We start from the raw sequence: 57,671 nt of genomic DNA, 5'->3' as shown, positions 1-57,671 counted from the left end.
AGGCCACACGATTCAAGAGCAGCGCATCATCAAAGGGTTGGATAACCCAGAGCTAGACGCAGCTGTTGGCAGCGAATTGGCGGAGCAACTGCGTGAAGAGCTCGAATTGGTCATTGGCGCTTGTCCTGAGTTTGATCAAGAGCTGTTCCTTGCCGGTGAATTGACGCCTGTGTACTTCGGTACCGCATTAGGTAACTTCGGCGTTGATCATATGCTTGATGGCCTGACTGAGTGGGCTCCGGCACCAATGCCGCGTGACGCCAATGAGCGTAAAGTTGAGGCGTCAGAAGAGAACTTCACTGGATTTGTGTTTAAAATCCAAGCCAATATGGACCCGAAACACCGTGACCGCATCGCCTTTATGCGTATCGTGTCGGGGACATACAAGCAAGGCATGAAGATGAACCACGTTCGTCTTGGTAAGCAAGTGAACATCTCTGATGCGGTGACGTTCATGGCGGGCGATCGTTCTCGCGCTGAAAACGCCTACGCAGGTGACATCATCGGTCTCCATAACCACGGCACCATCCAGATTGGTGATACCTTTACTCAAGGTGAAGCACTGAAGTTCTCGGGTATTCCAAACTTCGCTCCTGAGCTGTTCCGTCGTATTCGCTTGAAAGATCCTCTTAAGCAAAAGCAGTTGCTCAAAGGCTTAGTGCAGCTTTCAGAAGAAGGGGCCGTGCAGGTATTCAGACCTTTGCAGAACAACGACTTGATTGTAGGCGCCGTCGGTGTCCTTCAGTTTGATGTGGTGGTTGCGCGCTTGAAAGCAGAATACAACGTGGAAGCGATTTACGAAGGGGTTAACGTGGCGACTGCACGTTGGGTTGAGTGTGAGGATGGTAAGAAGCTCGACGAGTTCCAGCGCAAGAACCAAGTCAACTTAGCCCTCGATGGCGGTGACAACTTAACTTACATCGCACCAACTATGGTTAATCTGAACCTGGCCAAAGAACGCTTCCCGGATGTTGAGTTCCGTGCCACTCGTGAGCACTAATACCACGCTTTGAGACTGGTAAAAGTCGCTGAGGTAATCAGCGGCTTTCATTGCGCAGGGCTTGAAGGCAGACGATAAAAAAGGGTTGATGCATACACATCAACCCTTTTTTCGTATATCTAAGCGATAGCCTTACTTTTTCTTGCTGGCGCTCTTTTTCTTCGTTTTAGTCACGCTTTTCTTCTTGTCGTCTTTTTTCTTGTTCTTTTTCTTAAACACCGGTTTTTTGTGTTTTGGACGTAATTCTTTAATAAAGCGCTCTTTGATCTCTTCTTTCACGTAGCGAGCGACGCGATCCATCATGGGTTGATCGTGTGCTTCCACCAGTGAGACTGCGTTACCTTTCTTGCCTGCGCGTGCGGTACGGCCAATGCGGTGCAGGTAAACATCTGCGCTGCGTGGCAAGTCAAAGTTGATCACATGGCTGACATCCGGAAGGTCAATACCACGCGCGGCGACGTCGGTGGCGAGCAGTACGTTGACCGTGCCATCGCGGAATCGCGCAATGGCGTTGTTGCGGCGATCTTGTGGCATTTCGCCTTGGATCCACGCACAAGGGATCTGCGCTTTTTCCAGTTCGCCACGTAAGTCCGCCAAACGTTCGCGGGTTTTTAAGAAGATGATGCTACGCTGAGCTTGCTCGGTGAGGATGGTTTTGAGTAGCGCCAGTTTGTGCTCCATATCATCTGCACGGTGATACCATTGAGCGATTTTCTTACGTTCGCGGCGTGATGGCTCGGCATCAATTTCCGCCGGATTCGTCAATAGATCAGCAGTGAAACCTTCCACACCTCGGCCTTCGAGCGTGGCAGAAAAGAGCAGAGTTTGTTTACGCCAACGACATTCATTTGAAAGGCGGTCAACCGTTGGACCAAAGCCCATGTCGAGCATTCGGTCAGCTTCATCGAGGATTAACCATTCAATTGCTCGACAATCGAATCGCTCCGCATTGATGTATTCCATTAAGCGGCCCGGTGTTGCAACAACGATATCTTGGGTCTTTTTCAAAATGTCGGCGTGCTCTTCATATTGAACGCCACCAGTAATGGTGAAGATGTTGAGATTGGTGTTTTTTGCTAAAGCGCGCGCTTGATCCGCCACTTGCATTGCCAGCTCACGTGTCGGCGTTAAGATCAGCACGCGTGCAGGCCCAGGTTTACGGCGCGGGAAATCTTGCAAATATTGCAGAGCGGGTAGCACAAACGCGGCTGTTTTGCCTGTTCCTGTGGGCGCAGACGCGAGAATATCTCGGCCATCAAGGGCGTGTGGAATTGCTTCCGCCTGAATCTGGGTTGGGCGGCTGTAACCCATCTCTTCGATGGCTTCGAGTAGATTGTTGTCTAGCTCAAGTTCGGCAAAATTTTTGATCACTCTGGTCTCTCCACAAGCGCACGAAATGGTTTTTATCCCTTTATTTTGACCTCAGGGATAACAAAGGTCGCATAGTATAGTGTCTTTGGTGATAAGGATCACACCTTAATTACGGCATCTTTAAATAAAACGCTCTCGTCAGGGCGACAAAATCTACGCTGTAGTCAGCTCCGTCATGGATCAGCAGTGATTGATATTGGCACTCACCTGCGGTGTGTTGCAGTTCAAACATCAGGCGACTGACGGGTTTAGTGGCTGTGGTGCGTACTTCACACCGCCTTCTTAACGACCAACCCATATTCTGCGCTAACTCGATAAAAGCTTCCCCTTCCACTTGAGGCAAGATGAAACTGGCGGTGCCAAGAGGCGCGAGCAGTTGCTGACATCGTCTCAATAAAGGTTCGTGTGCCAATGTATCCGAATGTCTTGCGATGGCGCGAGCGGGGGCTTTAGCAGACTCGCCATTAGTAAAATAGGGAGGATTACAAATAATCGCGTCAAAAGAGTCTGGGAGTTCGGCGCTGAGGATATCACCTTGGAGAAGACGTAATCTGCTGTTCCACGGACTGGCGCTGAAATTACTTTGCGCGGCGCAAATAGCGTGATGGTCAATATCTATCGCGCATATCTTTGCATCTGGGTTGCGCTGAGCGCACATCAAGGCTAGTAGCCCCGTTCCAGTGCCGATGTCGAGTATTTGATGTGCGTGCTCTATCTGCGCCCACGCGCCGAGCATGACACCATCGGTACTGACCGGCATCCCCGATTGTCCAGACTGAATAGAAAACTGTTTAAATGAAAACGCTTTAGTGGCTTTGATGGTCATTGGAATCTTATGTTGTCATTGAATGTTATGATGGTGACTTCAATGGTTGTTAATGGTATGTATGGTTTTTTGTTCTTCTTGTTGTGGTGCTGTTGGTGATTTTTATTGGTATTAAAATCCAATTTTTTCTCTCCAACTAGTGATTACTGCTGTATATCTGAGTGTACTCTAAATTTATATGGTGTTTTTCGCCACTCGGTTGCGAAATCGACACGGTTTGTTCATCATGCGCGCCTTATTTTAAAGATTGAGTGGGTCAATGACATCACTCTCCATTCACAACATCGATATCTCCCATCAGGGTATGGGGTAGCCGAGTTTACTCGATACTGCCGTCATAGTCGCATTGGGAACAGAAGTATAAGAAGGTTCTCTCGTGAATCAGAGTTTAAAAATCACAGATATTCTTGCGCTCGGCTTCATGCTGTTCGCGTTTTTTTTAGGTGCGGGTAACATCATCTTTCCACCGATTGCCGGTCAGTTTGCAGGCGACAATGTGTTCCCTGCAATGATGGGTTTTCTCGCGACGGCCGTCGGTTTGCCACTGGCAACGATCATTGCGATCGCCGTAGCCGGTGGTTCATGGGATCATCTGACAGAGCATTTGCCAAAGCGCGCTGCTGTGGTGATGGCGGTACTGATTTTCGTCATTATCGGCCCAGCGTTCGCGGCTCCTCGTACTGGTTTGGTTGCCTACGAGATGGCGATCAAACCCTTCTTGGCTGACGCCGCGCAAATGCAGTTGACCATGTTCTCCATTCTCTTTTTTGCGGTTGCGGTGTTCTTTGCTTGGTCTCAAGGCAAACTGATTGATGTGATTGGTAAAGTGCTGACGCCGGCGCTGTTTATTGGCCTGATTGTCTTGGCCGGTGCGGTCTTTATTGATCCTCAAGGCGATATTTTAGCGGCGCAAGGTGAGTACTTAACTCACCCATTGCAAAAAGGGTTTCTGGAAGGCTATAACACCATGGATACCTTTGGCGCCTTGATGTTTGGGGTGTTGATTGTCGATGCGCTGCGCCAAAAAGGCATCACGTCACAAAAAGCGACCTCAAAATACCTGATCAGTGCAGCCTGCATTGCCGCTGTGGGACTTGCGTTTGTCTACATCTCACTCTTCTACCTCGGCGCGACCAGTTCTGCAGTTGCAGCAGGAGCGGACAATGGTGGTGTAGTGTTAAGCTTGTATGTTCAAGCGCTGTTTGGTCCGTACGGTCAAGTGGTTCTCTCTGTCATCGTGTTGCTGGCGTGTTTGACGACGGCGATCGGCCTTATCTCTGCGTGTTCTGACTATTTCAGCTCGCTCACTCCGCTCTCTTATAAGCAGTGGGTGATCATTAATGGTGTGGCGTGTGCTGTGGTGGCGAACGTCGGCCTCGCTCAACTGATTGCCCTTTCAGTACCTGTGCTGTTTGCGCTATACCCGGTTGCTATTGCTCTGATTGCGTTGACCTTTATGCGCAACAAGCTCGCGAATCCAGCTATGGCGTATCGTGTGGTGATTCTTGTTGCTTTACTGTTTGCGCTTATTGATGCCGCTAAGGTGGCAGGGTTGGATATGTCAGCACTGAGCATGTTGCCGCTTTTTGATGTCGGCATGGGCTGGTTGTTGCCAACGGCGGCGGCGATGGTGTGCATGATATTCATCGGCCAATCTGAGCAAGCGTCACTGGCGCAAGACAACGCTTAACCGCTCGTATTTCTTTGCGCTCAATCCCTTGTCATACCCTGTGTGGCAAGGGATTGTTGTTTCTGGTGCACTGCCAGTCCTGTTCAAAAAATTCCTGTATCTTCGTCACACTTTTCAGTACAATTCTTCGGTTAAATTCTACTCATCAATGTTGAGCAAACATGTTTGAAATCAATCCAATTAAAAACCGCTTACAGGACGTGTCTCAGCGCACTTTAGTCCTGAGGGGGTATCTTTGACTATGACGCCAAAAAAGAGCGTCTAGAAGAAGTCAACGCAGAACTGGAACAACCAGATGTCTGGAACGAACCTGAGCGCGCACAAGCGTTAGGTAAAGAGCGTGCGGCGTTAGAAGCTGTCGTGGAAACCATTGATCAGCTCGACCAAGGGGTTGAAGACGTTGATGGTTTACTTGAGCTTGCGGTCGAAGAAGACGATCAAGAAACTTTCGATGAAATCGAGCCCGAGCTTGCTGAACTGGAAGCGAAGCTTGAACAGCTTGAATTCCGTCGTATGTTCTCTGGCGATCACGATGCGTCTGATTGCTATATCGACCTGCAATCTGGTTCAGGCGGTACTGAAGCGCAAGACTGGACGTCGATGATGCTGCGTATGTACTTGCGCTGGGCAGAAGCCAAAGGCTTCAAAACCGAAGTGATCGAAGTGTCAGAGGGTGAAGTGGCGGGCTTGAAAGGCGCGACGGTGAAAATCTCTGGCGAGTATGCTTATGGTTGGCTTCGCACTGAAACCGGCGTGCATCGTCTAGTCCGTAAATCGCCGTTTGACTCTAGCGGCCGCCGTCATACTTCGTTTGCTTCTGCGTTTATCTACCCAGAGATTGATGACAATATCGATATCGACATTAACCCTGCGGATTTGCGCATTGACGTGTACCGTGCGTCCGGTGCGGGTGGTCAGCACGTTAACACCACCGAATCGGCGGTACGTATTACTCACGTACCTACCAACACGGTCGTGCAATGTCAAAACGATCGCTCTCAGCACAAGAACAAAGATCAGGCGATGAAGCAGCTGCGCGCTAAGCTCTTTGAACTTGAGATTCAAAAGCAGAATGCAGAGAAGCAGGCCAACGAAGACGCGAAGTCTGACATTGGTTGGGGCAGCCAGATTCGTTCTTACGTCCTAGATGACTCGCGCATTAAAGATCTGCGTACCGGGGTAGAAAACCGCAATACACAAGCGGTACTGGATGGCGATCTAGACAAATTTATTGAAGCTAGCCTGAAATCAGGCCTGTAAGCTTTTCACCGACACTCAGAAACGAAACAGGATACATCGAAAATGACTGATGCTGTTCAAAACGAAAATCAACAAGACGTCCTTTCACCTGAAGAAAACAAGCTGATTGCTGAGCGCCGCGCGAAGCTGGACGCTATCCGCAAGAGCTGCAAGGCAAATGGCCACCCTAATGACTTCCGTCGTGATGCACTAGCGGGCGATCTACAAAAAGAGTTCGGTGAGAAGAGCAAGGAAGAGCTAGAAGCGCTCAACCACGTGGTGGCGATTGCCGGCCGTATTATGGCTAAGCGTGGTCCGTTCCTTGTGATTCAAGAGACATCTGGCCGCATTCAAGCGTATGCGGCAAAAGACGTACAAAAGCACCTTAAAGAGCAATACCAAGGCTTGGATATTGGTGACATCATCGGTGTCAAAGGTGCGCTGCATAAATCTGGTAAAGGCGATCTTTACGTAAATATGGAAGAGTACGAATTGCTGACCAAGGCGCTTCGTCCACTGCCAGAGAAATTCCACGGTCTGACTGACCAAGAGATGCGTTACCGCCAGCGTTACGTTGACCTGATTGTCAATGAAGATTCACGCCAAGCGTTTATCATTCGCTCTAAGCTTGTTTCTGCGATCCGTAACTTCATGAGCTCAAAAGGCTACCTCGAAGTGGAAACGCCAATGATGCACGTCATCCCTGGTGGTGCGACGGCTCGTCCATTTGTGACGCACCACAATGCGTTGGATATCGACATGTACCTACGTGTGGCGCCAGAGCTGTACTTGAAGCGTCTCGTTGTGGGCGGTTTTGATCGCGTATTTGAGATCAACCGTAACTTCCGTAACGAAGGTCTATCGCCACGTCACAACCCAGAATTCACCATGATGGAATTCTACCAAGCGTACTCTGACTACAAAGATCTGATGGATCTCACTGAAGAGATGCTCAGCACTGTAGCAATGGATGTTCTTGGTTCTACCTCTATGCCTTACGGTGATGAGACGGTAGAGTTTGGTGGTACGTACGCTCGCATGAGCATGTTTGAAGCCATCAAGCACTACAATCCAGATCACGCTGAGATCCAAGCACTAACAGAAGCGGATCTGCAAGATCGCGAGAAAATGGTCGCGATTGCTAAATCTGTTCATGTTGACGTGGAACCGTTCTGGACGTGTGGTCAGCTACTTGAAGAGATCTTCGGTGAGACGGCTGAACCTCAACTGATTCAGCCAACCTTTATTACCGGTTACCCGGCGGATATTTCACCTCTGGCTCGCCGTAGCGATGACAACCCGTTCTTTACTGACCGTTTCGAGTTCTTTATTGGCGGCCGCGAAGTGGCGAACGGTTTCTCTGAGCTTAACGATGCAGAAGACCAAGACGCCCGCTTTAAAGCGCAAGTGGATGCGAAAGATGCCGGTGACGATGAAGCCATGTATTACGATGCAGACTACATCACGGCACTTGAGCACGGCTTGCCACCCACTGCGGGCCAAGGGATTGGTATTGATCGCCTAGCGATGCTGTTTACCAACACGCACACGATTCGTGACGTGATTTTGTTCCCAGCCATGCGTCCGCAAGCGCAATCTTAATCGGATACGCGATTGACATTAAAAACCACCTTCGGGTGGTTTTTTTATGCCTGGATAAGGTGAAAAGAGAAAAAGTGATAAATGGTGTGAATGTTTTTTGGATCTGCATCTCAAGCTCATATGTAAGATGTGGCATTATCTGAATAGTCTTAACATTAAGACAGACACTCTGCGAGAGTCTCTATAATGTAACTAACCAGTGTCGCATTTTCGATGAGTGGGTGTGATGTGAATGGCCTTAAGGGGCGAGATCGTTCCTCTTATATGTTTGCCATCCAGCCATACTCACCGCTGGCGAAACCGCCGATAGCAGTGGCACAGTAGTAGAATAATAGTGATAAGGAATAGCGTCATGGGAAATCAATTCCGCATGGATTCCGTTCCGGGATCGTTAGTGGTCGTGGGAGGAACGTATGAGCCCTGGTTGTCAGTGCTGGAACAAGTTGGCTGGCGGTGTACCCAAGTCGCGGATTTAAGAAAAGCCGATAGCTTGTTTAACGAAACCGGACCTTGTATCGGTATTGTCGATTTAAGTCATGATGAGTTTAGTCTCAATGGTATTGCGAATTTGGTGAGCAATCATAAGCAGGTGCGTTGGCTCGCCTTTATTCGTGAGTCACAGCTGAGCTCCGACACCATCTGTCAGTTTATCGTCAACTTCTGTATTGATTTTTTCACCGCTCCGATCCCTGATGCGCAACTGCTCAGCACCATAGGTCACCAATTAGGGATGCTCAAGCTTGAGCAAAAGGTGTGGCCTTACTACGGCAACAACAGTGATATGGGGCTGATTGGTGACTCTATTCCAGTCAAACGCCTACGCGATCAGATTAAACGCATCGGGCCTACCGATGTCAGCATTCTGATTTACGGTGAAAATGGCACGGGCAAAGAAACGGTGGCCAGAGCGGTACACAAGACTTCCTCAAGAGCCAACAAAGAGTTTGTTTCCGTCAATTGTCGAGCTATGTCTGAGAGTCGAATTGAAAGTGATCTGTTTGGTCTTCAACGTCATGACAGTGATGAGCCTTGTTTGCTGGAAAAAGCCCATGGTGGAACCGTGTTATTGAACGACATTCTCACTTTGCCCAAATCTCAGCAAGTGAACTTACTGAGATTCTTGCAAGAGGGGACGATAGAAACCAAAGAGGGCCCAAAAGAAGTCGATGTGAGGATTCTTGCGGCGAACTCAGCGGATATCGAGAAAGCTTTGATTGATGGAGACTTCAATGAGGAGCTTTATCATTACATCAATGTGCTGCGCATCAACGTTCCGAGTTTAAAAGAGCGTGCCGGAGACATTGCGATTTTGGCGCGTCATTTCTTGCAGGAGTACTCTAAGGAGTACAACGCCCAAGCGCGCAGTTTTACTGAAGAGGCGTTGCGAGAGCTCACTCGCTACCATTGGCCTGGTAACGTGCGGGAGCTGATGAACCAGATTAAGCGCGTGGTGCTGATGTCCGACAGTGTGATGCTAGACGATCAGCAATTGGATCTCCCTAAACGCACCGACGGTAAACGAAGTTTGAAAAGCATCCGTGAGCGAAGTGAGCGCGATGCGCTGTTGCTGGTGCTTGAATCCCATTCGGGACAAGTGTCGATGGCGGCCAAAGAATTGGGTGTATCGCGTGCCACTATGTATCGTTTGTTAAACAAACATAATTTGATCAGTGACGCGACTGTTTAATTGATTGTTTTGTAAATAAAAAGCCATGCTTCGATTGCATGGCTTTTTGCTATTGGCTCAACAGGATCTGCCATCTATAAGATATTCACAGTTTGAATATTTTATATTCAGGGAGAATAAAAACATGATTCAGTTGAAAAACGTGTTTTTAACTTTCCATTAATAAATCGGTTGATTAATCATCCTTGGTGGTTAGAATTTAACCATGAGCTCAACGCTCTACACACCCAACGGATTCTTTATTTTTGCTAGGAGGCGCACAATGACACATTTCATCATGACACCCGTGTTTACCCTTTGTGCCTCTGACGCCGTTAGCGCCGCGATGATCATGACAGATTGGTCTCACACCCTATCTATGTCTGATATCGCCCGAAAACCGGCCCGCACACAATAACGTATCCGTATCCTTTTTCTTTTAATTGGCTGCGGAAATGCAGCGAATTAAAAGTGATGGATCACACGACTCTTTCCTCATTTTTGCTTCCATGTGTTTCCCCAGCAACGTATAGACTGGAGATTTCTCATGAGTCATTCTGTATATCTAAAACTTGCCACCCTACTTGTTAAAGCGGACTTGAGCCGTGAAGAGCGAGCTTGGAAACGAAAAATCAGACGCAGTGCGCACCATATCCCATGGGAGAACGCGCACCTGCTAAGAGATATTGGTTTGGAAAGCGATGGTCGTCCGATTGGCCTCAGTGAACCTGCCCACGTCAAAGCCGAGCGCCGTATTCGTCATCTTCGTCGTGTGCTGAGTGCGCGAATACCGACGTAACGTTAGGGGCTGGTGGTGATGACCGTCAGCCCCTGTAATCGAGCAAAAAAACCGACCGTGAAGGTCGGTTTTTACGTTTGTGCGCCAGTGTGGTGGATACGTCCTTATGGGCAAGGATTGGAATATTGAATGCCAATGGCTTGCAAGCCATCAAGCAGTTCAGGGCTTAAAGTGATATCGAGACTGTCAATATTGGATTTCAACTGTGTCAGGCTGGTGGCACCGATAATATTGGAGGCGACAAACGGTCTTTGATTGACGAAAGCCAATGCCATCTGCGCGGGATCCAGCCCATGTTCACGCGCCAGCGAGACGTACGCCTGTGTGGCGGCGATCCCTTGTGGCGTAAAGTAGCGCACAAAGCGTTCGTACAAGCTGCAACGGGCGCCTGTAGGTTTGGCACCATCAAGGTATTTACCACTCAAACAGCCAAAGGCGAGCGGGGAATAGGCCAGAAGTTGCACGCCTTCGAAATGGCTGATTTCAGAAAGACCGACTTCAAAGCTGCGATTAAGTAAATTGTAGGGGTTTTGAATCGAAACGATCCGTGGCAACTCATGCTTCTCTGCGAGTTTGAGCAGCGACATCACTCCCCAAGGTGTTTCGTTAGAGACGCCGATATAGCGTACTTTTCCTGCACGGACCAATTCCGCCAAGGCTTCTAGGGTTTCGATCAGGGTGACTTCCTGCTGCTGATTCGGATAAGGGTAATTGAGCTGACCGAAACAGTTCGTCTGACGCTGAGGCCAGTGGATTTGATACAGATCGACATAGTCGGTTTGCAAACGCTGCAAGCTATCATCAATAGCTTGGTGAATGTTACGCCAATCGAGCCTCATGTTGTCACGGATATAAGGCACGCTACGCGGACCGGCGACTTTGGTCGCTAAAATGACTTTCTCACGCTTACCTGATTTTTTGAGCCAGTTGCCAATATAGGTTTCGGTTAACCCCTGGCTTTGCGCTTTAGGCGGTACCGGGTACATTTCGGCGGTATCAATAAAGTTGACGCCACGCTCTAAGGCATAATCTAGCTGACTGAATGCGTCTTGCTCTGTGTTCTGTTCACCAAAGGTCATGGTTCCAAGAGCAATCTGACTGACTTCGAGAGATGAGTGCGGTAACTTGTTGTATTGCATGAACCTTCCTAGTTTCCAGTGGAGATAACTCCAATATAGGGCAAGGTGTGGCTGGTGGATATAGGGTTTATTAACAATTTCGCAAAATTCTGCGTCTTGACTATCTTTAAGAGATCCAGGTCTTTAAGGGATGAAGGTGCGCGATGCAAAAAGTTCAGTTAGATAAATGGATCCACGGCGATCACAAAGAGAGTTATCAGCCACCCAAGGTGTTCGTTATCGGATGTTCCGATGTATCGCAATACTTGTTAGCGGTGGAATACAAGCATAAGCTCGAACCCATCAGAGAAGGAGAAGAGCCCCTTCATTTTGATTCGATAGAGCAGGTGAGAGAGGCGCTGTTGAAACTCGGTGTTGAGCGCGCCTACTTAAGATTGCACAACACCTATGATGAGTGTGGCTCGGGCAGTGGACCTCGTTTTCACGATGTGGCGTTGTCGCTCACGACGCATTGAGCTGGCGCTAAATAAAATGACGAGCGAGTATGTTGGCGGTAAATTGCGTACGCAAGTAAAAGCCGCGAGGTAGCGTCTTGATGCGTTTTCCTGTTGCGCCGTAGGCGTCGGTTGAGACTCGACTGTTGGCGGCTTTCGGTCTGATTTGCAGGACTTCACCGTGCTTAGCGGTAATGTGGCTGACTTGGCCAAGTACGATCATCTCCATCAGCTCTTCCCAGTCCGCTTGCAGTTGACGTTCTTCTTCGACACTTGGCGACCACAAAAGCGGGGAGCCAACACGCCGCTCTGCCAGTGGAATTTCTCGTTCCCCCTCAACCGGCACCCACAGTACCCGTGATAACTTGTTTCTTACGTGGCTGTTTTCCCATGTTAAACCATGCACTCCCGTTAAAGGGGCGACACAAACAAAGGTGGTTTCCAGTGGCTTACCGCTATAACTGATGGGAATGGTCTTAAGTTCAATCCCGAGATGCTCAAAGTCTTGCTGTGGTTTGCTGCCTGCGGTAGCGCCTAAATGCCATTCCAGTAATTGACCGACCCAGCCTTTATCACGCTGTAGATTTTCCGGCACCGTCATCTGGGCTTCCTGGGCGAGTTCTGCAACAGTGAGTCCTGCGATTTCACTGGCTCGTTCAAACAGTTCTTGCTCGGAGTGTGGGGCTGATTTCATCAATACGCTTCCTTAAGGTTGGTGAGACATTGTATCGAATCCATTCGAGCGATGAAATCTTGCTTGGGATCCCCAGTGGTGAAAGATCCTACTAAATAAACTTATCCACAGAATTTCATCGACATTAAGCAATATTTTTAATATCTGGATCAATTAACAGGGGTTTTAGGGCTGTTTTAGGCTTGATTTCTGCGGTTGTTGTTATTTTACATCTTGGCTGTGTGGATAAAGTGTCCTCTGGTGGATCTTTAACCGATCTGTGTTGTGCGTGAAATATGTCAGATAAAAACGGATTGGTAATAAATAGCCTTCATCTATATTATTGTTTTTAAATCATTTTGTGGCTTAGCGTTCTTTCTGTTTTATTTTGCCAGGTGAGACTTGGCGGGAAAATGATCAGTTGAACCGAGATTCTTCACATAGTTATACACAGAAAAGGTGAATAAATGTGGGCCATGTCTCACAACTGTGTGAATAACTGTAGGGTTGGCTGAAAAATATGCAGAGTAGGTGCGTGACGCCATAAATTGAGTGTGAGTCACAATAGGAAGTTTGCTCCGATTGGGGATATGTGGAAAAATCACTGTAATAAAAGATTTTACTAGAGGGTGGCCAGTGATAGATGGCGATGGTTACCGCTTAAATGTGGGAATTGTAATCTGTAACAACCATGGTCAGGTATTCTGGGCTAAACGATACGGACAACATTCTTGGCAGTTTCCTCAAGGGGGAATTGACGACGGTGAGACTCCCGAGCAAGCAATGTATCGGGAACTGTATGAAGAAGTGGGTTTAACAAAGAGTGATGTCACCATAGTGGCAACGAGTCGTCATTGGTTAAGGTATAAATTACCCAAACGGCTGGTTCGATGGGACTCAAAACCTGTTTGTATCGGGCAAAAACAGAAATGGTTCCTCCTGCGGCTAGATTGTGATGAAGCAAAGATCAATATGCAGCACGGGAGTTCCCCTGAATTTGATGGTTGGCGTTGGGTAAGTTATTGGTATCCGGTGCGACAAGTGGTTTCTTTCAAGCGTGATGTGTATCGCCGCGCAATGAAAGAGTTCGCCTCGATGGCAATGCCGTTCAAAGAACGCAGGACGAAAGGCAAACGTAAACACAAAAGAGGATAGACATGCTGTCTCAACTAAGGGAAATAGTTGAACAAGTTTCTAAGGTCGATGATGTGCATCAGGCCTTAGATGTATTGGTTAAGCAAACGTGCAACGCGATGAGTACGGAGTGTTGTACTGTCTATCTTGCAAATGAAGAAATGCAGCGCCTTGAGCTGATGGCGACTCAAGGTCTGCGCTTTAAAGGGGATAAAATCCATATCCGCTTTGAAGAGGGCTTGGTAGGTTTGGTCAAGCGCAGTGCTGAGCCGCTCAACCTCGCTGAAGCCTCCAAACATCCGGATTTCAAATACTTCTCCGAGCTGGGTGAAGAGATTTATCACAGCTTTCTTGGCACACCGATTATCCACCGTAAGCAAGTGTTGGGTGTTTTGGTGGTGCAGCAAAAGACGCCGCGTCAGTTTGACGAAATGGAGGAGTCCTTCCTTGTTACCCTAGCGGCGCAGCTTGCGGTGATTATTGCCCATGCTCAAACCCAAGGTCATTGGCGATTAGAGAAAAAGCAGCAAGCGATTCGAGGGCTGCCTGCCTCAAGTGGTGTGGCCATTGGTGAGTTCTGGTGGGACGATACTCAGCCGGAGTTATCTGAGGTGTATCCAGCTTCTACACTGGATATCGAACGAGAGCAAGAGTGGCTCTTACTGGCGATTGAAGAAGCGCTCGGCGATTTTCGTCGTATGCGTAAAAAGCTCGACAGCGAAATCAACAAAGACGCTTTAGCCATTTTTGACCTCTTTACTCACTTGCTTAACGATCCCATGTTGCGCAAAGATCTCAAGTCGCAAATCCAAAAAGGCGATAGAGCTGACTGGGCGCTGAGACAAGTGGTCGAGTCCTACTCGAACCGTTTTGCCCGCATGTCGGATCTCTATCTACGAGAAAGAGCGCAAGACATTCGCGAGCTGGGTCAACGCTTACTGTTTTTCTTGCACAATACCGACAAAGAGCAGCAATTGATTGAGCGCCCAATCATCCTCGTGGTGCGTGAACTGACCGCTTCTTTGCTCGCCTCTATCCCTAAAGATAAGTTACTGGCGGTGATTGCCTTAGAGGGCGCGGCGAACTCGCACGCCGCGATTTTGTCGCGTGCGCTCGGTATTCCGGCCGTGATGGGCGTAAACCTCAATCTCAAAGCGATCAATGGTAAGCAGGGGATTGTCGACGGTTACAGCGGTAAGATTCTGATTTCACCGAGCAAACAGTTACTGAGAGAGTATCGCGCGCTGGTCAACGAAGAGGCGGAGCTGTCTAACTTGGTCAATCAGACCATTCAAGCACCGGCTTGTACTCAGGATGGCGAACGAGTGGAAGTGATGCTCAATGCTGGTCTGAGCGCAGACACTAACATTGCCATCAATCAGGGCGTTGATGGGGTTGGCCTCTATCGAACCGAAATTTCTTTTTTGCTTCAGCACCGGTTTCCCTCGGAAGAAGAGCAAACCCAGCAGTATCAAGCGGTACTCAATAGTTATCCAGATAAACGAGTGGTGATGCGCACGCTTGATATCGGCGGTGATAAAGCCTTACCCTATCTGCCGATTGAAGAGGACAATCCATTTCTTGGTTGGCGCGGTATCCGTTTTACCTTAGATCATCCCGATATTTTCTTGATGCAGATACGCGCTATGCTACGCGCGAGCACGACGCATCATAACTTAAGTATTTTACTGCCAATGGTATCAGGGGCGCAGGAGTTGGATGATGCCATCACGCTGATTGAGCGGGCTTATCAAGAAGTCAAACTGCTCGATGAGCGACTGAGCATGCCGCAAATTGGTGTCATGATTGAAGTGCCTTCGATGATTTATCTGCTTCCGATGATTGCCGAGAAAGTCGATTTTGTCTCTATCGGGACGAACGACTTAACCCAATACCTGTTGGCGGTGGATCGCAATAACTCACGCGTGGCCGATGTCTACGAATCTATGCATCCATCGGTGGTGATGGCACTGGATCACATTCGTCGTACCTGCGATGAGTTAGGCATTCCGGTGTGCATCTGTGGTGAATTGGCGGGCGATCCGATCGGGGCGATGTTGATGGTGGGCTTGGGGTATCGAAGCCTGAGTATGAATACCTCGAATGTCGCTAAGATCAAGTATCTCCTCAGACATACTCAAGTCAATGAACTGCAACATTTGGCGCAAAATGCGCTGTCACAAGCTTATGGAAAAGACATCTATGCTATGATGCAGGCCTTTTTTGAGCAGAAAGGTTTTGCCGGCTTTATTCGCGCAGGTAAACGATAGGATCGGCAGTGTTTGTAGTATTTCTTGGCTTATTGTTGGTACTCGGTGCCTTTGTCGGCGTGATGGCTGGCTTACTTGGTATTGGCGGCGGTTTGATTGTCGTTCCCTCATTGCTTTTCTTACTCCCGTTGGCGGGGATTGATCCAGATATCGCCATGCACATGGCCCTCGCGACCTCGCTTGCGTCGATTATCATCACTTCCGGTTCATCGGCCCTCAACCACTTTAAACTCGGTAATGTCGATATGTTCGTCATCAAGTGGCTGATGCCTGGTGTGGTGATTGGCGGCTTTCTTGGCGCGCACGTCGCAGAGTGGATACCGGCCGCTTACTTACCCAAAGTGTTTGGAGGCATTGTTCTGATGCTCTCTTTGCAAATGCTGTTTTCTCTCAAAGCGACTCAAACGAGAGAAATGCCGGGGCACGCGGCAACGCTCTCGACGGGGATGGGAATTGGTGTGGTGTCGAGTCTGGCCGGGATTGGTGGTGGGTCGTTGTCGGTACCGTTTCTCAATCGTCATGGGATTGAAATGAGAAAAGCGGTCGGGTCGTCATCGGTCTGTGGTTGTGTGTTAGCCATCTCGGGCATGTTGGGGTTTATTCTTAACGGCATGCAGGCACAAGCGCTGCCCGTGGGCAGCCTCGGCTATGTCTATCTACCTGCCTTAGTGGCGATCGCCTCCACCTCAATGTTGACCACTCGTTTTGGTGCGACATTAGCGACCAGTATGCCAACCACGAGGCTGAAAAAAATATTTGCACTGTTTTTAATGTTCGTTGCGGGAACTATGCTACTGTGACGCACTCTCAACTTCTATCTTGAACTCATTGAACACCACAAGAGAATCTCTCCTATGTCCCAGGGATATCTAGACTTTCCAAATATTGATCCGGTATTACTCTCCATTGGCCCACTCTCTATCCGTTGGTACGGTTTAATGTACTTGGTGGGATTTGCTTTTGCTCTTTGGCTAGCGAACCGCCGCGCAGATAAGCCCGGCAGTGGCTGGACACGAGAGCAGGTGTCCGATTTGCTGTTTGCTGGTTTTCTCGGTGTGGTCATTGGTGGCCGAGTTGGCTATGTGCTGTTTTACAACTTTGACCTCTTCCTTCAAGACCCGCTTTATCTGTTTAAAGTATGGACCGGCGGTATGTCATTCCACGGTGGCCTGCTGGGTGTCATTAGCGCGATGTTCTGGTACGCGAAAAAGAACGGTCGAACCTTCTTCGGTGTGGCCGACTTCATCGCCCCGCTGGTGCCGTTTGGTCTCGGTATGGGCCGTTTAGGTAATTTTATGAACAGCGAGCTGTGGGGGCGTGTGACGGATGTGCCTTGGGCGTTTGTCTTCCCAAATGGTGGTCCACTGCCGCGTCACCCGTCTCAGTTATACGAAATGCTGCTCGAAGGCATAGTGCTGTTCTTTATTCTCAACTGGTTTATTAAAAAGCCGCGTCCGCTTGGCGCTGTATCAGGGCTCTTCCTTGCCGGTTATGGTACCTTCCGTTTCTTGGTCGAGTACGTACGTGAGCCTGATGCGCATTTGGGCCTCTTTGGCGGGTTTATCTCTATGGGGCAAATCTTGTCTCTACCAATGGTGATCATTGGTGCCTTGATGGTCGCTTGGGCATATCGACGTGGGCTTTATAAAGATGAATTACCACAACAAACGAAGTAAGGATTGGCTGTGAAACAGTATTTAGATCTTTGTCAGCGCATCGTTGACCAAGGAGAATGGGTAGAAAATGAGCGCACGGGCAAGCGTTGCCTAACGGTGATCAATGCCGATCTCACTTATGATGTAGCGAAAAATCAATTCCCACTCGTGACCACACGTAAGAGCTTTTGGAAGGCCGCTGTGGCAGAATTGCTTGGATACATCCGAGGGTATGACAATGCCGCCGATTTTCGTCAGCTAGGCACAAAAACTTGGGATGCCAATGCCAACTTAAATACCGCTTGGCTTGAGAACCCTCACCGCAAAGGTGACGATGACATGGGACGCGTCTACGGCGTTCAAGGTCGAGCTTGGGCCAAACCCGATGGCGGTCATATTGATCAGCTGCGAAAAATTGTCGATGACCTGACTCGAGGCGTGGATGATCGCGGTGAAATCCTCAATTTCTATAACCCGGGTGAGTTTCACATGGGATGTTTACGCCCGTGCATGTACAGCCACCATTTCTCTCTGCTTGGGGATACCTTGTACCTCAATAGTACACAGCGTTCGTGTGATGTGCCGTTGGGCCTGAATTTTAATATGGTTCAAGTGTATGTCTTCTTGGCGATCATGGCGCAAATTACGGGCAAGAAAGCCGGACAAGCCTACCACAAGATTGTCAATGCACACATCTACGAAGACCAGTTAGCCCTAATGCGAGATGTTCAGTTGAAGCGTGAACCTTTGGCCGCGCCCACGTTCCACATCAACCCAGAGATCAAAACCTTGGAAGATTTGGAAACTTGGGTCACCTTGGATGACTTTTGGGTGGAAGGGTATGAGCACCATGACCCAATTCACTATCCGTTTTCAGTGTAATAGCCACCCTCAGGGTAATATCTATTTTCAGTGCAATAGCTATTCGCACTGCAATGACTAACAAGAAACCAGCGTACTCGCTGGTTTTTTTGTATAAAAAAAGCCCTTAACCGAGGTTGAGGGCTTAGTATGCGATGGCAAGTGTGTTTAGGTTGTCAGTGCAAGGATAGCGCCTGGTAGGACTAAAAATACTGTCACCAAATAGGCGGCGACGACCGCTTTGTTCTTCACCGCCATGTCTGAAATCATGTCGGCGGCTTTGACCGGTAGCTCACGTAAGAACGGAATACCGAAGATGAACACGGTGGCCAATACGTTAAATGCGAGGTGCACCAAGGCAATCTGCAGTGCAAAAACCGCGAACTCACCCGAGGCTGCCGTTGCAGCAAGCAAGGCTGTGATACAAGTACCGATGTTCGCACCCAGAGTGAATGGGTAGACGTCACGGACTTTCAACACGCCAGAGCCTACAAGCGGTACCATCAAGCTGGTCGTAGTAGAGGAAGATTGAACCAGTACGGTCACTACAGAGCCAGACACGATGCCGTGGATAGGACCACGACCGATAGCGCTCTTCAAAATCTCACGAGCACGGCCAACCATCAAGCTCTTCATCAATTTACCCATAACGGTAATGGCAACGAAGATGGTCGCAATGCCTAGAACAATCAATAGCACCCCACCCATGGTATCGCCAAAGGTTGCCAACGGCTCCTTGACGGCATTCACAACAGGTTTAGTGATAGGTTTGATGAAGTTCAAGCCTTTCATGCTCATGTCACCCGTTGCAAGGAACGGAGAGACTAGCCAGTGGGAGATCTTCTCTAGAATGCCAAACATCATTTCCAACGGAAGGAAGATAGCAACGGCAAGCAGGTTGAAGAAGTCATGAATCGTGGCACTGGCGAATGCACGTTTGAACTCTTCTTTATTGCGAATGTGACCAAGAGAGACCAAGGTGTTGGTGACTGTCGTACCAATGTTGGCACCCATGATCATTGGAATGGCGGTCTCAACAGGCAAACCACCTGCCACCAAACCGACAATAATAGAGGTGACGGTACTTGAGGATTGGATCAAGGCGGTGGCAGTCAAGCCAATCATTAATCCAGCAATAGGGTGTGACGCAAATTCAAATAGGACTTTAGCTTGATCGCCGGTTGCCCATTTAAAGCCGCTACCTACCATAGAAACAGCAAGTAGTAGTAGGTATAACATGAATGCCAAGTTAGCCCAGCGTAACCAGCGAGTCGTACTCGAGATTGGTGCTGCTGTAGTAGTAGCTTGGTTCATAATTTTCTCCGTGGACCGTTTAATACTTATTGGTCGGTTGTTGAAATTGAGGCTGATGTTAGAGAGGAAATATTTCAGTAATATTACATTTCTATGTAATGCGGTCTTTTTTGAGGGATAGCGAGGCTTATCGGTGTAATCCTTACGTTACGATTAAACTAACTTATTGAAAATTATTAATTATTTTGAATTGATAAAACTGTGCACGAGCGCATTTTTTGACAAAAAATTCAACTGAGCGGCTTTTTCTCGTCAGCTTTATGACAGAAGAGTGTCATAAAGTCATTATTAAATTTCGGTATTAGTAGTGAAAATTCAGTGATTGTTCGGTTTTGACGAGTTATTGTTGTCATCAACGAGTTTTGATATAACCCTTATCTATTGTGCGTTTATTGAAGTTGTTTCCCCTATGTCTCATTTGAACTATAACCACCTCTACTATTTTTGGATGGTGTGCAAACAAGGCTCAGTGACGAAAGCTGCAGATGCCTTGTTTTTAACGCCGCAAACGGTCACCGGCCAGATCAAAGCGTTAGAAGAGCGCATGGATGGAAAGTTGACTAAGCGCAACGGACGCAGCATCGAGCCCACTGAACTGGGCCAATTGGTCTATAAGTATGCGGACAGAATGTTTGGTCTAAGCTATGAGATGTTGGATATCGTCAATTACAGCCAACGTTCCAACCTGCTGTTTGATGTGGGGGTAGCGGATGCGCTCTCAAAGCGTTTGGTTAGCAAGATCCTGATGACTACGGTGCCGCAAGACAACAGTATTCATTTACGCTGCTTTGAATCGACGCATGAAATGTTGCTTGAGCAATTGTCGCAGCACAAGTTGGATATGATTTTGTCTGATTGCCCGGTGGACTCAAGTCAAAGTCCAGGTCTGTACAGTAAAAAGTTGGGTGAGTCCAAGATGAGCTTTTTCTGCAGTGGCCAAGTGGCTGGGGCGAGTTTTCCAAGTGTGTTAGAGCATCGAAAACTGCTGATCCCCGGTAGTCGCACGGCAATGGGGCGCAAAGTGCTGCAATGGTTTGATCGTCAGGGTTTACAACCGAATATTTTGGGCGAGTTTGATGACGCTGCGCTCATGAAGGCGTTTGCTCGTTATCATCAAGACGTGATCTTTTTGGCGCCTTCTTTATATGTCTCGGAAGTTGATAGCGATCTGCCGCTGCAACACATCGGTGATATTGAGGAGCTAAAAGAAGAGTACTACGTGATATTTGCTGAGCGAATGATTCAACATCCAGCGGTGAAAAATGTGTGTGACGCAGATTTCAATTCTTTGTTTAATTTATAACCTTGCCTAAATGAGAATAGATTACTGTTCTTATTTAGATTACTATCAGCAGCCTGCGGCAAATGGGCTGAAACAGCGATAAAAGAGTATCACGTGCGGGAAGTTAGGGCTTCTTTGCTCATCGGGTTTAGGGGTAGGTAGTGATGAATCTGGAAGAGATGGAAAAGAACTCTGCTCAAGCAGTTGTCTTACTCAAAGCGATGGCGAACGAAAGACGCTTGCAGATTTTGTGTCTTTTGCATAACCAAGAGCTGTCGGTTGGGGAATTGTCCGTGCAGTTGCAGCTAAGTCAGTCTGCGCTATCTCAGCACTTAGCGTGGCTACGTCGTGATGAACTCGTGGTGACGCGCAAAGAAGCGCAGACGGTGTATTACACTCTTCACAGCGAAGAAGTGAAGAAGATGATCGAGCTGTTGCACCATCTTTACTGTTCTTGATGCATGGCTTACCACAAGAACTGGTGTAAGGTTCGACAAATTTCAGATATAAAAAAACCGGCAATAGCCGGTTTTTTCTTCACTGGGAAATCAGAGTTCTATTATAGAGCTTTGATTGCAGCAGCGAAACGAGACTTATGACGAGCAGCTTTATTCTTGTGAATAAGGCCTTTAGTTGCCATGCGGTCTAGGATTGGTGTAACTGCAGCAAATGCTTCAGTTGCAGCAGCTTTGTCGCCTGCTTCGATAGCAGCAACAGTTTTCTTCATGTAAGTGCGCATCATAGAACGACGGCTAGCGTTGTGCTGGCGACGTTTCTCAGCTTGGATAGCGCGCTTCTTAGCAGATTTACTATTTGCCAAGGGTCTAACTCCCAAAAACTTTAGTTCGGTGACAATTTAAGGGCGAGGAATATCCCTCATTTGCGCCTAAATGTCAAATGATTTGTGCAAAAACCCATCGCAGCCAAACAAATTTTGGATTAGAAAGGTCTTCACGGTTAAGATGGCGGGGATTCTATCAGTATTTTTTTTTCAATGCTAATACTAATCTGCTCTCAATGAGTTATTCCCTAATAACCCAAGCACTGAATTGTTAGTATGAGCGAGTTCTTGAGGTAGTCGTGAGTAAACGTCTCTTAAAATCAGGCATGATTGTCAGTGCTATGACATTGATTTCTCGAGTGTTGGGCCTTGTGCGCGACGTCGTGGTCGCAAATTTGATGGGGGCAGGGGCGAGTGCTGATGTCTTCTTCTTCGCCAATAAAATTCCCAACTTTTTACGCCGCCTGTTTGCTGAAGGCGCGTTTTCTCAAGCCTTTGTGCCGGTATTGACCGAATATCACGCCACTGGTGATGAGGAGAAAACCCGCCAACTGATTGCCCGCGCGGCCGGAACGCTCGGCGTCATTGTTTCTATTGTCACACTGCTTGGTGTGTTGGGCTCGGGTATCGTCACGGCTCTGTTTGGTTTTGGCTGGTTTCTCGATTGGCTGAGTGGCGGACCATCGGCAGAAAAATTTGAGCTGGCCAGTCTGATGCTCAAAATTACCTTTCCTTATTTATGGTTCATCACATTTGTTGCGCTGTCTGGCGCGATCCTCAATACGCTCGGTAAGTTTGCGGTCTCCTCTTTTACCCCGGTGTTTCTCAATGTAATGATCATCGCTTCGGCGTGGTGGATCGCCCCTCAATTGGCGCAGCCTGAAATTGGCCTGGCGATTGGGGTGTTCTTGGGCGGTCTAGTCCAGTTTCTTTTTCAACTGCCGTTTCTTATTAAAGCCGGTGTGATGGTCAAGCCCAAGTGGGGATGGCGTGATCCCGGGGTCGTGAAAATTCGCACCCTGATGATCCCTGCGCTCTTTGGGGTATCGGTCAGTCAAATCAACTTGTTGTTTGATACCTTTATTGCCAGTTTTCTTCAAACAGGCTCGATCAGTTGGCTTTACTATTCGGATCGATTGCTGGAATTTCCTCTCGGCCTGTTTGGTATTGCCATTGCGACCGTTATTTTGCCGGCGCTATCTCGCAAGCACGTTGATGAGCAGCGTGAAGGATTTGCCCACACCATGGATTGGGGGGTAAGAATGGTCACGCTACTTGGGATCCCGGCAATGCTAGGGTTGATGGTGCTGGCCAAACCGATGCTGATGGTGCTATTCATGCGCGGTGAGTTTTCAGCGCAAGACGTCCAGTTTGCCTCGCTGTCGCTGGTGGCGTATGCCTCAGGGTTGCTGAACTTTATGCTTATCAAGGTGTTAGCTCCTGGTTACTACTCGCGTCAAGATACCAAAACGCCGGTCAAATACGGCATCATCGCCATGGTCTCCAACATGGTGTTTAACGCCATTTTTGCTTGGTTTTATGGTTATGTGGGCCTTGCTATGGCGACCGCGCTCTCTGCGTTTGTCAATATGGCGCTGCTCTACCGAGGCTTGCATCGCGCGGGGGTCTACCAATTGACTAGTAGAACGTGGTGGTTTGTTGGCAAGCTTATCGTTGCCGGCGGGTTGATGGTCGCGGCGATAAGTTCACAACTGGACAGTATGTCGGTGTGGCTGGAGTGGAGCCTTAGTGACAGAGTGGTGTCACTGGCGTTGTTAATCGGTCTTGGCGCAGGGGTTTACCTATTGTCACTACTGGTGATGGGCGTGCGAGCAAAAGATTTAAAAGCAGCGACAGAGTAACGCGGATTAGTATATAATCCGTCAGTTTCACGCTTTAGTAATCACAAATACACAGGTTTTATCAACGTCCAATGGAATTAATTCGAGGGATTCATAACATCAAAGCCCAGCATTATGGGTGTGTGTTGACGATAGGAAACTTCGACGGCGTACATTTAGGCCACCAGGCTGTGCTGCGTCAAGTGTCGCAACAAGCGAGCATGCTAGGCTTGCCGTCAACCGTGATGACTTTTGACCCGCAACCATTGGAGTTGTTTGCCAAGCACAATGCGCCAGCGCGTTTAACGCGTCTGCGTGACAAATTTGTCCAGTTAAGCAAATTGGGCCTTGAGCGACTGCTATGCGTGAACTTTAATCAAGAGTTTGCCAACCTGACGGCTGACGAGTTTATTAGCGACTTGTTGGTCAAGCGTTTGGGTGTTAAGTTTCTGGTCGTAGGCGATGATTTTTGCTTCGGTCGCGGGCGTCTTGGTAACTTTGAGATGCTGAAACTAGCGGGTAAAACCCACGGTTTTGAAGTGGTGAGTACGCAAAGCTTTTGTCTGCAAACCGACCGTGTCAGCAGCACCTTGATTCGTGATGCGCTTGCAAAAGATGACTTAGCGCTTGCCGCGACGATGCTTGGACGCGATTACAGTATTAGTGGGCGTGTGTCCCACGGCCGAAAATTGGGAAGAACGATAGGTTTTCCTACCGCAAATATCCCTTTAAAACGTTGCGTATCGCCGGTCTCTGGCGTTTACGTCGTTGAGGCACTAGGTCTAGGCACGCAGCCGATTGGTGGCGTGGCCAACATAGGCAATCGCCCGACCGTCAACGGAGTTCGGCAACAACTCGAAGTGCATTTATTCGACTTTCAAGCCAACTTGTATGGCAAACAGCTAGAAATCGTACTTTTACATAAGCTGCGCGATGAGCAAAAATTTGAGTCATTCGACGCTTTAAAACAACAAATTGAATTGGATGCTGAGGCAGCAAGGGTGTGGCTGCGTCAGCATGACCGCTAAACGGTTTAGTCCACCGTTTGGCCTAATGTCTAACTTTCGCCCAACACAACGGAATTAAGAATCGATGAGTGAGTATAAAGATACCCTGAACCTTCCTGAAACAGGGTTTCCAATGCGCGGCAACCTGGCGAACCGTGAGCCAGAAATGCTCGAGCGTTGGTATAAAGAAGACCTTTACGGTGAAATCCGTAAAGCGAAGAAAGGCAAAAAATCTTTCGTTCTACACGATGGCCCTCCATACGCCAACGGTGACATTCATATTGGTCACGCACTAAACAAGATTCTTAAAGACATTATTATTAAATCGAAGACGCTTTCCGGCTTCGATGCGCCTTATATCCCTGGCTGGGACTGCCACGGTCTACCCATTGAATTGATGGTAGAAAAGAAAGTGGGTAAGCCTGGGCAAAAAGTATCGGCGGCAGAGTTCCGTGACAAGTGTCGTCAATACGCACAGGGCCAAGTAGAAGGTCAAAAAGAGAGCTTTAAGCGCTTAGGCATCATGGGTGAGTGGGATAAACCATACCGCACCATGGACTTTGCGACAGAAGCAAACATCATTCGCGCGTTGGGTAAGATTGCCGACAACGGCCATCTGCTAAAAGGCTTTAAACCGGTTCACTGGTGTACAGACTGTGGCAGTGCGCTTGCGGAAGCGGAAGTGGAATACAAAGACAAAGTCTCTCCTTCTATTGACGTGCGCTTTAAAGCGGCGGATGAAGCTGCACTGCTGTCGAAGTTTAACCTCAATGAAGGCCACGAAGGCGAAGGTGAGATTTCGATTGTTATTTGGACGACCACGCCGTGGACGTTGCCGGCGAACCGCGCGGTGTGTCTACGTGACGATCTAGAGTATGTCCTTATTCAAGTTGAAGGCGAAACAAAAGAGCGCATCATCGTCGCCGCTGAACTGGCGAAAGACGTGATGGACCGTGCTGGTATCGAGCATTTCCACAACCTAGGCTTTGCGAAAGGTGCGGATCTTGAACTGACTCAATTCCAACATCCGTTCTACGATTTCACTGTGCCAGCTATCCTTGGCGATCACGTGACTACTGAGTCGGGTACGGGTGTGGTACACACTGCGCCTGGTCACGGTCAAGAAGACTTCGCTGTGGGCAACAAGTACAACCTAGAAGTGGCAAACCCAGTAGGTTCAAACGGTGTTTACCTACCGGATACCGAGCTTTTTGCTGGTCAACACGTCTTCAAAGCGAACGATGCCGTGGTGGAAACGCTGAAAGAGAAAGGCGCACTTCTTCATCACCATGCTTACGAGCACAGCTACCCACACTGCTGGCGTCATAAAACGCCCATCATCTTCCGCGCGACTCCACAGTGGTTTGTGTCGATGGATCAAGCTGGTCTGCGTGCTAAGGCGCTGGAATCCATCAAGGGTGTTGAGTGGATGCCAGAGTGGGGCCAAAGCCGTATTGAAGGCATGATTGAAGGTCGTCCGGAGTGGTGTATCTCTCGTCAACGTACTTGGGGTGTGCCAATTGCTCTGTTTGTACATAAAGAGACTGCAGAGCTTCATCCAAATACGATTGAACTGGTTGAGAAAGTCGCTCAGCTTGTTGAACAGAAAGGCATTCAGGCTTGGTGGGATCTGGAGATTTCAGAACTGCTTGGCGAAGAAGCCGATCACTACGAAAAAGTACTGGATACGCTAGACGTATGGTTCGACTCTGGTGTCACGCACTACTCAGTGGTTGATGATCGTGAAGAGTACAACGGCAACAGTGCAGACCTTTACCTTGAAGGTTCAGACCAGCACCGTGGTTGGTTCCAGTCTTCACTGATTTCATCGATTGCGATGAAAGGCGAAGCGCCATACAAACAAGTATTGACGCACGGTTTCGTGGTTGACGGTCAAGGCCGTAAAATGTCGAAATCCATCGGTAACGTTGTGGCACCGAAAGATGTGACCAACAAACTGGGTGCAGATATTCTGCGTCTCTGGGTCGCATCGACAGATTACACGGGTGAAGTGGCGGTTTCAGACGAAATTCTAAAACGCTCGGCGGATGCTTACCGTCGTATTCGTAACACTGCGCGTTTCTTCTTAGCGAATCTCAGTGGCTTTAACCCAGCGACAGACATCGTGCCAGCAGAAGAGATGGTAGCACTAGACCGTTGGGCTGTCGGTCGCGCATTGGCGGCGCAAGAAGAGATTGTCAAAGCGTACGGCGAGTACAACACGCACGCGGTGACACAGCGTCTTATGCAGTTCTGTTCTATCGAGATGGGCTCATTCTACCTAGACGTGATTAAAGACCGTCAATACACGGCGAAACGTGGTGGTCACGCTCAACGCAGCTGTCAGACGGCGCTGTACTACATCGTCGAAGCTTTGGTTCGCTGGATGGCACCGATCATGTCATTCACTGCCGATGAAATTTGGAATGAAATGCCAAGTGCTTTGCCAAGCGGTGAGTCACGCGACAAGTTCGTCTTTACCGGCGAATGGTTTGATGGCCTGTTTGGTCTTGCACAAGGTGAAGAGCTCAACAACGCGTTTTGGGCGGACATTCAAGCCGTTCGTGGTAGTGTGAACAAGCTGCTTGAAGATGCACGTAAAGAGAAAACCATCGGTGGTTCATTACAAGCGGAAGTTACGCTGTTCGCAGACGACGCGTTAGCCGCGAAAATCAATAAGCTGGAAGATGAACTTCGATTCGTACTCCTGACCTCTGCTGCTGTGGTGAAACCACTGAGCGAGAAAAGCGATGCGGCGCAAGCAACAGAGCTGGACGGTTTGTTCGTTGAAGTGCATGCCACTGATGCGAAGAAGTGCGATCGCTGTTGGCACCACACGCCAGACGTGGGCACGATTGCGGGTCACGAAGCCATTTGTGGTCGCTGTGTCTCCAACGTAGAAGGCGATGGTGAAACGCGTAAATTCGCGTAATTCATTGAACTTTAAGTCAAATAAACAGCCCCAGTATACACTGGGGCTGTTTTTAGGTAAGAGCATGAGTGAGCACGCATTGACATTAAAACAATCTGGCCTGCGCTGGCTGTGGTTGGCATTGGTGATTTTTGTCGCAGACATTGCGATTAAATGGTTGGTGATGGATAACATGGGGTATGGCTGGGCAAATCGTATCGAAGTCTTACCCTTCTTCAATCTTCTTTACGTTCACAATTATGGCGCGGCATTCAGTTTCTTGAGTGATCAGGCTGGCTGGCAGCGCTGGTTCTTTACTGCGATCGCTGTGATAGTGACGGGGCTACTTAGCTACTGGATGAGCAAGCTGCCGAGCACAGAAAAGTGGAACAACATCGCCTACGCGCTGATTATCGGCGGCGCGGTGGGGAACGTTTTTGATCGTGTAGTCCACGGCTTTGTGGTCGATTATCTCGATTTCTTCTGGGGTAATTACCATTGGCCTGCGTTCAACTTGGCAGACAGTGCCATTTGCATTGGCGCCGCGATGATCATTTTGGACGGTTTTCGTAGCAAAAAGAGCCAAGCATGAGTCGTAAAGGTCTGTGACAGCAATAACCTTAGGCGTCGTCCGTTGATTCGGACGGCGCTTTTTACTATAACTGGACGCAGAGCTAGGAACTGGACGCAGAGCTAGAAACTGGACGCAGAACGAGAAAAGTGGTCGCAGAGTGAGACCGAAGAATGACAATAACAAGGAAGCCGTAACGTGATGACAATCGCCCAAGACAGCGCAGTAACGCTGCACTTTACCATCAAGATGAAAGATGGCTCTATTGCCGACAGTACCCACAACATGGGCAAGCCCGCCAAGTTAGTGATTGGTGATGGCAGTTTGAGTGATAATTTTGAGCAATGTTTGCTTGGTCTCAAGCAAGGGGACAGCAAATTGATAGAGCTCGCCGCCAGCGATGCGTTTGGCGTACCCAATCCAGATAACATTCATCACATGGACCGAACCAAATTCGTTGGGGATGCTGAAGTTGAAGTGGGCACCATCATGGCATTTTCAGGCCCAGATGGCATGGAAATCCCCGGCATCATCACTGAAATTGCGGGCGACTCCGTCACGGTGGATTTCAACCACCCATTAGCTGGGCAAGATGTGACTTTTGAAGTTGAAATTTTATCAGTAGAATAACCGCCCAATTGAAGACGATGACTCGATGAGCAATGAAATGAAAATTCTGTTAGCGAACCCCCGTGGCTTTTGTGCTGGTGTTGATCGCGCAATCAGCATAGTTGAGCGTGCATTGGAGATGTATCAACCGCCAATCTACGTTCGCCATGAAGTGGTACACAACCGATTTGTGGTTGAAGGCTTAAAGCAACGTGGGGCCGTCTTCGTTGAAGAACTGAGTGAAGTGCCTGACGACAACATCGTCATCTTCTCCGCTCACGGCGTGTCGCAAGCGGTACGCAAAGAGGCCAAAGAACGTGCTCTGACTGTGTTTGATGCCACCTGTCCTTTGGTGACAAAAGTCCATATGGAAGTGGCGAGAGCGAGCCGCAAGAACATGGAAGTGGTGCTCATCGGCCACGCCGGTCACCCTGAAGTGGAAGGCACCATGGGCCAGTATGCCAGTCAAACAGGGGGCATGTACCTAGTTGAGACCCCAAGTGATGTGATGGCGTTGAAGGCGAAAGTCAAAGACCCTTCGCATCTTCACTATGTCAGCCAAACCACCTTATCGGTGGATGAAACCGCCGATGTGATTGATGAGCTGCGTCGCGTGTTTCCCGATATTCAAGGGCCGCGCAAAGACGACATCTGCTACGCAACCCAGAACCGCCAAGATGCGGTGCGTGAAATGGCGCAAGATGTGGATGTGGTGATTGTTGTCGGCTCGAAAAACTCCTCGAACTCCACTCGCCTCAAAGAGTTGGCGGAAAAGCTGGGTACCCCTGGTTACTTGACCGATTGCCCTGAAGATGTGCAGCCGCAATGGTTAGAAGGTAAAGCGAAAGTCGGCGTCACGGCCGGGGCATCAGCCCCTGAAGAGTTAGTGAACCAAATCCTTGAGCGGATTAAGGCCCTTGGCGGAGCAAAAGAGATCGAAGAGATCCAAGGCCGTGAAGAGAACATGTTCTTTGAAGTGCCGAAAGAGTTGCAGATCAAACAGGTTGATTAAGGCAACGGACGGCTCTCGCGCTAGTCAAATCACCTGCAAAATAATTAAGGCTCCCAATGGGAGCCTTTTCTTTGGCTGGCCATTCAGGCCAGCAGTGCGAAGCGAAGGTGGATTGAATTAGGCAGTCTTGGTGACGGTTTGCGGCGTTTCTTCATCCGCAAGCTCAGATTCCCCTTTTCCTTTTGAGGTTTTAATCACGTACACGGTCACGGCCAGTGCGAATAGGATACCCGCAATGGTAGAGACTTGAATCGGCAGACCAAAGCCTAGCGTACTGTTGTTTAAGATAAAGGTGACACATACCGTGGTCATGAAGACCGCTGGTACTGTGGTAATCCAGTGCAGTTTGTTGTGACGAAGCAGATACGCCGACGCTGTCCAAAGCATCATCACCGCAGTGGTTTGGTTTGCAAAACCGAAGTAGCGCCAGATGATACCGAAGTCCACTTGAGTCAATACGCCACCAATCACGAACAGAGGCAAGGCCATCAGTAGGCGGTTGCGTAGTGTTTTCTGTTCCATGTTGAAGTACTCAGCCAAGATTAGACGGCTCGAACGAAACGCAGTGTCACCGGAAGTGATAGGCAGAATCACCACACCTAGGAAGGCGATGATGCCACCAAAGACGCCAAGCAGACCAAAAGAGGCGCTGTAGACAACGTTACCTGGGCCACCATTTTTCACTGCTTCTGACAGTGACTCTAGCGAACCGAAGAATGAAAGCGCAATCGCACACCAGATGAGGGCAATCACACCTTCACCGATCATGGCTCCATAGAAAACAAAGCGACCGTTTTTCTCGTTTTCCATACAACGTGCCATCAGTGGTGACTGAGTGGCGTGGAAACCTGAAATAGCGCCACATGCGATGGTGATAAACAGTGCAGGCCAGAGTGGCATGTCATTCGGGTTGAGGTTGCTAAGCATGTCAGAGACTTGGAAATCACCCATGACGGTATGCTCGCTAGAGAAGGCGATTGCCGTCATTAGACCGACAGACATAAAGATAAGTAGCGCGCCGAACAGTGGGTAGAAACGACCAATGATCTTATCTACCGGAACGATAGTCGCGATGATGTAGTAGGCGAAAATCGCAATCACCATGGTCGTCATGCTGACACTGAGGCTTGTTTGGTCGTTGATCAAATTGGTGATCATACCGGCTGGCGCAGAAACGAAGACCACACCTACAAGCAGCAATAAGACAATGGCAAAAATGTTCATGAAATGTTTGGCGCCATTACCTAGGTAGCGACCGGTAATCGTCGGTACGGAAGCGCCGCCATTACGAATCGACAGCATACCTGAGAAGTAATCATGGACAGCGCCGGCGAAGATACAACCGATGACAATCCATAGCATCGCAGCCGGGCCGTACAGCGCACCCATTATCGGACCAAAAATCGGGCCGACACCAGCGATATTAAGAAGTTGGACTAGATAAACTTTAGGGGTGGACATGGCCACATAGTCGACACCGTCCGCTTTGGTATGGGCTGGCGTCTGACGCTTTTCATTGATTCCGAATACTTTTTCGACGAAAGTGCCGTAGATAAAGTACCCGCCGATGAGTGCGGCGACACAGGTTAAAAACCACAACATAGCTCGTTCCTTAGTGTTAGTTTTATTGATACACCCTGTATGTTACTCCGCTGTTTGGCGAGTTTCGTGTGCTGGTTAGGTCAGTGGTTGTTTGGTGAGTTAAGTGGTCTGTATGGGTAATGAGTGGTTTTTTCGCGGCGGGAGTGGCTATTTATCGGCTTTAGTGGTGTAGTAGGTGTGTCTAGCTACTAATAATCAATCATCAAAAAGGATATCGAGTGAGAATCGGACTGACGACGCTTTTCAGTGTCACTTCATTCAGTGCTATCGCGCTACTCATTGGTTGCAGTGCGTCTGTGGAACAGCTTGCCCAGCAGGGCGATTGGTATGAAATCGGCTATCAAGATGGTGTGCGAGGGAATAGCCAACGCACGCTCAAAGAGCTGTCTAGTTTGGGCGTCGTTAAACAGCACGATTACGATCAAGGCTATGGCGAGGGTGTACAAGAGTACTGTAACCCCAATTTTGCTTACCAGATTGGATTATCAGGCCAATATTACCAAGGTGCCTGTGAAGGCACCGAGTTTGCCCAGCAGTTTCGCATGGAGTGGAAGCGAGGCTGGGACGAATACAATAATTGATGGTGGATAAGCAAGGCTCATCCACGATCGAGTGCACCGTGTTTACTCTTACATTCAATAATCCTTTACTGAATCGCCCTTTACTGAATAACCCTGCGCGCTACTGGTGTTTCTCGACGGCCGCGCGCAGAAAGCCTTGTTGGTGATGCAACTGCTCACGAGCCTCTTGAATACCCAGCCCAGTTAGAATCATTAAAATGGCCAGTTTGACATCAAACTCGGTCTCTTCGAGCGTACTTGTGGCCTGTGCTTTATCACAATCTGTCGCTTGCATGACGATGCGTGTCGCTCGCGCTAGCAACTTCTTGTTGGTGGCTTTTACGTCCACCATCAAATTCTGATAGCTTTTTCCAAGTCGGATCATACTGGCGGTGGTCAGCATATTGAGCACCAACTTTTGCGCCGTGCCGGATTTCAGCCGCGTTGAACCCGTCAGCGCTTCTGGCCCCACGACTGGGCTTATCGCAATCTCTGCGATCTCGGCGATGGGGGAGTCAGGATTGCAAGAGAGTGCAACGGTCGTTGCGCCCAACTCATTGGCGTAGGTCAGCGCACCGATGACGTAAGGTGTACGACCACTGGCAGCAATGCCCACCACCACATCATCTGGAGTTAAGTTGAGGGATTGCAAGTCACTCTCGCCAAGCTGCGGGTCATCTTCTGCACCTTCTTTGGCTTTGAACATCGCGTCTTGGCCGCCTGCAATTAAGCCGATGACCATCTGATCCGATACGCCAAAGGTGGGCGGGCATTCGGAGGCATCAAGCACACCAAGGCGGCCACTGGTACCCGCGCCCAAATAGATCAACCGACCGCCGACTTGAAACGCCTCGACGATTTTGTCGACCGCTTGAGCCACCTCGGGCAGCACTTTCTCCACGGCAAGCGGTACGCTCTTATCTTGTTGGTTTAAGCGTTTGACGATTTCAATCGACGGTTGCAGGTCAATGTCCATGGTGTCAGGGTTGCGCCCTTCAGACACAAGATGAGACAAGGCGGCAATCAAAGCATCGTTAGTCATAGTGTTCCTATTTTTCTGCCCAGTACATCACGCCAAGCGAGGCTGAGCGCTGAGCACCGGTGACATCGGGTAAATTACTCGGTAATCCATGTAGGCGGCGATAGGCTAGCCAAGCAAACGCCATCGCTTCCATATTATCACTGTCGACCCCTTTATCGCTTGTGGAGCACACTTGCCATTGTGGCAATAAGGCGGCCAGTCTGCGCATCAACAGCGGATTGCGAACACCGCCGCCGCACACCAGTAACTCAGGATGGGGGCCTTCGGCGTATCGTGTGACTTCATTGGCAATGCTGATGGCTGTGAACTCACACAACGTACGCTGCACGTCTTCGGTGGGCAGTGAAAAAGGAGTGAGTTGTGCCATTAGCCAAGGGAGGTTGTAATGTTCTCGCCCGGTACTTTTCGGGGCAGGTTGGGTGAGGTAGGGATCGGTTAGTAAAGCGTCAAGTAAAGGGGTATGTACCTGACCTTGCTGTGCCCATTGCGCGTCTTTATCAAATGGGTCGCCGCGATGTTTGTCACACCACGCATCCATCAACATGTTGCCCGGCCCGGTATCGTAACCGATGACGGGTTTGCCTGGCCGAATCAGCGAAATATTGGCGATGCCGCCGATGTTGAGAACCGCTACGCTAGAATCTGTCACAGGAAACAGGGCTTGGTGAAAAGCCGGCACCAAGGGCGCTCCTTGCCCACCGAGCGCCATGTCTTTTCGACGAAAATCGGCGATCGTGTCGATACCCGTTTTGGCTGCAATGATATGGGCGTCGCCGAGCTGGGTGGTAAAGGGAGTCGGGCCGCTAGGTTGATGAAAGACGGTTTGGCCGTGATTGCCAATTGCAGCGATATCAAGGGCTTTAGTGCCAGATTTCGCTAAGAGCGCTAGCGCTGCATCGGCATAAAGGTGGCCTAACTGATGGTCGAGCGCGCCAATCTCGTCTAATCGGGTCGGCTGACCAAGGCACATCGCCAGTACTTTTTGGCGCAGATGGTCAGGGTAGGGGTAGTCGAGTGTATCGCGCAGTGTGACACTTTGGTCATCAATCTCGACAAGGGCACAGTCCACACCGTCTAGGCTCGTGCCTGACATGATCCCGATGTATAACGCTTTTTCGCTCATGGTCAAATTTTCGCTTCGCCGACATGCTTTCCATTGTAAACCGAGAATAATCCTAATACTCTCGGCAGCATAGAGAAAAATACCATGGGCTGGAGTCAATTGACATGGGACCATTATGGCTAGATGTGGCGGGGTATGAACTGACCGCTGAAGACCGAGAAATTTTGCGCCATCCTACCGTCGGGGGCGTGATTCTGTTCACACGCAATTATCACGATAGCGAGCAGTTACAAGCGCTTACTGCGTCTATCCGACAGGCGGCGAAACGACCTATCTTGATTGGCGTGGACCAAGAAGGGGGCCGCGTACAGCGTTTTCGCGATGGGTTCTCTTCCATTCCCCCCGCTCAAGCGTATGCTGAGCATAAGAATGGGGAGCAACTGGCTCATTGGGGTGGCTGGCTGATGGCCGCTGAATTGATCGCGCACGATGTCGATTTAAGTTTCGCGCCAGTTCTGGATAAAGGGCATGAATGCCGTGCGATTGGTAACCGGGCATTCGGTGACGATGTGGAGAGCATCATTCGTCATAGCCGAGCGTTTATGCAGGGGATGAAGACGCTAGGTATGGCCACGACAGGCAAACACTTCCCAGGTCATGGTGGTGTGATTGCTGATTCTCATCTTGAAACACCGATTGATGAACGTAGTTCGATTTTTGAACTCGATATGCAAGTCTTTAAGGCGCACATCGACGCTGGAGTATTGGATGCCATGATGCCGGCGCACGTCATCTACCCTCACTTTGATGATCAGCCCGCTAGCGGTTCACGTTATTGGTTGCAGCAGGTTTTGCGTCAGCAACTGGGCTTTGATGGCATTGTCTTTTCTGATGATTTGACCATGGAAGGCGCAGCGGTCATGGGTGGTCCTGCACAGCGCGCGCAGCAATCGCTTCAAGCGGGTTGCGATATGGTTTTGGTGTGCAATCAGCGCGATGCACAAGTGCAAGTATTGGATGGCTTGACCATTCAGGCAGTCCCTAAGGCACACACGCTACTCAAGACCCAGCGATTTACGCTCAGCGAACTGACGCGAAGTGATGAGTGGAAGCAAGCCTCCGAGGCCATGAAGCGCTTGCTGGATCAGTGAAAACCGAGCCGTTCTTTGAGTGTTTTTAAATAGCGGCGGCTGACTGGAATCGGGTAACCGCTGACGGTGTAGATCTCCGCAAGACCATTTTCGAGCAACTTGATCTCCTTAATGGTTTTCAAGTTGACGAGAAACTGGCGATGGCAGCGTACCAGCGGAGTTTTTTCTTCCAGCACCTTTAACGTCAATTGAGAGGTCGCTTTTTGATGCCGAGTTTGTACATGGACGCCCGAAATATCGCTGTACGCAAATTCGACCTCTTGCGTTGGGATGATCACGATGCGGTTCAAACCGATACAGGGAATTTGACTCAGTGCCTCAGGCGCCAAAGCGGATGGGAGCGGGCGGGGCTCTGTGTGTTTAAGTCGTTTGATGGTTTTTCCCAAACGACAAGGCTCAACCGGCTTGAGTAAGTAGTCAAACGCATTGTCCTCAAACGCTTGAATGGCAAACTCATCATACGCGGTGACAAACACCACTTTGGGCATGGTGTCGGGGTCGAGCATGCTCAAAAGCTCAATCCCTGTGATTTGCGGCATTTGAATGTCGAGAAACACCACATCTGGCCTCAATTGGTTAATCTTCTTTAGCCCCTCAATGGCATTGCTTGCTTCACCTATGACGGTCACACATTCCGTTTCTTCAAGCAATTGGGCCAGCTCTTCGCGGGCAAATCGCTCGTCATCAATGACTAGTGCTGTCAGCATGTATCGTCCTTACTCATCAATCCGCATTACTCATCAATCCGCATCGGTTCTACGCCACCTTCAAAGGGCGAGGTATGATAAAGCTCATTTGCGTTAATTGGTTGGGTTTTACCTCAATATTGAGCGCTGAACCACGGCCAAATTTACTGGTGAGCCGTTTATCGACAATTTGCATTCCCAATCCTAAGTGGCCTGGCTCGGGTTCTTGATAACTGCCGGCGTTGTCTTCCACCACAATCCTTTCGCCTTGGGGCGTTGTTTCGTTGTATATCCGCACATGACCGCCCTCGAGCAAGTTTGAGATACCATGCTTGATCGCATTTTCCACCAAAGGCTGCAAAGTAAACGTTGGGACTTGCAGGTTGAGTAACGCGTCGTCAATGTCGATATCCACTTCTAAGCGATCATTAAAGCGCGCTTTCTCTATCGTTAGGTAGGCGTTGACGTGCGCGAGCTCCTCTTTAAGTGTCACACTGGCGATGTTTTGCTTGAGGTTACTGCGAAAGAACTGCGACAAATGCTGAATCAGTTCACGCGCCTTGGCAGGATCGCGACGGATAACGGCACTGATGGTGTTTAATGCATTAAACAGAAAGTGCGGATTGACCTGAGCGTGCAGCAGTTTGATTTCCGCCTGCGAGAGTAGAGTCTGTTTCTGTTGGTAATCGCCATAGAGGATCTGACTGGAGAGTAACTGCGCGATCCCTTTTGCCATCGTCATATTGATGGTGGAGAACAGTTTGCGTTTGGGTTCATAGAGCTTAATCGTGCCGATCACCTCATCACCAGAGCGTAACGGGATGATCAAGGCGCTGCCCAGTTTGCATGCGGTTGAGAGCGAGCATTGATAAGGTCGCTCGCTGCCATCGAGATAGATGATGCTGTTTTGGTTGATGGCGTCATAGGTGCTTTGTGAAGAGATCGGCGTTTGCGGTTTGTGGTGATCATCGCCAATACCGACAAACGCGAGGATTTTTTCACTATCGGTAATCGACACCGCGCCGACGTTGGTCTCTTCATAGACAATGCGGGCGATTTTTTCTGCGTTTTGACTGGTAAAACCGGAGGCGAGGATACCGACAGAGCGTTCGGCGATGTTTAATGCTCGGCGTGAAAATGTCGCTGAGTACTCTTCAAAGATGGTTTTGCGGTCGTGAAGGATGCTCATAAACAGGGCAGCCCCCACCGAGTTGGCGATAATCATGGGCGCTGCAATATCAGAAACCAATGAATAGGCTTGATCAAACGGCTTTGCCACAATCAAGATGATCACCATCTGCACTACCTCGGCGACCAAAGTAATGGCAAACACCACACTGGCGTTAAAAAGCTGCTCTCCGCGACCTTTACGCAGCAAATAGGTGTGCAGAATACCACCAATAAGCCCCTCCGCCGTGGTGGAGATCGCACAAGCTAAGTCGGTAAAACCACCTAACGTATATCGGTGTAGCCCCCCCGTGAGACCGACAAAAAAGCCAACCACAGGGCCGCCAAACAGCCCCCCCATAACCGCACCAATGGCGCGTGTGTTCGCAATGGCATCATTGATTTGTAGACCAAAGTAGGTGCCCATAATGCAAAACAATGAGAAGAGAATGTAGACACTGATCTTGTGGCTCAGCCGACTTGAGATGCTAAGTAAAGGAAGAAAAATGGGTGTCTTGCTGAGCATATAAGCCAACACAAGATAGACACACATTTGTTGCAGCAAAGAGAGGATCAGGTCCATAACACACCGTACGTCTGTTTTTGTATAGTGTATATCGTAAGCCAGCGGAAAGGTATTGCCGAGGCGGCAAGGCATTCTTGATATAGAATGACCGTTCCATTCAAAAAGCACCATGTGTATATAAATATTTACACATGGTGTTTTTTATTGTTTACGGTTGCATTCTTTTTTTACTCTGTTATTTTGTCGTTATTGCTTTAGATAAGCACCCAAATAAAATTGAACGTAAATTTAAGTGTACGGTGAGCGAGATGAAAAAGAGTGAGTTAAGTAATATCAACATTACGGACGAGCAGGTCCTAATTACCCCTGAGCAGCTGAAAGAGAAGCTGCCGCTGAGTGACAAAGCGCGCCGTTTTATTCAAGAGTCTCGTCAAACCGTCGCCAACATTATCCATAAAAAAGACCACCGTCTATTGGTGGTGTGTGGTCCTTGTTCTATTCACGACGTCGATGCCGCGAAAGAGTACGCGCAGCGACTGAAAAAGCTCAATGAGCAACTCAGTGATCAACTCTACATTGTGATGCGCGTGTACTTTGAGAAGCCGCGCACGACGGTAGGCTGGAAAGGTTTGATCAATGACCCGCATCTTGACGGCTCTTTTGATATTGAACATGGCCTGCATGTAGGTCGTCAACTGCTGGTGGAACTGGCAGAGATGGAGATTCCACTGGCCACTGAAGCGCTCGACCCTATCAGTCCTCAGTACCTCGCTGATACCTTCAGCTGGGCGGCGATTGGTGCCCGCACGACGGAATCTCAAACTCACCGTGAAATGGCCAGTGGTCTTTCGATGCCGATTGGCTTTAAAAACGGTACCGATGGCAGCCTGTCTACTGCCATTAACGCGATGCAGGCGGCCTCTTCAAGTCACCGCTTTATGGGCATCAACAGCGAAGGCCAAGTGGCGCTGCTTACCACACAAGGTAACCCGAATGGTCACGTGATCTTACGAGGCGGCAAACAGACCAATTACGATTCTGTCTCCGTAACGGAATGTGAGCAAGACATGGCAAAAGTGGGTCTTGACGCCTCGTTGATGGTGGATTGTAGCCACGCCAACTCTCGCAAAGATTTTCGCCGTCAACCACTGGTGGCGGAAGATGTGATTCACCAAATTCGTGAAGGCAACAAGTCAATTATTGGTTTGATGATTGAAAGTCACCTAAATGAAGGCAACCAGTCGTCTGACATCCCGCTAAGTGAGATGAAATACGGCGTATCTATCACGGATGCGTGTATCAATTGGGACGCAACTGAGGCACTATTACGTCACGCTCACAAAGAGCTGGTTCCATTTCTACAAGACCGCTTAGCGAAGTAATACTTCGCTGGTTAAAAAGGGATACGAAGGGATATTGATGGCTGTAGAACTTAGCGGGTTGCGTGATGAGATTGACGCAGTCGATAAACAGATATTGGCTTTACTGGCACAGCGCCTCGCATTGGTAGAGAAAGTGGGAGAGGTAAAAAGCCAGCACGGCTTGCCCATTTATGCGCCTGACCGTGAAGCGGCGATGTTGGCTTCCCGCCGAGCCGAAGCGGAAAAGATCGGGGTTCCCCCTCAGTTGATTGAGGACATCTTGCGACGCACTATGCGTGAGTCCTACGCCAGTGAAAAAGACTCCGGCTTTAAGTGTTTGAACCCAGAGCTGCGTTCGGTGGTAATCGTTGGTGGTCACGGTCAGCTTGGTCGTCTGTTTGGCCGCATGTTTGCCTTGTCGGGCTATCAAGTCAAAGTGCTTGGCAGTCAAGATTGGCCGAATGCGGACGAGATACTCCACAACGCGGGTATGGTGGTCGTGACAGTGCCGATTCATCTCACTCAAGGGGTGATTGATAAACTGGGTAATCTACCCCACGACTGTATTTTGTGCGATCTCACCTCGATTAAGTCTAAGCCGCTGCAAGCGATGATGGCCATTCACTCTGGCCCTGTCGTCGGTTTGCACCCGATGTTTGGTCCTGATGTGCCGAGTTTAGCCAAGCAGGTCATTGTCTATTGTGATGGTCGTGGTGAAGAGCAGTATCAGTGGCTGCTCAAGCAATTTTCGATTTGGGGCGCGAGTTTGTGCCAAATTGATGCCAAAGAGCACGATCAAGGCATGACCCTGATCCAAGCTTTGCGCCACTTTACTTCGTTTGCCTATGGCCTACACCTTAGCCGTGAAAATCCGAATTTGGACAAGCTACTGACGCTGAGCTCGCCGATTTACCGATTGGAGTTGGCTATGGTTGGGCGATTGTTTGCGCAAGATCCCAACCTCTATGGCGACATCATCCTCTCTTCGCAAGAGAATATTGAGATGATCAAGCGCTTCCATCGCAGTTTCGGTGAGGCATTAGAAATTTTGGAAGATAAGGACAAACAAGCGTTTGTTGACAGTTTTAACAAAGTGAGCGAGTGGTTTGGTGACTATTCTCAGCAGTTTATGAATGAGAGTCAAAATCTACTTAAGCAAGCGAACGATGCGATTCATCGTGGCTGAGCTGCACTCTTGTTATAAAACTTGTTATAAAAAAAGCTGCCTAGGCAGCTTTTTTTGATCGCGTTGCATTTATCTACACATCGACCACCCATGTACTTATTGCACGCTGGTGTGCTCTGGCTCCGAGTCGTCCGCTTTTACGGTATTGACCGAGTCATCAACGTACGGGCTTTGCGTCAAGCTCACTTGCAGTCTGACGGTATTATCAATCAACTGTACCAGCGGAGCCCACTTCACTTTGTTCTCTTTTTCAAACAAGTAGTGGAAGTTGTCCGGGGTCCAATCCATGGTGTATTGCGGGTTTAGCGCTCGACCTAAAAAGCGGATCTCGTAGTGCAAATGAGGCCCCGTTGAGTTGCCAGAATTGCCACAAGTGGCGATCTGCTCGCCTTTGCTGACAAACTGACCGCTGCGTACGTTAAACTTGGCAAGGTGTGCGTAGGAGCTCATAAAGCCAAACGAGTGACGTAATGTGAGGAAGTTACCAAACCCTTTGTTGCTCGGTCGCACGGTTTCTACCACACCATCGGCCGGTGAATAGATAGGCTGACCAGGTTTGCAGGTGAGATCTATCCCAGTGTGTGTATGGCGCTGCCCTGTAATGGGGTTTGTGCGCCTCCCGTAAGATGAGGAGACACGCAGGTACTCCATCGGTGAGTCATTGGGGATCAGGCGAAACATCGTCGCGCGCACCGCAGAGTCTATTGCTGCAGCATCAATACGGCTTTCCAGTGGTACTTCTTCCAGTGGTGTTTCTTGATTGTCATCAACCAGACCGAGCACCGCTTCCACATCGTACACGCGTCGACCCAATACGCTAATCTGAGTCTTCTTCGCTTCAAGCTCTTGCACCAACTGGTGGGTTTCGTCTTGCTGTTGGCTGTAAAGTTGCTCAAGCTGACGCTTTTCTTCACTCACTGCTGCCAGTGCTTGCGTCAGCGCCGCTTGCTCGCTTTGGCTTGTTTGCCAGTAGGCGTAGACACCACTGCCTGCGGCCATAACGCCCGCAACCGCTAAGGCCAATGTGGTCGCGACAGCACGACGAGATAGGTAAAAACGCGAAATACCAGCCGGCGCTGGTATCGAAATAGTAATTTTGTTCGACATATGGGTTCTATTAGGCTTCTTCACCTAAATCGGATAAATGTTCAATATCCCTATGGAGAAGATCGTCATCCCCAACATTGAGTTCGACCAGGCGTTTTAGGTGTCCGATGCTATCAATATCAATATGATCGATCGCAAGACGGATGATATTGTTATTGAGTCCAACCACCTTGGCGACAAGTTGAATCTCGACATCACTCCCTGGAAGTGAAAATTGTACATTGACGTCCTCTTCGCGGCTCAGCGTCGAGGCAGCATCACATGCGAGTAATACACCGTGCAAAGAAAGATCACGAATTGATGCGTCAATACGATGCGATCCTTGAACTAACACGGCAGGGGCTTGATAAACCACCCGTGAAAATCGGCGACGTTCTTTCATCTGTTGCTTCTCCCATGACTATGTGTTGAGTCTAGCAGACAAGCGATAAAGACAAACCCTCGACCCTTCTCATTGTTGACCGACTCAACAGAATATTTTGCCCATCAGGCCCAATGCTCTGAGATGGCGAGAACCATCAGTGAGTCGCTATCGTCCTCAATATGAAAGGCCGCTAATCTTAGCGGCCTTTGGGTAAAGATCAAGCGGTAATCGATTACTTGGCGATGCGCTTGTATTTGATACGGTGTGGTTCGGCTGCTTCAGGCCCCACGGTCTTTTTCAGCCATTCCATGTATTCCGTGTAGTTGCCTTCGTAGAAGTTCACTTGGCCTTCATCACGGTAATCAATGATGTGCGTAGCGATACGGTCAAGGAACCAACGGTCGTGCGAGATCACCATGGCACAGCCAGGGAATTCAAGCAGCGCTTCTTCCAATGCTCGTAGGGTTTCCACGTCGAGGTCGTTGGTTGGCTCATCGAGAAGCAACACGTTGCCGCCCGCTTTAAGCAGTTTCGCTAAGTGGACACGGTTGCGCTCACCACCCGACAACTCGCCAATCACTTTCTGCTGATCGCTGCCTTTAAAGTTAAAGCGAGAGCAGTACGCGCGAGCAGGGATTTCGAAGTTGTTAATCTTGATGATATCCGCGCCTTCCGAAATCTCTTGGTAGACGGTTTTCGAATCGTCCATCGAGTCACGGAACTGATCGACGGATGCCAACTTGACGGTTTCACCCATTTCGATAGTGCCTGAATCCGGTTGCTCTGCACCACTCAGCATCTTAAACAGCGTTGATTTACCCGCACCGTTGGCACCGATGATGCCGACAATCGCCCCTTTTGGCATGCTGAACGACAGGTCATCAATCAATACGCGGCCGTCGAACGACTTGCTCAGGTTAGAGACTTCAATCACCTTGTCGCCAAGACGCTCACCTGGCGGAATAAACAGCTCGTTGGTTTCGTTACGCTTTTGACGATCGCCGCTTTGCAGCTCTTCAAAGCGAGCCATACGCGCCTTAGACTTCGATTGACGACCTTTCGGGTTTTGACGAACCCACTCCAGCTCTTTTTCAATGGTCTTTTGACGTGCTTTCTCTTGTGACGCTTCTTGTTGCAGACGCGCGTCTTTTTGCTCTAGCCATGAGGTGTAGTTACCTTGCCATGGAATACCTTCACCACGGTCTAATTCAAGGATCCAACCTGCGGCGTTGTCGAGGAAGTAACGGTCGTGGGTAATAGCCACAACGGTGCCAGTGTAATCAACAAGGAAACGCTCTAGCCACGCGACAGATTCCGCATCCAAGTGGTTGGTCGGTTCGTCGAGCAGCAGCATATCTGGTTTAGAAAGAAGTAGGCGACAAATCGCCACACGGCGGCGCTCACCACCCGATAGATGGGCAATTTTTTGATCCCACTCAGGTAGGCGCAGTGCATCCGCGGCGCGCTCTAGCGCGTTTTCGAGGTTGTGGCCTTCTTTGGCTTGAATCAGCGCTTCTAGCTCACCTTGCTCTTTTGCGAGGGCATCGAAATCCGCATCGGGTTCTGCGTAAGCCGCATAGACTTCGTCCAGACGCTTCATTGCGCCAGCGACATCAGATACCGCCTCTTCGACGATTTCACGTACCGTTTTCGATTCATCGAGCACAGGTTCCTGCGGCAGGTAGCCAACATTCAGGCCCGGTTGTGGACGCGCTTCACCATCGATGTCGGTATCAATACCCGCCATGATGCGCAGTAGAGTCGATTTACCTGCACCATTGAGGCCCAAAACACCAATTTTTGCGCCTGGGAAAAAGCTCAGAGAGATGTCTTTAAGAATTTGTCGCTTTGGTGGCACCACTTTGCTCACGCGCGACATGGTATATACGTATTCAGCCATTGCCGATCGTTCCTAACTATTCAATCTACGTAACTGGTCATTTTATACCAAGCGAACGCGTTTTGTTACTCCCGAGAGGGAGGAAATCGGCTCAACGTCAGTCAAGTCTTGCCACGCAATGTCACTATTGTGTGAATTTATTATTATTTACATCTGAGCTCTTTACAGCAGGGGGGAGGATCGAGTTAATTAGAGAGAGGTTTTCCCTTCAAGGATGAGGCTTTATGACGCTGAGCGATTCCCGTTTGTTGTCCTACTTTTCTCGAACCGCGGTCTGGTTTTGTGCGGTTGTGGGCAGCGCCACTTATGCTACTTCAGCGGTAGCCGACCTCGCCACTCAGCGAGCGTTGTACGATCAAGCACAAGATTTGCTCGATGAGAAAAAGGTTGATGATTATCAGGCTCTAAGGCCAAGCATCGCCGACTATCCCTTAACGCCCTATGTCGATTATCGCGCTTTCTTAGTCAATATTGGAGAGCGCTCCCCCATAGACGTGAATCAGTTTATTGAGCGCTATAAAACGCTGCCTTTTTCTGGGCGTATTAGCGCGCCGTATTTGGACGCCTTAGCCAAAGATAACCAGTGGCAGCGCTTTCTTGAATTTCAGACAGCGCTGCCGCGAGGTGAGAGTTATCAGTGTCACTATTACTGGGCTCATTACCAAACAGGCAACAAAGCGTTAGCATGGCAAGGCGCGAAAACGCTATGGCGATCCGGTTCCAGTATTGCGGATGCGTGTGACCCGCTTTTTGCCGCTTGGGATGCACATGGCCAACGCAGTGATCGTGATGTGCTCGATCGGGTATTACTCGTGTTTGACTCTGGAAACGGCAGCTTACTCAACTACTTGGTTAAGCAGCTTGAGAGTGAGCAAGCCAAAATAGCAGGACAACGAGCACAGTCGCTGTTTCGCGAACCCGCAACCTTGGCAAAGGCGGCAGCGCAGTTTCCTGATGAACCGTTTTATCATCAGTTAGTCAGCAGCGGTATGAAAAAGCTCGCGCGTCGTGACGTTGTTAAAGCGCAGCAAGAGTACAGTGACGTGATGGCGGCAGTGTCGCTACCCACCGAATCTCAGCAGAGCTTGGCCGATTTTATTGCTTTTCGTTTGATGAATCGTGACGAGTCGGATCTGATCGCGTGGCGTGACGATGTGATAGCGCACAGTGCTAACCTCTCTTTACTCGAGCGGCGCATCCGTTTGGCGATAGGTGAAAATGACTGGCCTGCGGTCAGTCGTTGGCTTGATGCGCTCCCTGTGAGTTATCAAGAGACCCTCCGCTGGCAATATTGGCGCGCGAGAGCGGAAATGGCCGCCGGTCAAATTAGCCAAGCGAATCAGCGTTTAGAGGCTATTGTTGGTCAGCGCAACTTCTACAGCGTGGCGGCCGCGCAAGCGCTTCAGCGTTCGATTGTCTATCCCACCTCCACCATTACATTGGCGCCCGAGCTGGTTGAGCCGTTCGAGACGACTTTGGTGCGTATCGAGGAGTTGATTGATCGCGATAAAATTACCGCGGCCAAAAGTGAGTGGCGATGGCTGCTTGGGCGGGTCAATAAATCGCAGCGAGAGATGCTGGCCGCTTATGCGTCGTTCAAAGGTTGGCACCATTTGACCGTCACCGCCAGTATTCAGGCTAAAATGTGGGACAACCTAGAAATTCGTTTCCCGATTGCGCATCGCTGGTGGTTCAATTTTTATGGCGATAAACACAACATTGATCCTATCACCCTAATGTCACTGGCCCGCCAGGAGAGTGCGATGGATGTCGAGGCCCGTTCGCCGGTCGGTGCACGCGGTATTATGCAGATCATGCCTTCTACGGCCAAATACACGGCGAGAAAGTATCAGTTAACTTATCAAGGCAGTGCGGAACTGTACGAAGTGGGCAAAAACATCGAAATCGGTAGCCACTACCTGAAAGGGCTGCTTGACGATTACGACCATAACCGCATTCTGGCATTCGCGGCGTATAATGCGGGGCCGAATCGGGTCAAAACGTGGCGTGAGCGCAGTGACGGTAAGCTGGACGTGTTCGCTTTTATTGAAGCGATCCCCTTTAAGGAAACGCGCGGCTATGTACAGAATATTTTGATGTTTGAAACTTACTATCGTGAAGTGCTGGGTGAGGACGGACACTTTTTGAGCCAAAAAGAGCTGCAAGCGAAGTACTGAGACCGTGACGCTTGAATCCAAAGGTAAAGCTTGGGAATATTGACGCTATCAATGGTCGTACTGAAGTAAACGCAATGGAACCAGAGTACAAAGAGTGGCAACAGATCCTAGACCTTGTCGCCAAAAGCAGTGAGTCTCATCAGCATGAGATGCTAATGACGATGCTGCTGACGCCCGATGAAAGGGAAGCATTGGTCGCGCGGGTCAATATTTTCCGTGAGTTACTGAAAGGGGAGTTGTCACAGCGTCAAATCAGTCAGATGCTGGGGGTAGGGGTAGCTACCATCACGCGCGGCTCGAATGAACTCAAGTCCAAATCCGCGCAAGATAAAGCCGCGTTGGCGGCTCTGCTCGAGCGAGGTGAGAGCGATTAAGATTCCACCCCACCCACTGGGAAGTGGTCTGGATTCATAAATGGGATGAGCGCCAAAACAAGCGCTTGATGGTACACAGAGCTGCGCGTCAACAAATCGTGGGTTAGTAGGCTGATAGCGCCGCCTCTTTGCTTAATGTTTTCAGTGCCAAAGACCTCGTCCATCACATCGCCAAGTTCATTGGCGTCTTTGAGCTTGTCAAGGACCACCGGTGGCAACATCAAGCTCGCTGAACGCGATTCACCGCGTTGTTGTTGAGACTCAATCACCATCCATGCAAAGGTCACTTGTCCTTCAATACCGGCTTCTAGCCCGACATAGAAATCCGCATTTGCTACTGCCTGCTTGGCGTTGGTCACACGTTGGCGAGCACCTTGGTACGTCTCTTGATTGCTCATCGGTTGGTCAGCGACGCCGCTTGGCACGCTAACGCCAGAGAATTCAAACGATTGGTTTGGAAACGAGGCAAGAAACGCACTTTTTACCGCGTTGATCTTCGCCGGGTTAAGCGAAGCGACAATAACCTTCTTCACGGACATCAATAACCTCTTCTGGTGCTAAGTGGATTAGGCTGAGCTGCGCTAAGGTCAAAGGCGGAGACAAGTAATAGCCTTGCATGTAGTCACATTCATAACTGGCTAGCCACTCATGATCCTCTTGTGTCTCAATGCCCTCAGCGGTGACTATCATAGATTGTGAGTGGCAAAGATCAACCAAGGGTTTGATCACTTTACGGTTATCGGTTTTGACTAGCGTGGCTAAGAACTCTTTATCAAGCTTGATCTTTTGTACTGGGTACTCGACCAGTTGAACGATGGAGGTATAGCCAGAGCCAAAGTCATCAATGGCGAGCTTAAAGCCCATAATCGACAACTCATGAAGCAGTAGATAGCTCTGGGAGTCTGAGGCAAAGGTCTCGGTAATTTCAAAATCGATCAGGCTAGGAATCACGTGATACTTGTCGCTCATTGTCTGAATAAACTGGGCGAGTTGTAACGAGTCGAGTTCTGCTGACGACAGGTTGATAGAGACTTGCACCGGGCCGTCGAAGCTACGCTGAATATCGGCAAAATCTTTGAAGGCTTCTTCAATCACCCAACGATCAATACTGCCAAATAGGCCGGTTTGCTCAGAGATTGGAATAAACTCACTGGGTTCGACCCGCCCCAACTTAGGCGATTCCCAGCGCAGCAGCGCTTCGACCCCGCGAATTTCACTGCCATCGCGATTGTAATAGGGCTGATAGAGCAAAGTGAACTCTTTGTCGTACTCACCACTGCGCAGCGCGCGCTCAATTTTCTCTTTGCGTCGTACCACGTCATCGAGCGCTTTCGAGTAAGGCGCCACTTGGTTTTTGCCGGCTCGTTTGGCTTGATACATGGCCGTGTCGGCATTGGAGAGTAACTTGGCCAAGTCTTTGCCATCATCGGGGTAGGAGGCGATACCAATACTGGCTGTGATCGGAAAAGAGCCCAAAGGGGAGTGAGTGTGGCTTTGAATCGGTTGCAAAATCGCGTTGGCGATGTAGGTCGCGTAATCGCCTCGTCTGCCAGCGGCAATAAATATGGCAAACTCATCACCAGAAAGACGAGAGGCGAGGGACTTGACGCCAAAATTGTTTTCCAGTTGGTCGCACAGTGTTTTCAGGTGCTGGGCGAAATTGACCAGTAGCGTATCGCCGATGTGATGGCCGTACTTGTCATTGACGTACTTGAAGTTATCGAGGTCGATGTAAAGAATCCATGCATGAGTGACGGCCAGAGTATTGGAAAGGCTGCGTTCAACGCACATCTGAAATTGGTAGCGGTTGGCCAACTGAGTTAAATGATCGTTTTCTGCCATCGCCTTGGTTTTTTGATAGCTCGAATCGAGCTCACGATACATGTCATAAAAACGCATCGACAAGCGACCAATTTCGTTGTCACTGCCCAGCCTGTCGATGTTGTGTCGCTTGTGTTGCTCCACCTCTTGCAATTGGTGATCAAGGCGGGTGATGGGACGAATGACATGTCGATAAAGTAAAAACAGTAAGATCAGCACGGTAACCAAAGAGGACGCACCAAACGAGAGTAGTAGCTTATGTTCGATTTTGGCCAATTTTTCGGTCAGTAGATAGTGCGCTGGGTCAAGCACGGCGAACAAGTCATGTTTAAGCTCGACCGACTGGGTTAAACCAGACTTAAAAATGGGCTTAGGGGCATAGAAAATGCTGCTGTCGTTATCAAATTCGATGATGTGTTTGAGCTGATCATATTTGTCGAGTGTCAAAGCCACCACGACAAAAAACACTCGGTCCTTGTTATAACTGAGCGGCACATTGAGGGTGCTTTGGTCGAGCACATCATAACGAATCAGAATGCTTTGGCCTTGGAAGTTTTTTGCAAATCCTAGATGGCGCGTTTGGCCGCTATTGTGGTAGATCTGCTTAACATAGTCGCGCACGTTGTCATCGAGCGTTGCGAACGGGTCGGATTGGTTGTCCGAATAGAACTCCACGTTTTGTTCGCTATCGAGAATCGCGACGGCAATCGAATCATCGTCGCTGGTTTGCAGCTGCTTGACGGATAGCTGCAAATTGCTGATCAGATTCATTTCTCGATAGGGGTTTTCGGGCTGGGTCAGGTAGTAGCGGATGATGTCGCTTTTGGTCAATGAAAGTGAGTAGCTGTTGAGTAATGCAACGGATTGACGAAAGTGACCGGCGAGCTTTTCCATCGTGAGTTGCAGATAACTGTTCTCACGTTTAATTAACGCATCTTTTTGGTTGATGTAGATGCTATAGCTAGATACCGCCGCGCTCATCAGCACCACGGGGGCAACCAGTAGTAGGACTCTAGTGCTGAGCTTCATGACGTTTGAGAATACTATTAATAATTTTTGCCCTTAGGCTTATGTTGGCCGCGGTGAGTTCGCTGTCGATCAGCGCCCCGTCGACCCTGCTTGATTCTGGAAATAATGATGCATCATTTATGTACCATTCTGGCAACAGTTTCAATGCACTTAAGTTGGGCGTTGCAGCTTTAATATCTGTTGCATTTATTGCAGCAATATTGGGATCCATCACGAAATTCACAAAGGCTTTGGCGGCGTCTTTGTTGGTGCTGCTTTTCGGAATCGCCAGACAGTCGACCCAAATGAACAACTGTCCTTCAGGGATCACAAAGCCCCATTTCCCTTCACCGTAGAATCGATTGAGAGAATATTGATCTCCGCTATAGGCTAGCGCCATGTCCAGTGCGTTGGCATCCGCTTGGCTACGGATATAGCTGAGGATGTACTCAAAGGTCAGTACCCGGTCACTAAATTCAATTAACTGTGGGTATGCCTTTTGTAATGTGTCCGGATTATCTTCGATCGGAGAGAGACCAAGCGCATAAAACAGCGGAAGAAAGCTTTCGATGCTGTCGTTGATCATGCCGATCTTACCCTCGTGCTCTTGGGGCGGGTAGACGAAGTCATGCCATGTTGCGGGAGGATGCTTCACCGCCGAGTGCCGAAATGCAATGCCCACCGTCCCCCAAAAGTAAGGAACGGCATGGGGGCCGCAGACTTGATTCCATTTCGCCGCATTATGTTGACGGTTGGGGAGGTCAGTTAGGTCCTCAAACATGTTGAGGCGACCGTAGATTTGCGCAGAGACGTTATCAAGCACGACAACATCAAACGGCAACTGGTCACTGCGGAGCATCAATAAACTGCGTTTGTCGTCATTGTCAAAATGGTCAAGGCGCAGAAGGGTAGAGCTTTGTTGCTGCCATTGGTCAATCACGTTCGGGGACAAGGTGTCCTCCCACATGTAGAGATTGAGTGGATTGGCGTACGTAATGGCGCTACAAAAGAGCGGAGCAATGAATGAATAAAGAGCGAGCCTCATAACTGACTTTATTGAGTTGATGAATGAAAGCCAGCGCGTGCTGACACCTTGCTATGCAACTTAATGTACTCATAGTATGAGCATTTGCATTAGGTGTCAGCTTTAATCGTCAATTTATTGATTAGGCTGTGAGCAACGTTACAGCAATTTCACCTGTGTAGGTTTGACATTTTCACTTGGGTAGCAGCCCAACACTTTAAGATGTTTGGTAATCCGAGTGAGTTCGTTCAGAGCTTGCTGCATTTCTTGAGAGTCCAGATGCGCCTCGAGATCGACGTAGAACATCTCCTCCCAAGGGTTGCCCATGATAGGTCTTGATTCCAATTTGTTCATGTTGATGCCGTAACGTTGCAGCACTAGTAGGGTTTCCACCAAGGATCCCGCTTGCTGAGATGTGGACATGATCAAAGTGGTTTTTGCCGGAATTTGCGCCGACACTTCGACAGGCTTACGCGCAACGACGATAAAGCGAGTGTGGTTTTCGGTTTGATTGGCAATGTTGCCTTGAATCGCTTGAAGGCCATACAGCTTACCACTCGATGCATTCCCGATGGCAGCGACGTCGCGTCGGTTCATTTCTTGAACTTTTTGCATCGCATCGGCCGTGCTCGCGCAAGACTCTAGCTTAACGCCTTTCAAACGGCTCAAAAACTCGCTGCATTGCTGGTGGGGCTGTGGGTGAGAGTACAAGGTTTTGAGCTCTTCTAAGCGGATGTCCTGCGTGGCTACCAAGCAGTGCTCAATCGGTAGTGTCAGCTCACCGACAATATAGAGAGTGGTGTGCTGCAGTAAGTCATACACCTCATTGATAGAGCCCGAACTGGTGTTTTCAATCGGAAGTACGCCATAGTCTGCATGACCGGATTCCACAGTGTTCGCCACCTCTTTAAAGTGATCGCAGTTTAATTCAATTAACTCGGTGTTTTTACGGCTGAAGTATTCTCGGCTCGCGAGGTGAGAATAGGAGCCCTTGGCACCAAGAAAAGCAACCCGAGCCAACGGTTTGCGGCTCAGTTCTGGGTTAGCGAGGTTTTGTAGATAAGATTGCTGGAGGAGTACAGAGTCTTCAATGATGGTGTGAAACAGTTTGGTGATGTATTGCGCATCGAGCTGATACTTTTCTTTGCCATTATTGATGAGCTTAACTAGCAACTGCTGCTCACGTACGGCGTCACGTACTGGTTTGGATGTTTGAACTTTACTCTTCGCAACCTCAATGCTCATCTCACGGCGTTCAGAAAGGAGTTTCAGCAGTTGGTCGTCGAGTTCGTTTAAGCGTAAACGAATGTCATCAAGTGAGTATTTTTGTTCAGTCATCCTAGTATTCCTTATAAAAAAAGCCTCCCGATGGGAGGCTTTCTGTTCGTTTTTGACTTGTTTTTAAAAACGAGCGAGCCTCCAGTCTAGTGGAGAAAAAACAAGTCAAAAAAGAACAGTGGTGAACGGTGCATAAAAGTCGATTCCAAATGAATGTTCAACCACAATAAGCAACGGAGTATGGAGCGTCAAGCAAAAAAATAGCGCCCGCCGGGCGCTATTCTCAAATCTTCTCAGTCTGCTGATTACTCTTCGACTTCTTCCAGTTGTGGCTTGTCCGTACGACGTGCCTCAGGTTTGTGGCGGAGTTTATTAAGCTGACGTTCTAATTTCTGTTCTACCTCGTTAACGGCAGCGTACAAATCTTCATGGGTAGCAGAAGCGATAAGTTGGCCTTTAGGAACCGTGATGATAGCCTCGAATTTTTTCTGTTTATTCGGTTCTTCACTAAAGGTGGCTTGGCAACCGATAATGTCTACTTGCCATTTTTCTAGCTTCTGGAACTTGCTCTCAATGTGATTGCGGATTGCAGAGGTGATGTCGATGTTTTTACCAGTGATGTTTACTTTCATAGATGCTTTCCTCTGTGTCATCCCTCATGGGTTAACTCCAGGTTACTCACCGCAGGTATAAATAAAGTGATCTAGATCACTATTGTGTAGGCTGTTTTTTGGATTAAATTCAAACGTGATCTAACTCAAAGAGTCGATTCATCACCGCTCAAAAAAGCTTGTTTAACCATAAAAACTCATTAGATTAGAAGAGGTAACACGCTAAAAATCATCCGCTTTTTAGGGGCGGTTTACGGTCTAAATAAATCATTGGTTGCATTTTAATCGCATCAAGAGTGTGACACTGCGCTCCCTTTCTCTTCCTCTCTCGATTTTCCTAATACACCTCTGACGACAGCCAGCGTACCCATCATCGTATTTTCTTCTCATTCACTTTGCTTGTTCTCAATATGTAAATTAAAGAAAAACTGTGATTTGAAGAAACAAAAACGCCGCGCAAGTGGCGCGGCGAGTAGAGAAGCGAACGGATGGCTTAAGAATCCGGATTGAGTTCGATTAACGCTTCAGTCCGCTTCACGGCATCCTCTAAGCCGAGTTGTTGATAGGCTTCAAGCTGAATCTGCAATGATTTGCGAGCGGCTTCGGTATCAGGATAAGTGCGCTGCAACTCTTGAGTACGGTTGATGGCGGCAATCCATGCTTCGCGGCGAAGGTAGAAATCCGCGGTCGCTAAATCGTAGTTGGCGAGGCGATTTTTGAGCGCGTACATGCGTTTTTGAGAGTCTGCTGCGTATGGGCTATTTGGGTAACGCTCAAGAAGACGCTTAAAGTCTGCGAATGCTTTTTTCACCGGCTCAGGATCTCGGTCACTACGATCGATATTGAGCAGATCATGCATAAAGTTGCGATCTTGCGCCATGTGAGAGAGTCCGCGCATATAGAGGACCCAGTCCAATTTCTCATGGGTTGGGTTCAAACGCGTAAAGCGCTCTATGGTCGCCAAACCGAGCGCCAAGTCATCGTTTTTGTAGTAAGCGTAAATAAGGTCTAGCTGAACCTGCTCTGAGTAAGCGCCGAATGGGTAACGTGAATCTAGAGCTTCAAGTTGCTCAATAGCGGTGAGCCAGTTGCCGCTTTGCAAAGAAAGTTGCGCTTCAGAATACAGTTCTGATGGTGGCACATCAGGAACGATCTCCTCGCTGCTCGAGCAGCCAACCAATATGGATAATGCCAATAAGCCAGATAATGTATGCTGTTTCATGTCAGGATTCGATTCCTTGAATTAAATATTTACTACGCCGCCGTTACTTTCTAAGCGGTAACGGATACAATGGCGCTTATTTTTTCATAGTAGAGACTATTAGTCTCACAGTTTTTAAAAAAGTTCGATATGGCTCAGCAGATTGAATTAACCAATACAGTAAAAGATAGCCAGTTAGGTCAACGCCTCGATCAGGCGATTGCCGAATTGTTTGCCGATTTTTCGCGCTCACGTCTAAAAGAGTGGTTGCTCGAAGGCAAAGTGAGTGTGGACGGCCAAGTGGTCACCAAGCCGCGCACCAAAGTGATGGGCGGTGAAGAGATCACCTTACAAGCAGAACTCGAAGACGAAGAACGTTGGGAAGCGCAAGATATTCCTCTGGATATCGTTTATGAAGATGACGACATTATCGTGATCAACAAACCGCGTGACTTTGTGGTTCACCCAGGTGCCGGTACGCCAGATGGCACTGTGCTCAACGCGTTACTGCATCACTATCCAGCGATTGCGGAAGTGCCTCGTGCCGGGATCGTTCACCGCTTGGACAAAGACACCACGGGCCTTATGGTGGTGGCGAAAACGGTCCCAGCGCAAACGCGCCTGGTTCGTGCTCTGCAAAAGCGCAACATTACTCGTGAGTATGAAGCGATCGCGATTGGTCGTATGACCGCGGGCGGTAAGGTTGAGCAGCCGATTGGCCGACACTCAACCAAACGCACACTGATGGCGGTGAGTCCAATGGGTAAACCTGCGGTGACGCATTACCGCGTGGCCGAGCATTTTCGCGAACACACGCGTATTCGCTTGCGTTTGGAGACCGGACGTACACACCAAATTCGTGTGCATATGTCGTACTTGCAGCACCCGCTATTGGGTGACACCGCTTATGGTGGCCGCGCTCGCATTCCTTCTGGCGCAACCCAAGAGCTGACGGAGAAAATCCGTGGTTTTGATCGCCAAGCATTGCATGCGGTCATGTTGCGTTTTGCGCATCCGATCACCGGTGAAGAGCTCGAGTTTCATGCGCCTGTGCCTGATGACATGGTTGAGATGACCCTAGCGCTGCGCCTGGATGCTCAAACCCACGGTCTGGAAGAAGAGATTTAAATGTCTATGATCATCCCCAACTGGCCAGCGCCAGCGAACGTAAAAGCGTTTGCCTCAACTCGAGAGGGGGGCGTCTCTATGCCTCCTTATCAAGGGTTGAATGTGGGGATGCATGTCGGAGACGATCCTGAGTTGGTGGCGCAAAACCGCCAATGGTTGATGGCGCATTCAGGCATGCCCTCGGCGCCGGTTTGGCTCAATCAGACCCACTCTAGCCATGTTGTGACGCTCGACTCGGCGACCGATACGGTTTTGGATGCCGATGGGGCGTTGACTCGACAAATCGGCATCGTATGCAGTGCGATGACCGCCGATTGTTTGCCGGTGCTGCTGACCAATCGTGAGGGTACAGAGGTTGCTGCGGTGCATGCCGGGTGGCGAGGTTTACTTGATGGGATTGTCGAGAATGCGGTGCGCTTGATGAGTGGCGAGTTGATGGCCTGGATTGGTCCTGCGATCAGCGTTGAGGCGTTTGAAGTAGGTCAAGAGGTCCGTGATCAATTTGTCGCTCATGATTCACAAGCCCAAACGGCGTTTTTACCTGGCCGCCAACCTGGCAAGTACATGGCGGATATGAATCGCCTTGTTGAGCAGCGCCTTCAATCGGTCGGTGTGACGGCGATCTATCAAAGCGGGCTGTGTACCTATCGTGATGCTAACCGTTTTTACTCCTACCGACGCGATGGCGTGACAGGTCGACAAGCCAGTTTTATTTGGCTTGAATCATAATCCCACCTGTTTATTAGGGAAACTCCTCCCTGCTACCTTGAAATTGCCCTTGCGCGTATCCATCTTTCTTTATGATGAAATTCGTTCACCTCATTTGAGTTAGGAAGGTAGGTATGCGTCTTGACAGATTTACGAGCAAATTCCAAATCGCGATATCTGACGCCCAATCGTTGGCGCTCGGCCGCGACCATCAATACATAGAACCCGTTCACCTAATGGTAGCGCTGATGGATCAGGACGGTAGCCCGATTCGTCCTTTGCTCACCATGCTCAACGTGGACGTGATGCATCTACGCTCAAAATTGAGTGAAATTCTTGACCGCTTGCCCAAAGTCAGTGGCATTGGCGGTGATGTTCAATTGTCGAGCGCAATGGGCACGCTGTTTAACCTGTGTGACAAAGTGGCGCAAAAGCGCAAAGATGCGTACATCTCATCAGAAATTTTCTTGCTGGCGGCGATCGAAGACCGCGGCCCACTTGGCAGTTTGCTTAAAGAGCAAGGTCTTACTCAAGATAAAATCGCTGCAGCGATAGATAAGATTCGCGGTGGACAAACCGTCAACGACCCCAATGCCGAAGAGTTGCGCCAAGCGTTAGAGAAATTCACGATTGATCTCACCGAGCGTGCCGAGCAAGGCAAGCTTGACCCGGTCATCGGCCGTGATGATGAGATACGTCGCACCATTCAAGTCTTGCAGCGCCGTACAAAAAACAACCCGGTGATCATTGGTGAACCGGGTGTGGGTAAAACCGCCATCGTCGAAGGGTTGGCACAACGTATCATCAATAACGAAGTGCCAGAGGGATTGCGTGGGCGCCGAGTACTCTCCTTGGATATGGGCGCACTGGTTGCAGGGGCCAAATACCGTGGTGAGTTCGAAGAGCGTTTGAAATCCGTCCTTAATGAATTGTCTAAAGAAGAGGGGAACATCATCCTCTTTATTGATGAGATTCATACCATGGTGGGTGCGGGTAAAGGCGAAGGTTCAATGGATGCCGGTAACATGCTTAAACCCGCGTTGGCTCGAGGCGAGTTGCATTGTGTCGGGGCAACCACCTTAGATGAGTACCGCCAATACATCGAAAAAGATCCTGCGCTTGAACGACGCTTTCAAAAAGTGCTGGTGGATGAGCCGTCAGTGGAAGATACCGTGGCTATCTTACGCGGTCTCAAAGAGCGCTATGAGTTGCATCACCATGTGGAAATTACTGACCCTGCTATTGTGGCGGCGGCGAGTCTCTCGCATCGATACGTATCGGATCGCCAATTGCCTGACAAAGCGATCGACTTAATTGATGAAGCCGCATCCAGTATTCGCATGCAGATTGACTCCAAACCCGAGTCGCTCGATAAGTTGGAGCGTAAAATCATTCAACTTAAAATTGAGCAACAAGCGCTGACCAACGAACACGATGAAGCCAGTGAGAAGCGATTGCAGATCCTCAATGAAGAGTTGAGTGAAAAAGAGCGAGAGTTTGCTGAGCTGGAAGAGGTGTGGAACGCAGAAAAAGCGGCCTTATCGGGTACTCAACACATTAAAGGGGAACTAGAGCAAGCGAGAATGGATATGGAGTTTGCACGCCGTGCGGGTGATTTAAACCGCATGTCTGAGTTGCAATATGGCCGAATCCCAGAGTTAGAGAAGCAGCTTGATTTGGCAACCCAAGCCGAAATGCAGGAGATGACTCTGCTACGCAATAAGGTCACCGACAATGAAATTGCCGAAGTGCTGTCAAAACAGACAGGCATTCCTGTGTCGAAGATGCTTGAAGCAGAGAAAGAAAAACTGCTGCGAATGGAAGACGTCTTGCATAAGCGTGTGATTGGCCAGACTGAAGCTGTTGAAGTGGTATCGAATGCGATTCGCCGCAGTCGCGCGGGCTTATCCGATCCGAACAAACCGATTGGTTCGTTTCTATTCTTGGGGCCAACCGGTGTTGGTAAAACCGAGCTGTGCAAAACCCTAGCGAACTTTATGTTCGATAGTGAAGACGCCATGGTTCGTATCGATATGTCCGAGTTCATGGAGAAACACTCTGTGGCTCGTCTTGTTGGTGCGCCTCCGGGTTATGTGGGCTATGAAGAGGGCGGCTACCTAACAGAAGCGGTGCGTCGTAAACCTTATTCAGTCATCTTATTGGATGAAGTGGAGAAGGCTCACCCTGATGTGTTTAACATCCTGCTTCAAGTATTGGATGATGGACGATTAACGGATGGACAAGGTCGTACGGTCGATTTTCGTAATACCGTTGTCATCATGACATCTAACCTTGGCTCTGCTCGCATCCAAGAAAGTTTTGGTCAGGTCGATTATGAGGGCATGAAGCAGCAAGTGATGGAGGTGGTCAGCAAACATTTCCGCCCCGAGTTTTTAAACCGTGTGGACGAAAGTGTGGTGTTCCACCCATTAGGAGCAGACCATATCAAGTCGATTGCTTCAATTCAGTTGGCGAGACTGTCTGCTCGCATGGAAGAGAAAGGCTTTATGCTTGAGGTGTCTGACAAAGCGCTCGATCTCATTGCTCAAGTTGGGTTTGACCCTGTCTATGGTGCAAGACCATTGAAACGGGCGATACAACAGAGCGTTGAAAACCCACTAGCGAAATCTATCCTCGCGGGTGAGGTGATGCCAGATAAACCCGTGAAGCTGGTGGTGAGTCACGATCAAATTATTGCTCACCAATAATTCTCCTCTAACAGAAGGGCCGAAACGGCCCTTTTTGCTGCTATTTAAATCGCATCGGTCAAAGCTTGAGCGAACGACGCAAATATTCCGATTTTTTGCTAAATGCCTCTTGCCTCGATGCGATTCCTGCCTATAATGCGCCTCCGTTGGCACGGAAAAGCACACGATGCAATCGAGCCAATAGGTCGAAGAAACGCAATAAAAATTAGTTTCTGAAATTAAGCGAAAAGT

At 49.3% G+C, this 57,671-nt stretch carries 49 protein-coding genes, 1 pseudogene and 1 other annotated feature (1 of these 51 running past the window's edge); of the genes and pseudogenes, 30 read left to right on the top strand and 20 right to left on the bottom strand.

All coding sequences use genetic code 11. The features are described from left to right. Positions 1-1,000: the 3' portion of a peptide chain release factor 3 gene (gene prfC, locus AC6R10_RS10760; RefSeq protein ID WP_500672232.1), read on the top strand. It extends 590 nt beyond the left edge of the window; 1,000 of the gene's 1,590 nt are visible here — the last part of the coding sequence; its start codon lies beyond the left edge, outside the window; its stop codon occupies positions 998-1,000. Positions 1,001-1,132: 132 nt separating this feature from the next. Here the strand turns inward: prfC and srmB are convergent, their stop codons facing one another. Continuing rightward, the gene (gene srmB / locus AC6R10_RS10755; protein ID WP_500626626.1) at positions 1,133-2,371 is read right to left on the bottom strand and encodes an ATP-dependent RNA helicase SrmB; all 1,239 of its coding nucleotides are present in this window, start codon (positions 2,369-2,371) and stop codon (positions 1,133-1,135) included. 109 nt (positions 2,372-2,480) lie between these two features. Further along, complete coding sequence (locus tag AC6R10_RS10750) at positions 2,481-3,197, bottom strand: tRNA1(Val) (adenine(37)-N6)-methyltransferase (protein WP_500672231.1); 717 nt, start codon at positions 3,195-3,197, stop codon at positions 2,481-2,483. Between the two features lie 376 nt (positions 3,198-3,573). Here AC6R10_RS10750 and brnQ point away from each other — a divergent pair, with 376 nt between their 5' ends. The 6 genes from brnQ to AC6R10_RS10720 all read left to right on the top strand — a co-directional run bounded on the left by brnQ (position 3,574) and on the right by AC6R10_RS10720 (position 10,193). Then, positions 3,574-4,887, top strand: coding sequence for a branched-chain amino acid transport system II carrier protein (gene brnQ / locus AC6R10_RS10745; protein ID WP_500672230.1), 1,314 nt, complete (start codon positions 3,574-3,576; stop codon positions 4,885-4,887). Between the two features lie 161 nt (positions 4,888-5,048). After that, positions 5,049-6,147, top strand: a protein-coding gene (gene prfB / locus AC6R10_RS10740; protein ID WP_334554024.1) for a peptide chain release factor 2 whose coding sequence is annotated in 2 segments (ribosomal slippage) — positions 5,049-5,123 and positions 5,125-6,147 — 1,098 coding nt in all. Because the reading frame shifts where the segments join, the coding sequence is not laid out codon by codon here. Between the two features lie 42 nt (positions 6,148-6,189). Beyond that, complete coding sequence (gene lysS / locus AC6R10_RS10735) at positions 6,190-7,728, top strand: lysine--tRNA ligase (protein WP_334554026.1); 1,539 nt, start codon at positions 6,190-6,192, stop codon at positions 7,726-7,728. 352 nt (positions 7,729-8,080) lie between these two features. Continuing rightward, entirely contained in the window at positions 8,081-9,415 is a 1,335-nt protein-coding gene (vpsR, locus tag AC6R10_RS10730) for a cyclic-di-GMP-binding transcriptional regulator VpsR (RefSeq protein WP_334568414.1), read from the top strand. A 262-nt stretch (positions 9,416-9,677) separates the two neighbouring features. Further along, positions 9,678-9,812 carry a hypothetical protein gene (locus tag AC6R10_RS10725; protein WP_334554030.1) on the top strand — a complete coding sequence of 45 codons (135 nt, stop codon included), beginning with the start codon at positions 9,678-9,680 and terminating at the stop codon, positions 9,810-9,812. A gap of 129 nt (positions 9,813-9,941) precedes the next feature. Further along, complete coding sequence (locus AC6R10_RS10720; RefSeq protein WP_487901849.1) at positions 9,942-10,193, top strand: DUF1127 domain-containing protein; 252 nt, start codon at positions 9,942-9,944, stop codon at positions 10,191-10,193. Between the two features lie 104 nt (positions 10,194-10,297). On the opposite strand, the gene AC6R10_RS10715 is transcribed toward AC6R10_RS10720, so the two are convergent. Further along, positions 10,298-11,332 carry an NADP(H)-dependent aldo-keto reductase gene (locus tag AC6R10_RS10715; protein WP_500672229.1) on the bottom strand — a complete coding sequence of 345 codons (1,035 nt, stop codon included), beginning with the start codon at positions 11,330-11,332 and terminating at the stop codon, positions 10,298-10,300. Positions 11,333-11,475: 143 nt separating this feature from the next. On the opposite strand from AC6R10_RS10715, the gene AC6R10_RS10710 reads away from it, so the two are divergent. After that, positions 11,476-11,787, top strand: a complete 312-nt coding sequence (locus AC6R10_RS10710) for a DUF6482 family protein (protein ID WP_487901851.1) — start codon at positions 11,476-11,478, stop codon at positions 11,785-11,787. A 7-nt stretch (positions 11,788-11,794) separates the two neighbouring features. Here the strand turns inward: AC6R10_RS10710 and mutH are convergent, their stop codons facing one another. Beyond that, on the bottom strand, positions 11,795-12,460 hold the full coding sequence (gene mutH / locus AC6R10_RS10705; RefSeq protein WP_500672228.1) for a DNA mismatch repair endonuclease MutH: 666 nt from the start codon (positions 12,458-12,460) through the stop codon (positions 11,795-11,797). A 615-nt stretch (positions 12,461-13,075) separates the two neighbouring features. Here mutH and rppH point away from each other — a divergent pair. Genes rppH through AC6R10_RS10680 form a run of 5 tightly spaced genes read left to right on the top strand, consistent with a single transcriptional unit; the run spans position 13,076 to position 18,380 of the window. Next, positions 13,076-13,594 (top strand): RNA pyrophosphohydrolase, encoded by a 519-nt coding sequence (gene rppH, locus AC6R10_RS10700; RefSeq protein ID WP_334554039.1) that lies wholly within the window; start codon positions 13,076-13,078, stop codon positions 13,592-13,594. A gap of 2 nt (positions 13,595-13,596) precedes the next feature. After that, positions 13,597-15,843 carry a phosphoenolpyruvate--protein phosphotransferase gene (gene ptsP, locus AC6R10_RS10695; RefSeq protein ID WP_500672227.1) on the top strand — a complete coding sequence of 749 codons (2,247 nt, stop codon included), beginning with the start codon at positions 13,597-13,599 and terminating at the stop codon, positions 15,841-15,843. Positions 15,844-15,851: 8 nt separating this feature from the next. Beyond that, on the top strand, positions 15,852-16,643 hold the full coding sequence (locus AC6R10_RS10690) for a sulfite exporter TauE/SafE family protein (protein WP_500672226.1): 792 nt from the start codon (positions 15,852-15,854) through the stop codon (positions 16,641-16,643). 54 nt (positions 16,644-16,697) lie between these two features. Then, positions 16,698-17,519 (top strand): prolipoprotein diacylglyceryl transferase, encoded by an 822-nt coding sequence (gene lgt / locus AC6R10_RS10685; RefSeq protein ID WP_334554044.1) that lies wholly within the window; start codon positions 16,698-16,700, stop codon positions 17,517-17,519. 9 nt (positions 17,520-17,528) lie between these two features. After that, on the top strand, positions 17,529-18,380 hold the full coding sequence (locus AC6R10_RS10680) for a thymidylate synthase (protein WP_500672225.1): 852 nt from the start codon (positions 17,529-17,531) through the stop codon (positions 18,378-18,380). 147 nt (positions 18,381-18,527) lie between these two features. On the opposite strand, the gene AC6R10_RS10675 is transcribed toward AC6R10_RS10680, so the two are convergent. After that, complete coding sequence (locus AC6R10_RS10675) at positions 18,528-19,673, bottom strand: Na/Pi symporter (protein ID WP_334554048.1); 1,146 nt, start codon at positions 19,671-19,673, stop codon at positions 18,528-18,530. 409 nt (positions 19,674-20,082) lie between these two features. Here AC6R10_RS10675 and nhaR point away from each other — a divergent pair, with 409 nt between their 5' ends. Further along, complete coding sequence (nhaR, locus tag AC6R10_RS10670; protein WP_334554050.1) at positions 20,083-20,976, top strand: transcriptional activator NhaR; 894 nt, start codon at positions 20,083-20,085, stop codon at positions 20,974-20,976. A 143-nt stretch (positions 20,977-21,119) separates the two neighbouring features. Beyond that, positions 21,120-21,413, top strand: a complete 294-nt coding sequence (locus AC6R10_RS10665) for an ArsR/SmtB family transcription factor (RefSeq protein WP_500672324.1) — start codon at positions 21,120-21,122, stop codon at positions 21,411-21,413. A 101-nt stretch (positions 21,414-21,514) separates the two neighbouring features. Here the strand turns inward: AC6R10_RS10665 and rpsT are convergent, their stop codons facing one another. After that, a complete protein-coding gene (rpsT, locus tag AC6R10_RS10660; RefSeq protein ID WP_004744855.1) occupies positions 21,515-21,775 on the bottom strand; it encodes a 30S ribosomal protein S20 in 261 nt (86 codons plus the stop codon). A gap of 260 nt (positions 21,776-22,035) precedes the next feature. Here rpsT and murJ point away from each other — a divergent pair, with 260 nt between their 5' ends. From murJ to ispH, 6 genes are all read left to right on the top strand, one after another. Further along, a complete protein-coding gene (gene murJ, locus AC6R10_RS10655) occupies positions 22,036-23,598 on the top strand; it encodes a murein biosynthesis integral membrane protein MurJ (protein WP_500672224.1) in 1,563 nt (520 codons plus the stop codon). A gap of 71 nt (positions 23,599-23,669) precedes the next feature. Continuing rightward, positions 23,670-24,605: a bifunctional riboflavin kinase/FAD synthetase gene (ribF, locus tag AC6R10_RS10650; protein ID WP_500672223.1), complete on the top strand. Its 936-nt coding sequence runs from the start codon at positions 23,670-23,672 to the stop codon at positions 24,603-24,605. A 64-nt stretch (positions 24,606-24,669) separates the two neighbouring features. After that, positions 24,670-27,516, top strand: a complete 2,847-nt coding sequence (gene ileS / locus AC6R10_RS10645; protein WP_500672222.1) for an isoleucine--tRNA ligase — start codon at positions 24,670-24,672, stop codon at positions 27,514-27,516. 64 nt (positions 27,517-27,580) lie between these two features. Continuing rightward, positions 27,581-28,087: a signal peptidase II gene (gene lspA, locus AC6R10_RS10640; RefSeq protein WP_500672221.1), complete on the top strand. Its 507-nt coding sequence runs from the start codon at positions 27,581-27,583 to the stop codon at positions 28,085-28,087. Positions 28,088-28,264: 177 nt separating this feature from the next. After that, positions 28,265-28,696, top strand: coding sequence for an FKBP-type peptidyl-prolyl cis-trans isomerase (gene fkpB, locus AC6R10_RS10635; RefSeq protein ID WP_500672220.1), 432 nt, complete (start codon positions 28,265-28,267; stop codon positions 28,694-28,696). A gap of 25 nt (positions 28,697-28,721) precedes the next feature. Further along, complete coding sequence (gene ispH / locus AC6R10_RS10630; RefSeq protein WP_500626613.1) at positions 28,722-29,687, top strand: 4-hydroxy-3-methylbut-2-enyl diphosphate reductase; 966 nt, start codon at positions 28,722-28,724, stop codon at positions 29,685-29,687. Positions 29,688-29,804: 117 nt separating this feature from the next. Here ispH and AC6R10_RS10625 read toward each other — a convergent pair whose 3' ends face one another. Continuing rightward, entirely contained in the window at positions 29,805-31,289 is a 1,485-nt protein-coding gene (locus tag AC6R10_RS10625; RefSeq protein WP_487901863.1) for a carbon starvation CstA family protein, read from the bottom strand. 224 nt (positions 31,290-31,513) lie between these two features. On the opposite strand from AC6R10_RS10625, the gene AC6R10_RS10620 reads away from it, so the two are divergent. Continuing rightward, positions 31,514-31,870: a DUF2799 domain-containing protein gene (locus AC6R10_RS10620; protein ID WP_487901928.1), complete on the top strand. Its 357-nt coding sequence runs from the start codon at positions 31,514-31,516 to the stop codon at positions 31,868-31,870. Positions 31,871-31,970: 100 nt separating this feature from the next. On the opposite strand, the gene murQ is transcribed toward AC6R10_RS10620, so the two are convergent. Together murQ and AC6R10_RS10610 are read right to left on the bottom strand one after the other, a co-directional pair. Further along, positions 31,971-32,891: an N-acetylmuramic acid 6-phosphate etherase gene (gene murQ / locus AC6R10_RS10615; protein ID WP_334554067.1), complete on the bottom strand. Its 921-nt coding sequence runs from the start codon at positions 32,889-32,891 to the stop codon at positions 31,971-31,973. 7 nt (positions 32,892-32,898) lie between these two features. Continuing rightward, complete coding sequence (locus tag AC6R10_RS10610; protein ID WP_500672219.1) at positions 32,899-34,014, bottom strand: anhydro-N-acetylmuramic acid kinase; 1,116 nt, start codon at positions 34,012-34,014, stop codon at positions 32,899-32,901. 86 nt (positions 34,015-34,100) lie between these two features. Here AC6R10_RS10610 and nagZ point away from each other — a divergent pair. Further along, a pseudogene (nagZ, locus tag AC6R10_RS10605) lies at positions 34,101-35,105 on the top strand (beta-N-acetylhexosaminidase); the annotation flags it as partial. On the opposite strand, the gene btsR reads toward nagZ, so the two are convergent. Continuing rightward, on the bottom strand, positions 35,099-35,812 hold the full coding sequence (btsR, locus tag AC6R10_RS10600) for a two-component system response regulator BtsR (protein ID WP_500672218.1): 714 nt from the start codon (positions 35,810-35,812) through the stop codon (positions 35,099-35,101). The pseudogene nagZ and the gene btsR sit on opposite strands and share 7 nt — an antisense overlap. A gap of 49 nt (positions 35,813-35,861) precedes the next feature. After that, the gene (locus AC6R10_RS10595) at positions 35,862-37,541 is read right to left on the bottom strand and encodes a LytS/YhcK type 5TM receptor domain-containing protein (protein WP_500672217.1); all 1,680 of its coding nucleotides are present in this window, start codon (positions 37,539-37,541) and stop codon (positions 35,862-35,864) included. A 251-nt stretch (positions 37,542-37,792) separates the two neighbouring features. On the opposite strand from AC6R10_RS10595, the gene AC6R10_RS10590 reads away from it, so the two are divergent. Further along, complete coding sequence (locus AC6R10_RS10590) at positions 37,793-38,866, top strand: 3-deoxy-7-phosphoheptulonate synthase (RefSeq protein ID WP_334554075.1); 1,074 nt, start codon at positions 37,793-37,795, stop codon at positions 38,864-38,866. A gap of 37 nt (positions 38,867-38,903) precedes the next feature. Then, positions 38,904-40,031: a bifunctional chorismate mutase/prephenate dehydrogenase gene (gene tyrA / locus AC6R10_RS10585; RefSeq protein WP_500672216.1), complete on the top strand. Its 1,128-nt coding sequence runs from the start codon at positions 38,904-38,906 to the stop codon at positions 40,029-40,031. Between the two features lie 96 nt (positions 40,032-40,127). Here the strand turns inward: tyrA and AC6R10_RS10580 are convergent, their stop codons facing one another. From AC6R10_RS10580 to ettA, 3 genes are all read right to left on the bottom strand, one after another. Beyond that, positions 40,128-41,138: a M23 family metallopeptidase gene (locus AC6R10_RS10580; protein ID WP_500672215.1), complete on the bottom strand. Its 1,011-nt coding sequence runs from the start codon at positions 41,136-41,138 to the stop codon at positions 40,128-40,130. Between the two features lie 10 nt (positions 41,139-41,148). Beyond that, positions 41,149-41,520, bottom strand: coding sequence for a PilZ domain-containing protein (locus tag AC6R10_RS10575; protein WP_500672214.1), 372 nt, complete (start codon positions 41,518-41,520; stop codon positions 41,149-41,151). A gap of 214 nt (positions 41,521-41,734) precedes the next feature. Beyond that, the gene (ettA, locus tag AC6R10_RS10570) at positions 41,735-43,402 is read right to left on the bottom strand and encodes an energy-dependent translational throttle protein EttA (RefSeq protein WP_500672213.1); all 1,668 of its coding nucleotides are present in this window, start codon (positions 43,400-43,402) and stop codon (positions 41,735-41,737) included. A gap of 224 nt (positions 43,403-43,626) precedes the next feature. Between ettA and sltY the strand changes: the two genes are divergently transcribed. Then, the gene (gene sltY / locus AC6R10_RS10565) at positions 43,627-45,579 is read left to right on the top strand and encodes a murein transglycosylase (protein ID WP_500672212.1); all 1,953 of its coding nucleotides are present in this window, start codon (positions 43,627-43,629) and stop codon (positions 45,577-45,579) included. 74 nt (positions 45,580-45,653) lie between these two features. After that, the gene (gene trpR / locus AC6R10_RS10560) at positions 45,654-45,953 is read left to right on the top strand and encodes a trp operon repressor (RefSeq protein ID WP_500672211.1); all 300 of its coding nucleotides are present in this window, start codon (positions 45,654-45,656) and stop codon (positions 45,951-45,953) included. On the opposite strand, the gene yjjX is transcribed toward trpR, so the two are convergent. The 6 genes from yjjX to AC6R10_RS10530 form a co-directional block, all read right to left on the bottom strand. Then, positions 45,950-46,486, bottom strand: coding sequence for an inosine/xanthosine triphosphatase (gene yjjX, locus AC6R10_RS10555; protein ID WP_500672323.1), 537 nt, complete (start codon positions 46,484-46,486; stop codon positions 45,950-45,952). The two genes, trpR and yjjX, sit on opposite strands and share 4 nt — an antisense overlap. After that, the gene (locus AC6R10_RS10550) at positions 46,458-48,803 is read right to left on the bottom strand and encodes a putative bifunctional diguanylate cyclase/phosphodiesterase (RefSeq protein ID WP_500672210.1); all 2,346 of its coding nucleotides are present in this window, start codon (positions 48,801-48,803) and stop codon (positions 46,458-46,460) included. Before AC6R10_RS10550 ends, yjjX begins: the two co-directional genes overlap by 29 nt. Continuing rightward, positions 48,787-49,827: a polyamine ABC transporter substrate-binding protein gene (locus AC6R10_RS10545; protein WP_500672209.1), complete on the bottom strand. Its 1,041-nt coding sequence runs from the start codon at positions 49,825-49,827 to the stop codon at positions 48,787-48,789. The genes AC6R10_RS10550 and AC6R10_RS10545 overlap by 17 nt, the downstream gene beginning before the upstream one ends. Positions 49,828-49,965: 138 nt before the next feature. Then, the gene (gene pheA / locus AC6R10_RS10540; protein WP_500672208.1) at positions 49,966-51,144 is read right to left on the bottom strand and encodes a prephenate dehydratase; all 1,179 of its coding nucleotides are present in this window, start codon (positions 51,142-51,144) and stop codon (positions 49,966-49,968) included. A gap of 13 nt (positions 51,145-51,157) precedes the next feature. Beyond that, positions 51,158-51,275 (bottom strand) — a sequence feature (Phe leader region). Between the two features lie 114 nt (positions 51,276-51,389). Beyond that, a complete protein-coding gene (gene hpf / locus AC6R10_RS10535; protein ID WP_487901925.1) occupies positions 51,390-51,716 on the bottom strand; it encodes a ribosome hibernation-promoting factor, HPF/YfiA family in 327 nt (108 codons plus the stop codon). A gap of 472 nt (positions 51,717-52,188) precedes the next feature. After that, entirely contained in the window at positions 52,189-52,917 is a 729-nt protein-coding gene (locus AC6R10_RS10530; protein WP_334554096.1) for an outer membrane protein assembly factor BamD, read from the bottom strand. Between the two features lie 129 nt (positions 52,918-53,046). On the opposite strand from AC6R10_RS10530, the gene rluD reads away from it, so the two are divergent. The 3 genes from rluD (at position 53,047) to clpB (ending at position 57,440) form a co-directional block, all read left to right on the top strand. Next, positions 53,047-54,024, top strand: a complete 978-nt coding sequence (gene rluD / locus AC6R10_RS10525) for a 23S rRNA pseudouridine(1911/1915/1917) synthase RluD (RefSeq protein WP_500672207.1) — start codon at positions 53,047-53,049, stop codon at positions 54,022-54,024. Between the two features lie 6 nt (positions 54,025-54,030). Beyond that, positions 54,031-54,753: a peptidoglycan editing factor PgeF gene (gene pgeF, locus AC6R10_RS10520; protein WP_500672322.1), complete on the top strand. Its 723-nt coding sequence runs from the start codon at positions 54,031-54,033 to the stop codon at positions 54,751-54,753. Between the two features lie 113 nt (positions 54,754-54,866). Beyond that, positions 54,867-57,440, top strand: a complete 2,574-nt coding sequence (gene clpB, locus AC6R10_RS10515) for an ATP-dependent chaperone ClpB (protein WP_500672206.1) — start codon at positions 54,867-54,869, stop codon at positions 57,438-57,440. The last annotated feature ends 231 nt before the right edge of the window (positions 57,441-57,671 follow it).

The sequence above is a fragment of the Vibrio sp. R12-SG2-ISO1 genome (assembly GCF_059834045.1).
The sequence above is the reverse complement of the archived record's forward strand: the minus strand, read 5'-3'. Positions and strand labels throughout refer to the sequence as shown.

Bases quoted from the DNA above. Each gene is read 5' to 3' on its own strand.
- AC6R10_RS10750 (WP_500672231.1), bottom strand. From the start codon at position 3,197: ATGACCATCAAAGCCACTAAAGCGTTTTCATTTAAACAGTTTTCTATT.
- lysS (WP_334554026.1), top strand. From the start codon at position 6,190: ATGACTGATGCTGTTCAAAACGAAAATCAACAAGACGTCCTTTCACCT.
- vpsR (WP_334568414.1), top strand. From the start codon at position 8,081: ATGGGAAATCAATTCCGCATGGATTCCGTTCCGGGATCGTTAGTGGTC.
- AC6R10_RS10725 (WP_334554030.1), top strand. From the start codon at position 9,678: ATGACACATTTCATCATGACACCCGTGTTTACCCTTTGTGCCTCTGAC.
- AC6R10_RS10720 (WP_487901849.1), top strand. From the start codon at position 9,942: ATGAGTCATTCTGTATATCTAAAACTTGCCACCCTACTTGTTAAAGCG.
- AC6R10_RS10715 (WP_500672229.1), bottom strand. From the start codon at position 11,332: ATGCAATACAACAAGTTACCGCACTCATCTCTCGAAGTCAGTCAGATT.
- AC6R10_RS10710 (WP_487901851.1), top strand. From the start codon at position 11,476: ATGCAAAAAGTTCAGTTAGATAAATGGATCCACGGCGATCACAAAGAG.
- mutH (WP_500672228.1), bottom strand. From the start codon at position 12,460: ATGAAATCAGCCCCACACTCCGAGCAAGAACTGTTTGAACGAGCCAGT.
- ptsP (WP_500672227.1), top strand. From the start codon at position 13,597: ATGCTGTCTCAACTAAGGGAAATAGTTGAACAAGTTTCTAAGGTCGAT.
- lgt (WP_334554044.1), top strand. From the start codon at position 16,698: ATGTCCCAGGGATATCTAGACTTTCCAAATATTGATCCGGTATTACTC.
- AC6R10_RS10675 (WP_334554048.1), bottom strand. From the start codon at position 19,673: ATGAACCAAGCTACTACTACAGCAGCACCAATCTCGAGTACGACTCGC.
- nhaR (WP_334554050.1), top strand. From the start codon at position 20,083: ATGTCTCATTTGAACTATAACCACCTCTACTATTTTTGGATGGTGTGC.
- AC6R10_RS10665 (WP_500672324.1), top strand. From the start codon at position 21,120: ATGAATCTGGAAGAGATGGAAAAGAACTCTGCTCAAGCAGTTGTCTTA.
- ribF (WP_500672223.1), top strand. From the start codon at position 23,670: ATGGAATTAATTCGAGGGATTCATAACATCAAAGCCCAGCATTATGGG.
- ileS (WP_500672222.1), top strand. From the start codon at position 24,670: ATGAGTGAGTATAAAGATACCCTGAACCTTCCTGAAACAGGGTTTCCA.
- lspA (WP_500672221.1), top strand. From the start codon at position 27,581: ATGAGTGAGCACGCATTGACATTAAAACAATCTGGCCTGCGCTGGCTG.
- ispH (WP_500626613.1), top strand. From the start codon at position 28,722: ATGAGCAATGAAATGAAAATTCTGTTAGCGAACCCCCGTGGCTTTTGT.
- AC6R10_RS10625 (WP_487901863.1), bottom strand. From the start codon at position 31,289: ATGTTGTGGTTTTTAACCTGTGTCGCCGCACTCATCGGCGGGTACTTT.
- murQ (WP_334554067.1), bottom strand. From the start codon at position 32,891: ATGACTAACGATGCTTTGATTGCCGCCTTGTCTCATCTTGTGTCTGAA.
- AC6R10_RS10610 (WP_500672219.1), bottom strand. From the start codon at position 34,014: ATGAGCGAAAAAGCGTTATACATCGGGATCATGTCAGGCACGAGCCTA.
- btsR (WP_500672218.1), bottom strand. From the start codon at position 35,812: ATGCTGACAGCACTAGTCATTGATGACGAGCGATTTGCCCGCGAAGAG.
- AC6R10_RS10595 (WP_500672217.1), bottom strand. From the start codon at position 37,541: ATGGACCTGATCCTCTCTTTGCTGCAACAAATGTGTGTCTATCTTGTG.
- AC6R10_RS10590 (WP_334554075.1), top strand. From the start codon at position 37,793: ATGAAAAAGAGTGAGTTAAGTAATATCAACATTACGGACGAGCAGGTC.
- tyrA (WP_500672216.1), top strand. From the start codon at position 38,904: ATGGCTGTAGAACTTAGCGGGTTGCGTGATGAGATTGACGCAGTCGAT.
- AC6R10_RS10580 (WP_500672215.1), bottom strand. From the start codon at position 41,138: ATGTCGAACAAAATTACTATTTCGATACCAGCGCCGGCTGGTATTTCG.
- AC6R10_RS10575 (WP_500672214.1), bottom strand. From the start codon at position 41,520: ATGAAAGAACGTCGCCGATTTTCACGGGTGGTTTATCAAGCCCCTGCC.
- ettA (WP_500672213.1), bottom strand. From the start codon at position 43,402: ATGGCTGAATACGTATATACCATGTCGCGCGTGAGCAAAGTGGTGCCA.
- sltY (WP_500672212.1), top strand. From the start codon at position 43,627: ATGACGCTGAGCGATTCCCGTTTGTTGTCCTACTTTTCTCGAACCGCG.
- trpR (WP_500672211.1), top strand. From the start codon at position 45,654: ATGGAACCAGAGTACAAAGAGTGGCAACAGATCCTAGACCTTGTCGCC.
- AC6R10_RS10550 (WP_500672210.1), bottom strand. From the start codon at position 48,803: ATGAAGCTCAGCACTAGAGTCCTACTACTGGTTGCCCCCGTGGTGCTG.
- AC6R10_RS10545 (WP_500672209.1), bottom strand. From the start codon at position 49,827: ATGAGGCTCGCTCTTTATTCATTCATTGCTCCGCTCTTTTGTAGCGCC.
- pheA (WP_500672208.1), bottom strand. From the start codon at position 51,144: ATGACTGAACAAAAATACTCACTTGATGACATTCGTTTACGCTTAAAC.
- hpf (WP_487901925.1), bottom strand. From the start codon at position 51,716: ATGAAAGTAAACATCACTGGTAAAAACATCGACATCACCTCTGCAATC.
- AC6R10_RS10530 (WP_334554096.1), bottom strand. From the start codon at position 52,917: ATGAAACAGCATACATTATCTGGCTTATTGGCATTATCCATATTGGTT.
- rluD (WP_500672207.1), top strand. From the start codon at position 53,047: ATGGCTCAGCAGATTGAATTAACCAATACAGTAAAAGATAGCCAGTTA.
- pgeF (WP_500672322.1), top strand. From the start codon at position 54,031: ATGATCATCCCCAACTGGCCAGCGCCAGCGAACGTAAAAGCGTTTGCC.
- clpB (WP_500672206.1), top strand. From the start codon at position 54,867: ATGCGTCTTGACAGATTTACGAGCAAATTCCAAATCGCGATATCTGAC.